The organism is Marinomonas epiphytica (assembly GCF_054780655.1).
Genome location: NZ_BAAGVX010000039.1, coordinates 172130 through 229800 on the forward strand (window position 1 = coordinate 172130; position 57671 = coordinate 229800).

Genomic DNA, 57671 nt, shown 5'->3' on the forward strand with positions numbered 1-57671 from the left:
GCCAATAAATGCGTGCTCCATTAAATCCGAGTGATGCGCCACAGGCCTATGGGAGGCCAAATACTCTTTACTGGCAAACAAGCCTAAGGTGTAATCGGTAAGCTTGCGTTGAATAATGTTATTCCCCTTTTGCGGCCCTATCGTGATACTTATATCCACTTCGCCACTGGTGATGTAGGTAACGCCTGCTAAAGAAATCAACTCGATATCGATATTTTTTCCTTTAATCCATACTGGCAACCTATCCGATAAGAAATAATTACTAAACCCTTCTGTCACGCCGATACGAATTTTTGAACGGATTTCCTTATCATTACGATAGATCTCAGAAGCAAGCTTCAATGTGCGCTCGCATTTTTCAGCGTATGGGAGTAGGTTGTCACCGGCTTTTGTTAAATGAAATCCCTTGCTGTTTTGCATAAAAAGCTTGGTACCAACGGCCATTTCTAACTGTTCAATTCGGTTAGCGATGGTGACATGAGTACAACCTAGCTTATTAGCTGCAGTTGAGAGCCTTTTATAACGCCAAAGCGCTAAAAAGAACTTTAAGTCATTCCAATTAATGGACAATAAATTCACGGGATCATTCATGTTAAAGCCTTGGTTAAGATGGATAGAAACTGTAATTTTTTTTGCATAAAAAACTAGAATGAACTTTTATTTAAAATCTCAAAATCCCTGAAAAATAGACCAAAACAGTGCACAACAACAATAAATGCACTGTTTTTGCACGACCGAGCATTTTTCACTGAAGCGTTAAGTTTTCAATTAAATCCTATAAAGCCCAACACTCTGTAAATTAATTTACAGCAACTGTAAATAAACTTCTATTGCTAATAGATCACAGCCAGCCTATTTTTTAATCATTACAACGAAAACGAACAGCCCCTAATCACTGATAAGAGAAGGTAAATGACGATGATCAAGAAATCACTACTCACTACATTGGCATTAGTTATGGGCACATCTGCCCTAGCTGCGGATTATAATTTTACTTTTGCCCATGTATTAATCAACGAAACACCAAATGGCCAAGCAGCATTGGCATTTGAAAAAGAAGTTGAAGAGAAGTCCAATGGTCGAATTGCAATCAATGTATTGCCTGCTGCTCAATTAGGTGGCGATGTGGAGATCATTGAGCAGCTGCAAATGAACATGGTGCAAATCGCCATTCCCCCAACTGCGACGCTTGGTAACTTTGAACCCCGTGTACAGATATTAGATCTACCATTTTTATTGCCTTCTAAAGAGCTCATGATGAAGGTACTAGATGGACCCGCAGGCAGAAAAATCTTAGACACCCTTGATAGCCACGATATGCATGCGGTGAATTTCTGGGGAGCAGGCTTCAGGCACATGACAAACAATGTTCGCCCAATTGAGAAGCCTGAAGATCTTAAAGGCATCAAAATGCGAACCATGCAATCACCGATTCTATTGAGCACCTACCGTAATTTTGATGCGAACCCAACGGCCATGGCTTATACCGAGGTATACAATGGCCTCCAACAGAACGTCATTGAAGGGCAAGAAAACCCAATTGCAAACATTACCAGCAAACGCTTTTACGAAGTTCAAAAATATATGACCCTTACTTCCAATGCGTATCATGGTTATGCTGCTATTGTGAACAAACAAGCGTGGAATGACCTACCTGAAGACCTACAATCAGTCATGACAGAAGCCTTCAATAACGCCCGCGACTTATCCCGAAAGCTTACGGATGAATTGGAAGCCTCTGCTTTAGAAAACATTCAAAAGCATACCCAAGTTACCCTCCTAAGCCCGGAGCAAATTCAAGCCTTTGTAGAAGCAAGCCAACCGGTGCACGAAGAGTTCAGAGAGACCATCACCTCTGACCTACTCGATTTAGTGTACCAAGAAATACAAGAGTAACCGTTATAGGGGTGCCTCTAAAAAGCATCCCTATTTCCTTGAAACTCTGCTTAGAAATAATGACCATGAGAGAGAATATGCTCCATAAAATTAACCAAAAACTAGATAAGGTCGAAGGCATACTCATCGCATGCATTCTGGCGCTTGCTTCTATCATGACCTTTGCTCAAGTCTTCTTTCGGTATGTATTAAACGACTCTATTTTTTGGGCTGAAGAAGCGATTTTATATTTAATCATTGCCATGAGTTTTCTCTCAACAAGCCTAGGTATACGTAAAGGCTCCCATATTACGGTCGATCTACTTAAATCTTGCTTACCTGAATCACTCAATAAGGTTTTCATCATTATTTCAGCCGGTATAGGAATACTCTTTGCGACCGCACTCTTATATTTTGGCGGCAATTTATTTTTTACCACCCTAGGTCGTGGCCAACTTTCTCCGACATTGAGAGTTCCCATTGCATTTATTTATGCTTTTATCCCACTCACCGCCATGCTGCAGATAATTCGTTATATCGACCTAATTTTCTCAAGCATTTGGTCTCGTCGATAACGCACTCACTATTCAGCAAAGGTAGATCACTATGACCACTTTACTACTGCCACTATTTTTAATTTTACTGCTGTTAGGGCTGCCAATTTACGGCTCATTAGCTCTATCCGTCATAGGAGCAATGGAAATCAGCGGTCACATGAACCCGACCATTGTTCCAATGCGTATGTTCTCTGGGATGAACAATTTTTCTTTAATGGCCATTCCATTTTTCATTTTAGCCGCAGAGCTAATGAGAGTTGGAGGGCTTTCCGCTCGTCTGATCAAACTAGCACAAGTCTTGATCGGCTGGGCACCAGGTGGCTTGGCCTCTGCAGCCGTTCTGTCTTGCTTATTCTTTGGTTCGATCTCTGGCTCCAGTCCTGCCACCGTGGTGGCAATTGGCAGTATCATGTTCCCAGCTTTGGTTGAAGCAGGCTACAGCAAACGTTTTGCCATAGGCCTACTTACAACCGCAGGTACACTAGGCCCAATTGTCCCTCCGAGTATTGCTTTGATCATATTCGGTTCAGTCACCGCCACCAGCGTTGGCCAGCTATTTGCCGCGGGCATTTTACCCGCCCTATTACTGGGTGGTTTCTTAATCCTATACTGCATGTTGTATTCCAAAAAGAAAGGCTACCCTAGTAGCGCTTTCCCTACATTGCAAGAAGCCATTAATGCATTTAAAGGCTCAGCTTGGGGGCTTGGACTCCCCGTCATATTACTAGGTGGCATCTATAGTGGTGTTTTTACGGCAACGGAATCCGCTGCGGTAGCATGTGCTTACGGCTTATTTGTTGGAATGGTGGTATACAAGCAAGTAACCCCTAAAGATCTCTGGGAAATTTTACAAACCACAGGATTAACCTCCGGGTCACTGTTGCTGATAACAGCAGGAGCGTCTGCTTTTTCTTGGTTGTTAACCATGACTGGCGCGCCCTCAGCACTTGCCAGTTCAGTTCTATCACTAAGCGACTCTGCTACGGCAATCACAGCCTTTCTAAATATCATTATGCTTATTGCAGGCTTCTTCTTAGACAGCGCTTCAGCCATTATTGTGCTCGCCCCATTATTGACTCCAATCGCCACTCAGGTAGGCATAGATCCTGTTCATTTCGGCATAATCAATCTGGTTAACTATTCAGTGGGAATGGTTACACCACCTGTAGGTTTAAATCTCTTTGTTGCCGTGGCCATTTCTAAAATGGGGCTATTTGAAATCTTTAAAGGCTGCTTACCCTTTGTGGGCATCATGCTAATTGGCCTGTTAATCATTACATACGTACCTTGGCTAAGTATGGCAATCCCAAGTTTACTGTTTTAACCCCTTATTAGATTTTAAAAGTAGGATAACAATGACAACTTCATCACCTTTAAAAGTAGCTATTATTGGGCTTGGCGCAATAGGACTAAAGGTCGCGGAAGCGATTGATAATCAAGAGGCAGGCAAGGTTACACTGGTCTCGTTGCTCTGCCGGAATAAGATTAAGTATCTCGATTTATTAAAAAACAAAGACACTGAATTTAAAGCTCTCATTACCGATGACATACAAACTCTACTGGCCGCACAACCGGATTTAGTAATTGAAGCCGCCGGCCAAGACAGCTTAGCCCAGTATGGAGAAACAATCCTAAGTGAAGGTATCTCCCTATTAGTTTCTAGTATAGGGCTCTTCACAGATGACAAAATATTCACCAAGCTAGTCCAATGCGCAGAACAGGCAGGTACAAAGATACTCTTATCATCTGGCGCTCTTCCAGCCATTGATTGGATGTCAGCAGCGGCTCTAAGCCACGTTGATGATGTTTCTATGACTCAAACCAAGCCTGTGGCGTCATGGCGCAACACTCCCGCTGAGCAATTCATTGACCTACAAGCCCTAACTGAGCCAACTTGCTTTTTCCAAGGCAACGCGAGAGAAGCGGCAAATTTGTTCCCAAAAAGTAGCAACATAAGCGCCATGCTCGCTTTAGCAACAATCGGCTTAGATTCCACGAAAGTAAGATTGGTTGCGGACCCTATTGAAGATAAAATGCACACTGACATATCATTTCAAGGTGAAGTTGGAATACTAAAAACACAATGGTATGGTGTGCCGTCTGAAACAACACCAAGCACAAGTGCTGATGTGCCCTTCGCTATTTTAAAAGCAGTACGTAATATGGCTTGCGCGATTCACTATGGGGCTTAATACTGGTATCTGGAGAGCCTAAACTCTCCAGATCGCTTTTTAAATCTCTTTTAAAGCATTAATTAATGCCAGCATCTCATCATCCGTCCCTATGGTAATGCGTAAATAATTACCGATTCTGGGCTTGTTTCCGAAGAAACGCACAAGAATACCTCTGGATTTAAGGCTTAAATATAAGTTTTCTGCGTCTTTTTCAGGGTGGGTGACAAACACAAAGTTGGTCGCAGAAGGAAGTACCTGAAAACCTAACTCTAGCAATTGCTGAGTGGCTTTTTCTCGAGTCGCTATGGTCTTTTTACATATCTCATTTAGATATTGAGTATCCTCTATAGCCGCGGTGGCACCGGCTAATGCAATACGGTCAATAGGGTAAGAGTTAAATGAGTTTTTAAGACGCTCAAGCCCTTCAATTAATTCTGGATGCCCAAGGGCATAACCCACTCGAATTCCCGCTAAAGCTCGAGATTTAGACAAAGTTTGTACGACTAATAAGTTGGCATATTGATTTACCAGCGCCACGGCGCTTTGTGCGCCAAAATCCACATAGGCTTCATCAACCAATACCACGACATCTGGGTTAGCCTTTAAGATAGATTCAATGCTCTCTAAGGATAACGCTTTACCCGTTGGCGCATTCGGATTGGTCACTACCACACCGCTCACAGACAAATCCTGATAGTCCGCGGGGTCAATATCGAAGCTCTCAGTCAACGGAATCAACATAGGTTTAATGCCATATAGACCAGCATATACTTTATAGAAACTATAGGTAATGTCGGCAAAGGCCAAGGGGTTTCCCCCTGTAAAATACCCCATAAAGGCTAGCGCGAGCACTTCGTCTGAGCCATTTCCAACGAACACTTGATTAGGTCCTAGCTGGAAATTTCTGGCAATTGCCGACTTTAACTCATTACAGTTTGGGTCTGGGTACAAACGTAGCTTTTCGCTAACCTGCTCCTCCATAGCCTGCAAAGCCAGTGGAGAAGGCGAGTAAGGGCTCTCATTTGTGTTGAGTTTTATATACTGTTTGTCTTGAGGTTGCTCACCAGGTACATAGGGGTCAAGTGAAGCAATTTTATCTGTCCAAAAACGGCTCATGGCAGCATCCTTAAAATGTTTAGTGCAAAAATAAAGCCTCATTAGAGGCCTTATTGAATACGTTATGTCCTTACCGGCCAGTTTAGTCCTGGGGCTTCATATGAGGGAAAAGTAACACATCACGGATAGACGGTGCATCTGTGAACAGCATGACTAATCGGTCAATACCAATCCCTTCTCCAGCGGTAGGTGGTAAGCCATACTCTAGTGCATTGATATAGTCTGCATCATAGTGCATCGCTTCATCATCACCCGCATCTTTTTCAGCCACTTGGCGCTTAAAACGTTCCGCTTGATCTTCTGGATCATTAAGCTCTGAGAAACCATTAGCAATTTCACGACCACCAACAAAAAACTCAAAACGATCCGTAATGAATTCATTATCATCATTACGTCGTGCCAAAGGCGATACTTCTGCTGGGTATTCCGTAATGAAGGTAGGCTGATCTAATTTATGCTCTGCTGTTTCTTCAAATATCTCAGTCCAAAGCTTACCCAATCCCCAGATTGGCTTAACATCTATCTTAAGTTTTTTAGCAACCTCAGTAGCTTTTTCAACCGTAGATAGATCTTCTTCCGTTAACTCTGGGTTGTAATGCAAAATCGACTCAAGCATGGTCATTCGGACAAATGGAGCACCAAAGTCATAATCAGAACCTTGATATGTCACTTTCGTGGTACCCAGTACTTTTTCTGCCACAGTACGCAACATGTCTTCCGTAAGGTCCATCAAGTCTTTGTAGTCCGCGTAGGCTTGGTAAAACTCGATCATGGTAAATTCTGGGTTATGCCGAGTAGACGTCCCTTCGTTTCTGAAATTACGGTTAATTTCAAAAACTCGTTCGAAACCACCGACTACTAAGCGCTTCAAATATAGCTCTGGAGCAATTCGCAAATACATGCTCATGTCCATGGCATTATGGTGGGTAATAAACGGGCGAGCCGAAGCGCCTCCTGGAATGGTCTGCAACATGGGAGTTTCAACTTCCATGAAACGACGGTCTTCTAAGAAGCGACGAATAGTCGAAATGATTTTTGAGCGTACCTGAAACGTATCACGGGACTCTTGGTTAACAATCAGGTCCACGTAACGTTGGCGGTAACGCATTTCCATATCCGCCAAACCATGATGTTTGTCTGGCAATGGTCGCAAGGATTTTGTCAGTAACTGGGCAGATTGCATGTCAATATACAAATCCCCTTTGCCTGACTTATGAACAGGACCTGATACACCAATAATATCCCCCAGATCCCAAGTTTTTTGCTCGGCTAGTAATTCAGCAGATAAAGCCTTACGGTTTACATAAGCTTGGATCTGCCCTGTCATATCTTGTAGCAACATAAAAGCACCACGATTACGGACAATACGTCCGGCAATACTGACTTTATGATCTTTTTCTTCTAACTCGGCTTTTTCAAATTCGCCAAACTCTTTCTGAAGATCGGCTGCGTAAGCGGTTGGACGAAAGTCATTAGGATACGCATTACCCTGCTCACGCAATGCAGCCAATTTACCGCGTCGCTCTGCGACCAAACGGTTGTCTTCTGACTGCAAATTAGAATCGGTGTTTTTTTCGTTAGCCATGATTTGCTATTTACTCTTTAAAATGGGTTTAGCCGTTTAAAGGCCTTGTTTTAAACTTGCGACAATAAATTGGTCTAGGTTGCCATCCAACACAGACCCTGTATTTGAGCTTTCAACCCCTGTACGTAAGTCCTTGATGCGCGATGCATCCAGTACATAAGAGCGAATTTGGCTCCCCCAACCTATATCAGACTTGCTATCTTCTACTGCTTGAGCAGCTTCAGTTCGCTTCAGCATTTCAAACTCATACAACTTGGCTCGTAACTGCTTCATTGCAAAGTCACGGTTAGCGTGCTGGGATCGTTGGTTCTGACACTGCACCACAATTCCGGTTGGTTCGTGAGTAATACGAACAGCTGAATCCGTTGTATTAACGTGCTGCCCACCCGCACCTGAGGAACGGTATGTATCAATACGCAAGTCTGCTGGGTTAATTTCTATTTCAACATTGTCGTCTATTTCCGGAGAAACAAACACCGAAGCAAAGGAGGTATGACGGCGATTACCCGAGTCGAATGGGGATTTGCGCACTAAGCGATGCACGCCTGTCTCAGTTCGTAACCAACCAAACGCATACTCCCCTTCAAAACGTACTGTCGCGGATTTTATGCCGGCAACGTCTCCTGCTGAGACTTCCATCAGCTCTACTTTGAAGCCTTTGTCTTCTCCCCAACGCAAATACATGCGAAGTAGCATATTAGCCCAATCTTGGGCTTCAGTTCCGCCAGAGCCTGATTGAATATCAAGGTAGGCGCTGTTTTCATCCATATCGTTAGAAAACATTCGACGAAACTCTAATTTAGCCAATTGCTCATCTAAATCAGCCAACTCTAACTGCACCGCCTCAACGGAGTCTTCGTCGTTTTCTTCAACCGCCATGTCTAGCAGCTCTTGTGCGTCTGTGAGACCATCGCTTAAATTGTCTAACGTTTGCACGACGGCTTCTAATGAAGAGCGCTCTTTACCGAGCTTTTGTGCGTAATCTGGATCGTTCCAGACATCTGGGTCCTCCAGTTCACGGTTAACTTCTTCTAAACGTTCGTTCTTGGCATCATAGTCAAAGATACCCCCTAAGGGTTAGGGCGCGTTCAGACAGATCTTTTATCTTAGAAAGTATTGGGTTGATTTCCATATTGGCGTCAATTTGTTATAAACAGTATGAATAAAGTTAATAGCGAATTGTAACGAATTTAGTCGCATCATAAAATGCTATTCGCCGCTCAATAATGGAAATAACGACCATTTTTTATGGCCTCACCGTTTTTTTGGAGTCAATATGGATAAGCCAACCGTTGCAGTCGATATACTGGGACAAAACTATAAAATTAACTGCCCCAAAGGGCATGAAGCCGAACTCAAAGAAGCGGCTGAATACCTAGACCATCAAATGCGCGAAATCAAGGCCAGCGGAAAGATTGTTGGCTTAGAGAAAATTGCTGTCATTGCTGCATTGAATATTACTCATGATATGCTTTCGGGCCGTAAATATGCGCAAAATAATGAGCAACAGCTGCGAGAGCTAACTTCACAGCTTGATGCTGCCCTTAGCCATCAAAGCAAAACAGGTTAAACTTTCTACAGAGTAGATTACTCACTGATCAAACTAGGGTTTCACAACAGACAAGAAAGCGAAAATTCTTCATATTAAGCAGTAAGCCCCCTTTCACCGAGTCGATTTTTCACTGGTCTTACTCTATAATTGCTTCTGTTTCCTGGGTTGATCGAGGCGGCTTAACGCCCTTGAGCCTATGAGTAATACCCCGGAGAGAGCCTGCTGGTTTGGTGTGCATGTCCGTGCGACGGAAAGCCTAAAGAGTCACAGTTCTTTCCACCTTGAACCACTGGGTTCAAGGCCAATAGTCGAAACGACAACCTGGGAAACCCTTTTTTATGCCTTCCATTGACGAACAACGAAAACAGCTACGCAGCCAACTCAGAAAAAAGCGCAATGCTCTGTCTATTCAGGAGCAAGAACATGCCTCTTTATCTTTGTTAAATCAATGGCCTACATTACTTAAAAAGCTCGATTTAAAACAACCGCAAAGCATCGCATTTTATTTAAGTAATGATGGTGAGATCTCCCCTCATCACCTCGTCCAATCTTGTTGGCACAATAAACAAACCACTTTTTTACCGATTCTAGATCAGCAAGCCCTACTTTTTGCCCATTACCACCAGACGAATGAATGGCAAATGAACCGCTTTGGGATCAAAGAGCCTTGTGGTTCATCCATCATAAAAGGACACGAATTAAACCTAGTCTTCCTCCCATTAGTTGGTTTCGATCAACAAGGGGAACGCTTGGGAATGGGAGGTGGCTTCTATGACCGTACATTCGCAAACAAGCCTAGCACTAAGCCCCCTTACTTAATTGGCCTAGCTCACGACTGCCAACAAGTTAAACACTTACCTACTCAGAGTTGGGATGTGCCACTGGATGCCATCATGACCCCCAGCGGCCTTATTTACCCTAACCAAGGTTAAAATGCTGAATCGTATCCTAATGAGAAATAAAAGCTTCTAGGGATACTGCTGCTTCCACCCTCATCAGACAAACTTTCTAACCCGTAGGCTAAATCCAAATTTAAACGCTGAAATAAGGTGGCCCCAGCGGTAACGTAGCTGAGTTTCTCACCTGCGGCATTTTTTCGGTACCCGAGTCTGACACCAGGTACGGCAATGTTATCGCTAAAGTATGATACAGAAAGGGTTTGCCACTGGTATTCATCCCCAATGGGGTCTGCAACGGCATTCACATCAAAAGAGGCTGCTAAGGAAATCTGACGATTTTTTGACGTCAGCGCACCTTCTAAGGTTAATTGACGCTCCATTGTATAACTATCAACCAAAGACAATTTGCTCGCATCAGAAAAAGTAACAGCAGCATTACAACGAGTTAGGGGCGACCCGGTTAAACCACCACAGTCACCTAAGGTTTCATAGTCAAACTCCGGTTCATTAATGTTAGCCAGTGTTGCACCAAGTTGATAATAATCAGATACCCACAATGCCCCTAAGTCTAAACCCAATCCTGTGCTACTTTTTTGGCTATTAAACAAATCATCTCCAAACGCACTGCCAGCATCGGAACTGTCATCTACCAGTACCGCAAGGTCACGACCTAGGGAGATTTCATGAAAATTAATTTTTCCTCCAAGCACCAACGCTCCCGACACGAAGCGCCCGAACACTTGCGAATAGCCCAAACCGACTCGAAAATCCGTAGCAGATTGGATGTACATGGACGTATCCGTATTCAATTTAAAGCTAGACCCAGACAAACTGTAGTTAATATCGTCTGCCAAGATACTGCCTTTGCCCACAAAAGACACACTACTGTCTAGCATAAAGGCACCACGATTTTGTGACTTATAAATAAGCGGCATAAAAGGCAGCTGCACAGAACCACTAAATTTAATATAGGCAGTATCGGCAATATCAGAAATGACTCCATTAGCTTTTGCTATGGCTGCTTCGGCTTCTGCAGTACTTGAGTAGCTTTCACTACTTAAGGTGTCTTCTAGCTCATCAACCTGATCTTCTAAATTACTAATACTGCCCATCTCGTAACCAAAACCAATTGGCCCTAAGTAGCCGTGTCGTAGGCTTTTTAAGGTGGTCATTAAATATGGTGCAGCTGGGTTAGCCAAAGAGGTTGATAAAGAACGCTTATTAGCCATAGTCCCTAATGTGTAAGACGTACCAACGGGTTGGTACACGGGTATTGCTGCCATTAGGTGAGCACTGGCGAAACTCACTATTAGCGCCAACAAACTTTTTTTCATAATGAGACCTTACAAACATAAAAAAACCGATAACACTTAAATGCTATCGGTTTTATCTGCACTTTCTTTACAAAAATTTAGAAAGCCGTGTTATAGCCTAAAGAAACAAAGGCACTACGTGGCACTTCGTCGCCATCGTCATCGGTTACAGTGTCCGTTGCCACGGCAACATCTAAGTTAAGGCGCTTAAGCAAGGTTAAACCAGCAGTTACATAGCTAAGCTCTGTTCCCGCCATGTTTTGACGCATACCCACACGCAAACCAGGTAGGAAGTGGCTGTCACCGTAATAAGACAAAGATGCGACCGCCCACTGGTATTCGTCACCCACGGCGTCTTCAACTTCATTAACGTCGTAAGACAGACCAAGCGTTAACTGCTTTTGAGGAGTGGAAATGGAAAAGTCTAATGTAGTTTGCATTTCCATGACATAGGTGTTTTTAGCCGTCAGTTTACCTGCTGAAATGAAGCTTGCCGCTGCATCACAACTGGTTTTTGCCGAACCGGTTTTAACACTACAATTAGTGCCCACAGCGTTATAGTCGAACTCGGGCTCGTTAATGTTGGCAATGGTAATACCCGCGTGGTAAATATCTGAGTACCAGATAGCGCCTAAATCAATACCGACACCCGTAGTGCTTTCTGCATCGTCACTGATGGTGTCAGAAAAAACGTCGCTGGCATCGTCGCTGTCATCACTTAGAACGGATAAAGCCTGCCCTAGTGAGATTTGGTGGAAGTTGGCTTTAATACCACCAATTAACATGCCGGCATCACTGTTTTCTGGCTCCCACATTTTCTGGCTATAACCAACACCAATATTTAAGTCGGTTGCAACGTTAGCGTACATAGAAGTATTGGAAGTCAGTTCTGGACTCGCACCCGAGGTATCTACAGTAACATCGCTGGCAAGAAGGCTTCCTCGACCTACAATCGACACGCTTGCATCCACTAAGAAGGCACCGCTCGACTCTGTTTTATATATGATTGGCATTAGGGGGATTTGAGTAGAGGCAGACACCTTCACATAAGCAGTGTCAGCAATGTTATTCAAAATACTATTAACCTCAGTAATAGCATTATTCGCCGCCCCAACTGTTGTATAAGTAGCATCAAGAATTGCTTCCGCACGATCAATCTGATCGTCTAAATCACTGATATCACCAAATTCTGCGCCTACTCCAATTGGGCCAATAATACCAAAACGAAAACTATCGTCGTCAGCATCATTCACCATTAAGAAAGGAGCCGCTGGGTTTGCAGCAGCCGTGTCTAAAGCACGAAGATTCATTGCTGACCCTAGCGTGAAACTTGAGCCTATCGGCTGGTTTACTGGCATAGCGGCCATCACAGCGCTACTAAGCAGAGAAGTTGAAGCAAGTAATATTTTTTTCATGATCGTATTCCTTTTGGATCTAAAAATTTCAAGTCGAGCTAAAACGAGTTACCATCAATTTATTGTAAGCCTTTTTTTTACACTTTCCATACACATTATGAAAAAAATTGACATCAATCATGTTGATATAACTATTAATAGCAAGATTAGCCTACTTTCATGACTTTTCATTTACAGTTGCTCAAAAAAACGCCGCTCTTGAGCCAAGAGCGGCGTTATTCATGTGCACATTTAATTTTGCTAAGTTAGTTGGTTAATAACGCGCGCAGTTTTTCTAAGTCTTCTGGAGTATCAACACCATGTGGAGGCATGGCTTCGGCTTTGGCGACTTGAACCTTAATACCCTGATGAAGAAACCTTAACTGTTCGAGTTTTTCCCACTTTTCTAAAGGAGACATGGGCAACTGAGCATATTTAGCTAACAAAGAAGCGCGGTAAACATACAAACCAATATGCCTTAAAGGGGCAAAGCCGGTTGATAACGCACTCTTATTCTCGTGCTCTGCAAACCCGTCTCTATCCCAAGGAATTGGTGCACGGCTAAAATACAAGGCACGATTATTCTGGTCACACACTAGCTTGACGACGTTCGGATTAAAGAAGTCCGCTTCATTATGAATCGGGCACGCCACGGTTGCCATCTCAGCTTGTTGATCTTTTTGCAAAGCAATGACCGCGGAATGAATAATAGCGACGGGTAGCAATGGTTCATCCCCCTGCACGTTGACGACAATCTCATCTCCCGACCAAGCCATTTTTTCTGCTACTTCTGCTAAACGCTCAGTGCCGTTTTCATGGTCATCACGAGTCATCACTACGGATGCTGAAAAGGCCTTAGCAGCTTTTTCAATCGTTGGGTGGTCCGTTGCGATAGTCACAGATTTCGCACCTGCTTTTATTGCCAATTCATAAACCCACTGCAATACAGGTTTACCCTGTAAATCCGCCATGAGCTTTTTAGGAAAACGCTGGGAGGCGTATCGAGCAGGGATCACAATATGAAATTCAGGCAGTTTAGAAGAAGGATTATTGTTCATCATTATTTTTCGAACTCGGGTTGTTGGGCAATGTCATACGCCGTTTCTAAGGTCATTCGTGATGCTAAAAGCAAATCTGCCACTTCGCGAGCAACACCTTGTCCAGCGCCTTTGGTTAACCTAACCTGACAGTGACGTTGCACCAACACATGGGCATCTTGCGGACACATAGCAATACCTACCTGAGGCATTACCTGCAAATCGATGACATCATCTCCGATATACACCGCTTGTTTTGCTGAAATATGCAGTGCTTCACAAATGGCAGCAAACGCTTCCGCTTTATTATGGCAACCTGGATAGAAGTGCTCGACTTTTAAATCAGCCATGCGCTGCCTAAGTGGCGCCGAATCTTTAGCGGTAATCACGGCCACCTGCACTCCCCATTTGGGTAGCAGCTTCATGGCAACCCCATCTTTCACATTGAAGCGTTTGATGGTTTCCCCTAAATCACCATACAGCAAACCGCCGTCGGTAAGCACACCATCTACATCAAACACCACCAGCTGGGCGCCTTGCAGGCTTTCCAAAAGCACTGTGTTATCTAGAATGGCGGGGTAATCCGCTAAAAATTCCGCATCCATAATTAAGCACTCGTATCCAGTTCAGCAAAGGTTTTAACCAATTCATCAAGCTCTTTCATTTGCTTTAAGAACGGCGCAAGTTTGCTCAATGGCAAGGCACATGGACCATCGCATTTGGCATTATTTGGGTCTGGGTGAGTTTCCAAGAATAAACTGGATAAACCTAGCGCCATTCCAGCGCGAGCCAACTCTGTTACTTGAGCGCGGCGGCCATCAGCCGAATCTGAACGGCCACCTGGGCGCTGTAGTGAGTGAGTAACATCAAACATTACTGGGTAGTGGAACTTTTTCATTTCTCCAAACCCCAACATGTCAACAACCAAATTGTTATAACCCATCATGGTGCCACGTTCACACAGCATAAGTTGGTTATTGCCCGCCTCTTCACATTTGATAAGGATGTGTTTCATTTCGTGAGGCGCTAGAAATTGCGCTTTTTTAATGTTGATGACCGCATCTGTCTTGGCCATGGCCGCGACCAAATCGGTTTGACGAGATAAAAAAGCAGGCAACTGGATGACATCCGCCACTTCCGCCACTGGCTCACATTGGAAGGTTTCATGTACATCGGTAATGACAGGCACGTTAAAAGTATCTTTGATTTCCTGCAGTATTTTTAACCCTTCTTCCATGCCTGGACCACGGAAAGAATTAATAGAAGAACGGTTCGCTTTATCAAAAGAACCTTTGAACACATAGGGAATGCCCAACTCTTGGGTGATTTTCACATGTTCTTCCGCCACCTGCATAGCAAGGTCACGGGATTCCAACACATTAACGCCACTAAATAATACAAAAGGTAAGTGGTTAGCCACTTGTATTGATTCGCCTATCTTAATAATTTTATTGCTTTGCTCTGACATTCTTTACTCCAATGTGGTTCGTTTTCACCATTTTTATTTAAACACTATGGTGTTTTAACGGTCGTAAATCTCAAGTATTCCTGTTAACTTTTGCTCGTCGTTGACAACCACTAACAGGGTAATTTTATCCTGTAGCATCTTTTCTTCTGCTTGAACTATCATTATGTTTTCATTGATAGTTTTAGGGTTTGGTGTCATCCAAGCAGAGATCGGCTGATGGATCATATTAGGCATCTCTTTCAACATGGCACGTCGTAAGTCTCCATCCGTAAAAATGCCTAATAAATTATCTTGCTGTTGTATTAGCACCACCCCCATGCGCCCTTTAGTCATCACCGAAATGGCTTCCCGTAATGGGGTCTCTGGAGTACAAATTGGGAGCTGATCTTTGTGCATTAAATCCTTAACCCGAGTTAACAATTTTCGTCCTAAGCTGCCACCAGGATGAAAACGCGCAAAATCTTGTGGTTGAAAATCTCTTACTTCCATTAGCGCGACAGCCAGTGCATCGCCTACTGCCGCTGTCATAGTGGTAGAGGTGGTGGGAGCTAGATTATTCGGGCAAGTTTCTCTGTCTACCGAAATATCCAATACGCAATCACAATGCTTAGCTAGTGTAGACGCCATATTCCCCACCAAAGCAATGCAGGGGTTCCCAAAGTTTTTCAAGGAGGGCAATAAACGCATTAGCTCTTCGGTTTCACCCGAGTAACTAATCAGAATCAGTGTGTCCTGGGGTTGGATCATACCTAGGTCACCATGAAACGCTTCCCCTGGATGAAGGAAAAAGCTCGGGGTGCCTGTTGAAGCTAGGGTCGCAGCGATTTTTTTACCAATGAGCCCAGACTTACCCATGCCACATACAATAGTACGACCTGTATTACTCAGTAGCATTTTTACCGCTTGAGCAAAGGAGTCGTTGATTCTGGTAGATAAATTAGCCAGTGCTTGCGCCTGAGTAGATAGGGTTCGCTGGGCACTTTTTATGAGTTGATCGGTTTGAATGTTAACAGATGATGGATTCATGAATCTCCCTGCGCACCTCTGTAAAATAAAATCATTATACAGAGGACGCAGCGAGTCGCCTAGAATAGGCGTAATAAATTAGCCTAAGCAGCTCAAGTAAGAGTCAGCTAAGCCATTTATAAATTGAATGTAAGCATATTTAGATACTTCTACCTGAGTACCAAGTGGGTCTAATTGCCCCCCTTTCACTTTTGTCCCATCTAATAACACATCGATAATAGCTGGGCTGAATTGAGGCTCACTAAATACACACTGAACCTGATGTTCCGTTATTTTTTCTCGTAATGCAGTGATAGTCTTTGCGCCAGGCTTACGCTCTGGGCTCACCGAAACCTCTCCTGCATTGTTTAAACCATAGTGTTTCTCAAAGTATTGATAAGCATTATGGAAAACAATATAAGGGACATCCTGCACTGAGCTGAATTTAGATTTTAGTGTTTTCTCTTGAGCTTCAAGCTGCAAACGGAACTCTGACAAATTCTGCTCGTAATAGTCACGATTTTCTTCGTCTAACTGAATCAGTTTTTCAGCTACCGCTTGAGCAAGTACTTGGGCGTTATGCGGCAATAACCAGACATGTGGATCTGTGCCAGTATGGTCGTGCCCTTCATGGCCATGGCCTGCGTGTGAATCGTGGTCATGCTCATCATGATCGTGGTCGTGCTCGTCATGATCGTGGTCGTGCTCGTCATGATCGTGGTCGTGCTCGTCATGATCGTGGTCGTGCTCGTCATGATCGTGGTCGTGCTCATCATGATCGTGGTCGTGCTCATCATGACCGTGGTCGTGCTCATCATGACCGTGGTCGTGCTCATCATGATTGTGGTCGTGTTCATCATGACCGTGGTCGTGCTCATCATGATCGTGATTATGCTCATCACCAAACTCACGTAAAACCACGTTATCTAGTGTCATCCACTCTATTGAGCTAGACATTTTATTGGCATTTAAAAGCGGTTTCTCTAGAAAGTTTTCAAGAGACTCCCCTACCCAAACCACACTGTCTGCAGAATGAATTTTTCTTAAATCAGAAGGACGCAAAGCAAAATCATGAGGTGAGGCTGTACTGGATACTATTTGCTCTATATTAGCCTTGTCTCCTGCAATAGCAGCGACCACCATAGAAACAGGTTTAATACTGGTTACAATTGTAGGTTTTGCTAACGCTAGTGGCGATAGCACACCCAATCCTAGAGAAACAACAAGCTTATTCATAATTTCCTCGTTACGCACAATAGATGTTATAACGTAACAATACAAGAATCAGACTAACTTCACAAGAGTGAAGGAGGCCTATTAGCCCACTAAACTAATGCTAAATCTTTAAGCAATACAGGTCGGACCAGTAACCCCGTTCTTTGCCCTACTGGTACATGAGCATTAGGAAAAATAAGCGCATCACCACTCTGCTCAATACAGTATTGACTAAGCGATGAGCTGGCCAAAAGATCCCCTTTATTAAAAGGAGTGAAGTTTTCTAGCTGATCAGAAACATGCAATTGATAATCTTCACTATCTTTAATTAATGCCTCTTTAACACGAAAAAGGCGTAATTTTTCTGGGTTAGCAGATGCGATTTCGCCCTTGGAAATAAAACTATGTAAACTCTCTTCAACAGCTGAAAATTTGCTTAAGTCATTTTCTCCAAACTTATACACCTTGCCCAATTCGACGGTGAAAGCATGGGCGTTGTGGTGAGCATGACTATAGTACGAAAAAGTAGTCGTTGCTTGATGAGACAAGAGGACGGCATCAATTTCACATGCAGCCAAAAAGCTTAGTTGTTCAACACTGTATTCCTTGCTCTCGACATAAGGGTAAACCACAAATTTTTCATGCTTTGAACCACGAATCGCGGTATGCAAATCATAATGAAAACGACGTCCAGCTTGCCCTTGATCAGCATTAAAGAATCGACTCACACTGTCTTCTAATAACGCCGCTCGATCAGCTTCAGGCCCCTCATAGTTTTGCCAGGCACCACTGAATAATCTGTTTAAATTAACATCACAAAAACGCTTTGCTATGAGTGCAGAAGCTGGGTTCCCAATTAATACAAGCAAACGAACCTTAAGAGGTACCTGCCCTTCCAAAATAGAAGAAAGCAGGCGATTAATGAGTTCAATTGGTCCAGTCTCGTTGCCATGTACTCCAACCGAAACGATTAAACTGATCTCACTTTTTTGGCTAGGCTCAAGGCGCATAATGCCAGTGTTTTCAACATATGCATGACCTGAGTCAAAAGCAAAATCGAAGGCATCTAGTTGCTCTGGATTAGCCAGAGTTAACGCCAAAAAGTCATTATTCGGAATCATAGTGGACTCTCTTATCATCAAGTTGCTCAAACTATATCAAACTCCCCGCCATAGGAGCGGTAAAAACACTCTATCTGCGGGTGATAAATGAAATAACTGGTCGCCTTTGCGATAGTCTTCATTTACATATATCTGCTTTTCTTTACAGCACTTTCTCGATATTCTTTTATTGCTTTTCATACATGGGGCACCCTGCGATGACAAAACCCAGCGAAGTGATCATTCTTGTGGATGAAAACAACCAGGTCATAGGCGACATTGAACGCCATAAAATGAACTTTGATCGTGACTTCCATCGTGTCACCTACATTTTGGTATTCAATAAAGACCGTGAGCTTCTCGTACAAAAACGGGCCCTCGATAAAGCCTTCTGTCCCGGTTTTTATGGCATCACAACGGGTGGCGTGGTTGACAAAGGTGAGAGCTATTTGATCGCTGCCCAGAGAGAATTAAAAGAGGAACTAGGGATTGTCGCCCCAATAGAGCCACAGGGAGTTTTTAAAACAGAAGGCAAAGGTTTCCGTATTTGGGGGAAAATCTTCACCTGCGAATATGATGAGGCTCAGCACGGCAGAATTGAAATAGAAGAAAGTGAATTATCTTCCATTCACCCTATGACCCAAGAGTACATTTTACAACATCAGACTGATTTTGATTTTACCCCTGATTCTTTGGACGCTTTAAAACATTATGTTTACAAACTTACTGAGCCGCGCTTTAGCGACCCTAACTAGCGTATTCGCTTTACTGACTTTCAGTAGCCTATCTCATGCTCAGGAGCGATGGGAGAATGAGGCTTATTTAGAAGAAAGCTTTGTAAAAATTGCCTTGCAAAGAGAATACAAAGAAACTCGTAATCCCAAATTAGTGCGTTGGAGCAAACCCATAAAACTTTTTTTTGAAAGTGACAGCGGTGATGCCAGCTTGCAAAAAGAATTACTCAGTGTACACGCTCAGCATTTATCATATATTACTGGTATTCCGATCGACTTCACCCATGTTGCTCGGGAAGCGAATATCTATGTGATATTTACCGACTATGAACATTTAGAAGATAAAGTCAGTCAATACATAGGCGATCCTGATAAAATTCGGACAGCCATTAATGAAGCCATATGTCTCGGTAACTTTCGTGTAAACCGTTTTTCCGAAATCGTGCGCGGCACTATTATTATTCCCGTGGACTATGCACGCGCTAAATCACGCTTTTTAGACTGCATTGTAGAAGAAATTACGCAATTATTGGGTTTGCCCAACGACTCAGATAGTGTCTTTCCCTCTATCTTTAATGATGTCAGCACAGATTCCTACCTCAGCCCTTTAGACTACTTATTACTAAAAGCCCTTTATTCTCCACACCTAAAACCTGGTATGACAGTACAACAAACCCAACAAGCTTTCCCTCAAGTACTCGCAGACCTACATGCTCAGCGCGAGATAGAAGAAGCGATACAACGGGTACAAGTCTATGGGCTTAAACGTTATCTAGGTGAATAACAAAAAGATCATGGATTAGCTAATCCATGAGCTTGATCCTTTTTTTACTCAATAAGTTAGGTAGAATAACGGGCATATTTTACGCCTACCGGAGACACTACATGTTCCCAGAGCTAAAGAACGACCGCTTTCTACGCGCTCTTCTTAAACAACCTGTCGACACAACCCCCGTTTGGATGATGCGCCAAGCAGGCCGCTATTTGCCTGAGTACAGAGCGAGCCGAGCGACAGCTGGTGATTTTCTAAGCCTTTGTAAAAATCAGGATTTTGCCTGTGAAGTTACATTACAACCTTTAGAACGTTATGATTTAGATGCGGCTATTTTGTTCTCTGACATCCTAACCATCCCAGATGCAATGGGGCTAGGCCTGTATTTTGAAACAGGTGAAGGCCCTAAGTTTAAGCATACAATACGTTCCAAAGCTGATGTTGACGCCCTTCAAGCTACCAGTGCAGATGATTTAGATTACGTGATGAAGGCTGTCACTACCATTCGCCATGGACTCAATGGGCGCGTCCCCCTTATCGGCTTTTCAGGCAGCCCTTGGACTCTGGCGACTTATATGGTTGAAGGCGGCTCAAGCAAAGACTTTCGTCATATTAAAGCAATGATGTACCAGACCCCTGAGGTGCTACATGCTTTATTAAACAAACTGGCACTATCGGTAATAGACTACCTCAACGGCCAGATCAAAGCTGGTGCTCAGGCAGTGCAAATTTTTGATACCTGGGGTGGAGTATTGAGCGGCCCCATGTATCAACAGTTCTCGCTTATGTACATGAAACAAATCATGGATGGCTTAATCAGAGAACACGAAGGGAGAAAGATCCCTGTAATTATGTTTACCAAAAATGGCGGTCAATGGCTTGAAAACATGGCCGCCACAGGACCAGATGCACTAGGTTTAGATTGGACGACAGACATAGCAGAAGCCCGCGCACGAGTGGGAGACAAAGTAGCTTTACAAGGCAACATTGACCCATGTGTATTGTATGCTAACCAACAGGTGATTGAGTCTGAAGTAGAAAAAGTTCTTGAAGGATTTGGCCATGGCACCGGCCATGTTTTCAACCTTGGCCATGGAATCCATCAATTTGTCGATCCCGAGCACCCCAAATATCTTATTGACGCAGTTCATAAATTAGGGGAAAAATACCATCAAGTACAATACGACGATTTAGACGCACTAAACAATTTAGAAAGCTAGCACCTTCTTAAACAGGGTGCTATGTTTGCTATAAGACTTTTAAAGGTATGGAGAATAATAAAATGAAATTGATTACGGCGATTGTTAAACCTTTTAAATTAGATGAAGTTCGTGAAGCACTATCTGAAATAGGAATCAACGGCATCACAGTAACCGAAGTAAAAGGTTTCGGCCGCCAAAGAGGCCACACTGAACTCTATCGTGGAGCAGAATACGTTGTCGATTTTTTACCCAAAGTAAAAATGGAACTAGCAGTCGATAACGACCAAGTAGAGCGCGCTATTGAGGCCATTCAACACAGTGCAAACACGGGTAAAATCGGTGATGGTAAGATCTTCGTGAGTGAATTAGAGCAGGTCATTCGAATTCGTACCGGTGAAACAGGTGCGGACGCACTATAAAATAGACATAAAAAAAGAGGGTTTTTTACCCTCTTTTTTTCTCTCTTTACCAACCAACTTATCCCTTATCAGACACCTTGATTGACAGAGTTCCTAAGTAGCGATTTTGCCTTAGCTCAATTTGGCGGAAAATAGCAATAATCACCATACTGATGATTAAATAAATCACCCCTGCTGCCAAAAAGATCTCCATGGGAGTATAAGTTCTCGCAATAATAGTACGAGCCATCCCAGTAAGATCTAAAATGGTAATCGTACTGGCAAGAGCACTTCCTTTCAGCATCAAGATGATCTCATTACCGTAAGCAGGCAACACAATCCCGAACGCTCTTGGCAAAAGAATACGACGATACATTTGCACTTTCGTCATGCCCACGACTTTACATGCTTCAACCTCACCTGGGGGAATCGCCTGAATGGCCCCGCGAAAAATTTCTGCCGTATAAGCAGAGGTATTTAGCGTGAAGGCAATAATCGCACACCAAAATGGTTCCCTTAATACAGGCCATAAAAAGCTTTCACGAATCACCTCAAACTGTGAAGCGCCGTAGTACACTAAGAAGATTTGCACTAAAAGAGGCGTACCACGGAAAAAGAAGATATAAGCAAATGGAATGGCTCTAACCCAGCCTTTTGGGGAAATCCTTGCAAGAGCAATAGGTAAAGCAAAAATCCCACCCAACACAATGGAAAGTATCACCAATTGCAAGCTCACCCAAACACCGCTTAGCAAACGAGGAAAATATTCAACAACAACTGAAAAATCCATTATTTACCCCTCACTAAACCGCGATTCGCACGCTTTTCTAGGTAAGTCACCAATAGCATCGACAAAATAGTCAACACTAGATACATACAAGCCGCTACTAAATAAAACAAAAAAGGCTCTTTAGTATTGCTTACCGCAATATTGGCCTTACGCATAATGTCATCTAGCCCAACCACAGACACTAATGCAGTATCCTTTAATAAAACAAGGAAGAGGTTACCTAGCCCAGGTAAGGCAATACGCCAAACTTGAGGCAGAATAATTCGCCTAAATTTATGTATTGAGCCCATACCTAAAACAGTCGCTGCTTCATGCTGACCTTTAGGAATGGACTGAAGTGCGCCACGAAAAACTTCGGTGGCATAGGCTCCAAAGGTTAAACCAAGTGCAGTTACACCTGCGGCAAAGGCACCCACCTCAATATACTCATCGTAGCCAAATAGGCTCGCTATTCCCATTAGTACGCTGGTTGCGCCAAAGTAAATAATAAGAACGGTCAGTAATTCAGGCACACCACGAATTACCGTGGTGTAAAAATTAGCGATAATTTGCAGCGCTCTAATTGAGGACAATTTAGCAGAAGCGCCAAGCAGTCCAAGTACTAGCCCCACAACAAGAGAAAACAGTGCCAATTCAACTGTGACGACCGCACCCGCCAACAATTGATCACCAAATCCATGAAGATCTATCATAATAATTATTACTCAGATTTGCTGATAAACGTTCTTATGGCGCAACGAGCTGCGCCATAAGACCTTAAAGACTCTCTTCTTAGTAGATAGAGAATGGGAAGTACTTAGCATTGATTTTTTGATAAGTGCCATCCGCTAAGATTTCAGCTAAGGCTTTGTTTATTTTTTCTTTTAGGTCTTTGTCGCTCTTACGAACTGCAATACCAATTTCATCCGTCTTCAAAAATGCATCACCCTTGAATTCAAATTTATCACCATCATCAGATGTTTTTAACCAGTTGTAAGTTGGCAGCTCATCAGAAAGTGCGATATCAAGACGACCAGCTACTAGATCTAAATAAACATTATCTTGCGTGTCATATAACTTAATGTCTGCAACATCAGCTAGGTTATCTTCAAGGTATTGGCTAGCAATAGTTGCACGTTGCGCACCGATTGCTTTTCCTTCTAGGTCAGATAAATCAAATTTATCGCCAACGCGCCCCATGAAACGCACACCACCTGAGTAGTATTTATCAGTAAAATCTACGACACGTAAACGCTCTTCAGTAATAGACATGGAAGCGATAATTGCATCAAATTTTTTGCGTTGTAGCGCTGGAATTAGACCATCCCAGTCTTGAGTATGAATTTCACAATCTGCTTCCATACGAGCACACAGTGCGCGAGCAATATCGACATCAAAGCCCTGTGGGTTACCAGATTTATCAATAAAGTTAAACGGCGCCCAAGCCCCCTCTGTCACAAAGCGCACTTTATCAGCAGCTTGAACCGACATTGATGATAACGCTGCCCCTAGTAGAAAAGCCGAACCTAAAGCTATTTTTTTCAATTTCATGGAAAGATTCCTTTTAATTATAGTTTCTATCTTTTTGTTTATCTGGCTATACAGTCAGATCACCACTTTATTGCTCAATTCTAAAACACACTAGACAAAAACGCTTTACAACGTTCTGACTCAGGTGTTTCAAAAACTTTTTCAGGTGTACCTTGTTCTTCAACAACACCTTGATGTAAGAATACGACCTCACTGGACACTTCGCGAGCAAAATTCATTTCGTGGGTCACAATCAGCATGGTGCGCCCTTCATCAGCAAGGTTGCGCATAACACCTAATACCTCACCCACCAACTCAGGATCAAGGGCTGAAGTCGGTTCATCAAACAAAATGACTTGCGGATCCATTGCTAGTGTACGGGCAATGGCAACTCGCTGTTGCTGACCGCCAGACAACTGATTTGGATACATATGCTTTTTGTCGGCAATCCCCACCTTATTTAACAAATACTCAGCATATTCAAGGACTTCTTGCTTAGGCCTTTTTAATACGTGAAGAGGCCCTTCCATAACATTCTGCAAAATGGTCATATGCGGCCATAAGTTAAACCCTTGGAATACAAAACCAATTTGTTGACGCATTTGCGTTAACTGCTTCATATTCCCCGCAACCAAGTCAGTATCACCTTTCACTAGACTCAGCTGTTCACCATTAAACAAAATATTACCTTGGGTAGGGTTCTCTAATAAGTTAATGCAACGTAGAAAAGTACTTTTTCCTGATCCACTTGAACCAAGAATAGAGATGACATCCCCATCGTAAGCTTTAAGTGAAATACCTTTGAGTACTTCTATATCGCCAAACGTTTTATGAATATCAATGAGCTCTAACGCTGGGGTTTTCGACATATTTCATACCTTCTTTTTATGATCTTATATGCACTTTCTTAGGTAACCCTAAGATACCATTAATTATATTATTTGCTTTTCGTAACTCTTTAGAAGATCCTAGAACCCATGACAGACAAAGCAATTTTTGCGCCATATTCTAGCAAAATAGAGTCACCGTTTCACCTACGCCATAACTGGCGCTTTTTCCTATCTGAGGGGCTAGCTACAGCATTATCCCCAGTAATATGTTTGCGCTCTTCCCTTGGCGTAATACCAAAAAAACCTTTGTAAGTTGTACTAAAATGAGGCGCTGAACCAAACCCACACTCCTCTCCCACTTCAGAAATAGACTTATCTGTTTGGGTAAGTAACTGTTTAGCATGCTGAAGACGCATTTCCAAATAATATCTTGAGGGTACTATACTTAAATTTTGTTTAAACAAACGTTCTAAATGGCGACGAGATACCCCTACATGGTAGGCTAAATCATCTGTAGAAAGGGGCTCTCTTATATTGGCTTCCATTAGTTGAACCGCTTCAATTAATTTGGGCTGCCCATTACCAATTCGAGTTTGCAAAGGAATTCGTTGAGGGTCTTCGTGAGTACGGATACGTTCGCACACAAATTGTTCTGATATAGTACTAGCCAACGACATGCCATGTTGCTTACCGATTAAAAACAACATCATATCCATAGCTGCAGTGCCACCGCTACAGGTATATCGATCCCTATCTACTTCAAATAAATGGTTAGAAACAATGGTCGCAGGAAACTCATCTCGTAAATGCGCCAAACTCCACCAATGAATGGTCGCTCTATAGCCATCTAATAAGCCAGATTTCGCCAACAGATGACTACCAGTGCAAATCCCCCCTAATGCAGTTCCTTTTTTCGCTTGATTTTTAAGCCAATTCTCTAAAGTTGGACTTTCGTTTTTTGTAACTGGAGATACACCACAAACAAATATGGCATCCAAATCACTGGGAATAGCACTCGTTAAATGATCGGCAACCGTATAAACACTGGTATTTGAGCGAATCTCTTTCGTTTCATGCCCTATTGTACAAAACTGATAAAGCTCTTTCCCTGCCACCCAATTGGCCATAAACAAAGTTTCAATAGCAGATGAGAATCCAAGCATAGAATAGTGAGGCAAGAGTAAAAAACCGTATTTTTGCGGTTTTTTACTCGCCTGCATGATTTCTCGTGATGCAAATTCACCCTTGTACAAATTATTATCCTGCGACATATGAGTAAAAAAGAAGTTTATTTCGTTTAAAATGGATAACAAAGGGTTTTATCGCTTCTTTCAAGACTTTTTTACGCCTACAACCCAAAAAATGGAAAGGGAGGTCGCAATTAGAAAAGTAACACCCTATCAAACAGGTGTTTTTTTCATAATAATCCATATTACGGTCCTGAAGTAAAACTTTATAAATACAACACTAACGACTAATTTTATTTTTTTGCACACCACTCATGAGGATGAGTTCACATGACGAATCATAAAAAAAGCGAACTAATCGAACGCATTGAAGTTGAGATTAATGATAACTTTAGTGCAACAGAGGCCAAAAACCTAATTCAATTAACTCACCTTTACTTCCAGGACTCACTAGCGGAAGACTTGGTTGATGAATCAATTGAAAACTTATATGGCACAATTATTTGCCTTTGGGACTTTTTACAACAGCGTCCTGACAACCAACCAAAGGTACGTGTATACAACCCTAACTTTGAAGAGCACAGCTGGCAATCCACTCACACGGTTATTGAAATTTTAGCCGAGGATATGCCTTTCCTTGTTTCTTCTTTCAACATGTCTCTAGTTCGTCTTGGGCACACCATTCATTTAACTGCGCACCCAGTCGTTTGCACTGAGCGAAGTAAAACTGGCGACCTTATTAAAATAGATTCAAACGCTGACAACCAAGAAGCCTTAATGCGCTTCGAAATTGACCACTTGTCAGACTTTTCACAAATGGAAGCCATTAAAGATGCTTTATTAGCCAGCCTAGAAGATGTCTCTAAAACCGTCTCAGATTGGCCCAGCATGAAAGACAAGCTCGATGGTATCATCAAAGAATCAGAGCAGCTTGCTCATTTAAAAGACAACAAAGAACACCAAGAAAATCTTGATTTTTTACGTTGGGTTGCTAACAACCACTTTACCTTTATTGGTTTTAGAGCCTATGACCTTGCTATTGAAGGTAAAGAAACGCACCTAAAATTAGTTGACGGTTCTGGCTTAGGAACGTTCAGAGACTTAAACGATAAGAAAGTGAAGCGCGACATTGTCCTACAGGACAAGTTGGCTGAGCTTGCTGTAGACAACAGCAACATTCTGATTTTAACTAAGTCTACCGCCATCTCGACGGTACATAGACCAGTACACTTAGATTACCTAGGCATTAAGCGTTTTGATAAGAAAGGAAAAGTCATTGGCGAATGGCGTTTCTTTGGCCTCTACTCTTCTGCAGCCTATGTTGCTCGCTTGCAAGATATCCCGCTATTGCGCACTAAGCTGAATCATATCATTGAAAAAGCCAATGTAGACCCAAACAGCCATAAGGGTAAAAACCTAAAGCATATTTTAAATAGCTACCCTCGTGATGAAATGCTGCAAGCCCCAGCGGAAGAGCTTTATCAAACAATAGAAAGCATTTTAGCGATACAAGAGCGTCGTCAACTTCGCGTTTTCTTGCGCAAAGACATTTACGGTCGTTTCTTAAATGCCCTGGTGTATGTACCAAGAGACCGTTACAACACTGAACTACGTATCAAGATGCAAAATATCTTGATGAAAGCGTGTAACGGCACCAGCTCAGAATTCAACGTGCAGTTTTCTCAATTAGTACTGGCTCGCGTTAACTTCACCATTCAGATCGCCGACCCAAAACAAAGTCCAACGATCGATGTAGAAGACATTCAACGCAATATGCAAGATGCAATGAGCTCTTGGGAAGACAAGCTTCACCTTGCCTTACAAACCAGCCATGGTGAAGAAGTCGGCAATGAGCTTTTCACTACTTATGCTCATTATCTACCAGCAGCCTACCGTGAAGACTTTTCGCCCAATACCGCAGTACTGGACATTGACCGCCTCAACCAGTTGGCTGGTGAAGGGGAAATTAGCACACATCTATACCGCCAAGTGGGTCAGAGCAAAAACAATTACTATTTTAAAATTTATGGTTCAGGCACCACACTTGTTCTTTCTGATGTATTACCTATTTTGGAATGCATGGGATTACGAGTACTGGAAGCCCGCCCTTATGAATTGGACCAAAACGGTGATGGCAAAGCAAACACCTGGGTAGTTGAATTTGCCATTGTGGTAGATGCTGACGTTAACTTAGAGAAATCTGCTCAACGTGAAGCTTTCCAAGACGCTTTCAACCAGGTATTCCGTCGCCGAGTTGAGAATGACCGCTTCAACGCACTTGTGTTAGACGCTTCCTTAACTTGGCGTCAAGTGACCATGCTACGTGCACTGACTAAGTACTTAATGCAATTACAAGTACCTTTCTCTGTGCAATACATGCAGCAAACCCTTGAAAAAAATGCAGGCATCACACGCTTGTTAGTGCAACTGTTTGAGCAGAAGTTTGACCCTAGCGACATTGCTAAACGTGATGAAAAAGTGCTGAAGATTGTTGATAAGATCACTTTAGAGCTAGACCAGGTCGCTAACTTAGACGAAGACAGAATTCTTAAGCACTACTTGTCTGTAATTGAAGCCATGCTGCGTACCAACTTCTATCAACACGATGAAAACGGCCTTGTGAAAGATTACGTTTCTTTCAAGCTGGATCCATCACAAATTCCGGCTGTGCCATTACCACGTCCGAAATTTGAGATCTTCGTTTACGCCCCTTGGGTAGAAGGCGTGCATATGCGTGGCGGCAAAGTAGCTCGTGGTGGCTTACGCTGGTCTGACCGCATGGAAGATTTCCGTACTGAGGTGTTAGGCCTAGTCAAAGCTCAAATGGTAAAAAATGCCGTTATTGTACCAGCTGGTGCAAAAGGCGGCTTCGTTGCCAAACAGTTGAAGAAAAATGCTTCCCGTGAAGAAGTTCAAGCGGAAGTGGTTCATTGTTACACCACCTTCATCAGTGGTTTGCTGGATATTACAGACAACCTAGTTCAAAACGAACTTGTACCGCCTATGTCTGTGCAGCGCTATGACGAAGACGACCCATACTTGGTGGTTGCAGCCGACAAAGGTACTGCAACCTTCTCTGACCTCGCCAACAGTATTTCTGAGAAATACGGTTTCTGGTTAGGTGACGCTTTTGCCTCAGGTGGCTCAAATGGTTACGACCATAAGAAAATGGGCATTACTGCTCGTGGTGCTTGGGAATCTGTTAAGCGTCAGTTTAAAGAGATTGGCGTAGATTGTCAGAATACGGATTTCACGGCCGTTGGTGTCGGCGATATGGCTGGGGATGTATTTGGTAACGGCATGCTACTGTCCAAGCATATTCGCTTAGTGGCGGCATTTAACCATATGCATATTTTCATTGACCCAACGCCGGATTCAGCCACTTCTTTTGAAGAGCGCCAAAGAATGTTCAACTTACCGCGTTCCTCTTGGGAAGACTACAATAAAGAACTGATTTCCAAAGGTGGTGGCATCTTTAGCCGCGCCGCGAAGTCTATTCCTATTAATGCCGATATTCGCAAAGCTCTTGGCATTGAAGGCAATGTTAAGTCCATGGCACCCAATGATCTATTAAATGCCATTCTTAAAGCCCCAGTAGATCTACTGTGGAATGGTGGTATTGGTACCTATGTTAAAGCGGAGAGCGAATCTCATGCAGATGTAGGCGACAACGCGAACAATGCGATTCGTGTAAACGGTAAAGAACTACGCTGTAAAATTGTAGGTGAAGGTGGCAACCTTGGCTTAACTCAAAACGGTCGTATTGAATTTGCTCAAAATGGTGGACTCATTAGTACAGATGCCATTGACAACTCGGCTGGGGTTGACAGTTCTGACCATGAGGTAAATATCAAGATCCTACTTAACCGTGTGGTTGAGAACGGTGATATGACAGAAAAGCAGCGTAACAAGCTGTTAGCGGAAATGACCGATGAGGTTGCAGAACTGGTATTGCGTCATAACCGTGGCCAGAGCCATGTATTGTCTCTTGCCAATGCCCGTGCTGCGGATCGCCTGGCAGACCACTGGCGCCTCATCTTATCCTTGGTACGCGAAGGCCGTCTGAACCGTGAAATCGAGTTCTTGCCAAGTGACGCGCAGATTAAAAAGCGTTTGAACAAAGGTCTAGGATTAACACGCCCAGAAATCTCGGTACTCTTGGCTTACTCTAAAATCAAGCTTTCTGAGCAGTTAGTGGAAGATGGCATTGGTGAAGATGAAGATTTACTGACTCAAATCCATCAGTACTTCCCATCGCAATTGAGCAAGCAATTTGGCGACCAAATGGCGTCTCATGCACTGTCTCAAGAAATCATTGCAGGCCATGTAACAAACAATCTTGGCAATCGCATGGGGCCAACCTTTAGCACTTACATGCAAGAAGAAACCAGCGCGTCGGCCTTAAACCTAGTTCGAGCTTACATGGCGGCGGAAGACATTTTTGGTATTCCTGCTTTGTGGGATGCGATTAACGACCTGGACTTCAAAGTACCTAACAGTGAGCTAAATGCGCTACTGATTCGCATTCAAGTCTTGGTAGAAAAAGCCACTCTATGGCTGCTTCGCAATACCCGAGAAAGCTTGTCTATTCAGAAACTGAAAGATACTTATAAGCCAGGTGTGGAAATTATCCGTGCCAATATGCAAGCCATTCTGACTGAGCCTAGCCAGCAGCATTTGGCTGAAATCAGCGAAAATCTAATTGCAAAAGGCATCCCAGAAGAGGTGGCACAACGTCTATCGGCATTAGACTACTTATTCTATGGACTAGACATCATCCGAGTGGCTAGCAACACCGAAAAAGAAGTACTCGATGTGGCGCAAACTTACTTTGCTCTGGAAATGGATCTCGAGTTGCATTGGTTACGCCACAGTGTGAATGAGCTTACTGCTGATGATATGTGGCAACGCCGCGCTAAAGCAGGTTTAGGTGACGAGGTGGATAATAGTTTGCGTACCCTTACTCAAGAGGTCATTCAAGCTAACACAGAAATTTCAGACCTAGAACAAAGACTCACTCAATGGCGCGAGCTAAACAGTGATAACATTAAGCATTATCGAGCTACATTCACTGAGATCAAAGCTGGCAACGAGCTAACTTTGGCAATGGTTACAGTAGCCATTCGTGAGCTTAGAAATCTAATATAAACTACAGGGTGGTCGTTATCCGGCCACCCACTTTTTAAGAGGTATTTGAAAGTGACACTAGAAGTAACAAGAGCAACCTTTGATGAAGTAATGGTTCCAAACTACGCCCCTTCCGCAATTATTCCTGTGCGCGGTGAAGGCTCACACGTATGGGACAAAGAAGGTAAACAATACATTGACTTTGCTGGTGGTATCGCCGTTACCGCTCTAGGCCACTCTCACCCAAAATTAGTTGAAGTAATGCGTGAGCAAGCGGGTCAGCTTTGGCACCTTGCTAACGTAATGACCAATGAACCTGCGTTACGTTTGGCGAAAAAACTAACGGACAAAACCTTTGCTGATCGTGTCTTTTTCGCCAACAGTGGCGGTGAAGCCAACGAAGCGGCATTCAAACTTGTGCGTCGTTACGCTTACGACCATTTTGGTCCAGAGAAGCATGAGATCATTGCTTTCAACAAGTCATTCCACGGTCGTACTTTATTTACCGTTTCCGTTGGTGGTCAGGCTAAATACAAAGAAGGCTTTGAGCCTACGCCTGGTGGCATCAACCACTGTGACTACAACGACATTGAGCAATTGAAAGCCATCATCAGTGATAAAACCTGTGCGGTTGTTATGGAACCCATTCAAGGGGAAGGCGGTATTATCCCTGCTGATGTGGAATTCGCTAAACAAGTTCGCGAACTATGTGACCAGCATAACGCCCTATTGGTATTTGATGAGGTTCAGTCTGGTGTGGGCCGTACTGGTACTTTGTACGCCTATGAGCAACTTGGTGTAACCCCGGATGTTCTTACCACAGCTAAAGCGCTGGGTAATGGATTTCCGGTGGGCGCAATGCTAGCAACGGAAAAAGCCGCTAAAAGTTTAGCTTTTGGTACTCATGGTAGTACCTACGGCGGTAACCCAATGGCTTGTGCCATTGCTGAAGCTGTCATTGATATTGTGGATACCCCTGAGGTACTTAGTGGCATTCAAGCTCGTCACGAGCAATTTGTAGCGGGTCTAAAAGCCATTAATGAAAAATACCATATTTTTAAAGACATTCGTGGTATGGGCCTTTTAATTGGTGGCGAAGTCGTGGAGCAATTTGCAGGTAATGCAAGTGCTTTCATGCGAGCAGCAGCAGAAGAAGGTTTGTTCTTATTAGTTGCTGGCCCTAATGTGGTTCGCCTTGCACCGTCATTGATTATTCCTGAGGCGGATATTCAAGAGGGTCTTGCACGCTTTGAACGCGCCGTTGCAAAAGTGGTCGCGCAAGCATAATGAGCTAACGTAAACAGGGGGCGTTGACCCTCTGTTTATCTCTTTTAACTTTTTATCTCTTTTAACTATATCTCACCTATATTCCCTGCCCTATGGCATTTTTTTACTGATTTCTTAAAGTTAACTCAATTGTTCTTACTGCGTGAGTGGTTTAAGCTTAGATAAGAGTCGTTTTTCTCGATGAGGTCGATGGCTATTTACCCTACCCACAGCAAGAGAAGTAAATTGTGTTTCAATCTTTCTTTCCTAACCCAAGGTTATTTTTTATAAGCTTTGCCCTATGGGCACTCATTTGTGTTATTGGCTGGTACACCGAAATTCAAGACCTTGGCGACCTTTTAAGCCTAGGCTTTGTGTTTGGCATCGACTTTCCGCAAGCTCTTCCTGAAGGCGCAGAACAGGCAGCTCAAGCCGCCTATCAAGCAGCCCAAAACTCAGCCCTGAACGCTTGGCTGTATCAATACATGGCTGTTTGTTACGCTCTTTTCATCGGAACCTGGGTGTTAATCGGTGGACAAAAATGGGCGAAATGGTCTGTTATTGGTTCTGGTTTGATCGTTTTTATCACCTGGTTTCAAGTACAAGTCAGCGTCATGCTAAACGAATGGTATGGTAGCTTTTACGACCTTATCCAAAATGCACTTAGCAACCCTCAAAGCATTACCCTCAACGACTTTTACAGCCAACTTTCCACTGTGGCCATTATTATTATGGTAGCGGTTACCGTATCTGTGTTTAATAACTTTTTCGTTAGCCATTACGTGTTCAGATGGCGAACCTCCATGACCGAGTTTTATACCTCGAAATGGCAACAAGTGCGTCAAATTGAAGGGGCTTCACAGCGTATTCAAGAAGACACCATGCGTTTTGCCGGTATTATGGAAAGCTTGGGAGTGCGTTTTTTAGATTCTATTATGACTCTGATTGCCTTCTTACCTATTCTATGGGCTCTTTCCGACCACGTAAAAGTCCTACCAATTATAGGCGAAGTACCCCAAGCTCTCGTTTTCGTTGCCATCTTATGGTCTATTTTTGGTACCTTATTATTAGCGGTTGCCGGCATTAAACTCCCAGGATTAGAGTTTAAGAATCAAAGAGTTGAGGCTGCTTATCGTAAGGAGCTGGTTTATGGAGAGGATTTTGAAGACCGCGCTGAACCGGCAAAACTGTCAGAGCTTTTTTATAACGTCCGCCAGAACTACTTCCGACTCTATGCAAATTACCTCTATTTTAATGTTGTGCGTTATAGCTACTTAAATGTCGGTCAGTTTGTCCCTCTTATTGCTTTAGCGCCTTCGATTGTAGCTGGGGCCTTTACCCTAGGTATAATGCAAAGAATACTAAATGCCTTTAACCAAGTAGAAGGCTCTTTCCAGTTTCTAATAAACTCTTGGACCACCATTGTCGAGCTTATGTCGATTTATAAACGTTTAAAGGCTTTTGAAGCGGCCATTAACGACCAACCTTTGCCTGAGTTGGATCAAGACTTCATAGCTGAGCAAGAATAAGCAAAAAAAAACCAGTTTGCATGGCAAACTGGGTTTAGTTTCTTAACGATCTTTTACACACGAATATTAATATTCTGGCCCAGTACATCCGTTGTCGTGTGTGATCCACTGACTGCGGCAGGAGTGGATACAGGGCTTTGCGCGGCACTTTCAAGTAACGCTAATGCTTGCTGCGCTTGTTGCTCTTGAGCACTTTTTGCCAAGCTTGCGCTATAAACTTCATTGGCGTAAGCCATGGCATCATTACCAACACCGTTAATTGCCATAAACTCCTCCTTACGTCCTAATGCTTTAATTAAACGAATTATAGCACTGGACTGTTCAAAATACGATCAACCAAGTTAATCATCTACAAAATCTTGCCAAAGTTTACTCACAAGCTGTTGGGCCGCAGCCAAGTCTTCTGCCTGAGTCACCCTTCCTTGCTGTTGCAATGTTAGCCTATGAATACGCGATCGATAAAAAGTGTAGGTGTCTATTAACTGAGCCACTATTTCAGGTTTCACTATGTCCTGTTTTGCGGCCGCCTCCAGTTGCCTAACATTATCTGAGTAGGTCATTAATTCAGGGCATTTACCCGACCAAGCCAGCACTAAAAATTGCACCATGAACTCAATATCAATAATGCCACCAGCTCCCTGCTTTAAATCAAAACCTTTGTCTTTGCCGCCTGTGTCTAAATGCTTACGCATTTTTTCACGCATCTTAATCACTTCTTCTTTTAAGTCTTTTACATCTCTAGGCTGAGAAATAATATCTTTTCGGCACGCTTCAAACTTCTTCAGCAAGCTAGAATTACCAGCTAAACCTCGAGCGCGAGTTAACGCCTGATGCTCCCATACCCATGCCTCTTTTAGCTGATACTCTTTAAAAGAATCAAAACTTGTTACTAATAGGCCAGAATTACCTGACGGTCTTAACCTCATATCGACTTCATACAAGCGACCAGCACCGGTAAAGCTAGTTAACATGTGAATCAGTCGCTGACCCAGCCGAGTATAGAAAGTTTGATTATCAATGCTGCGTTCGCCATTAGTATAACCTGTGGCTTGAGCCTCATATAAAAAGACAAGGTCAAGGTCAGAATCATAACCTAACTCCCAACCACCGGATTTACCATAACCAACCACGCTAAGTTGTGCTGTTAGGTGCGCCTCCTCTTGATCAACAGGGAAGCCATGTTTCTGTGTGAGATAGAACCACGATTGTTGCAACACTTTTTCTAACAAAACTTCTGCAAGCCATGTTAAGTGATCACTCACTTTCATTACAGGTAATACACCCGTTATATCACAGGCAGCAATACGTAAAGTTATTGAACGTTTGAAGCGACGCATTGCATCCATCTGAGCTTCTTCATCGTCCTGCGGTAGGCGCATTAACCACTGCTCTAACTCATCTGCCAGCATTGCTTTATCAGGTGGTGAAAACAGAGAATGTGCATCTAGCAATTCATCCAGCAAAGCAGGTGTTGTCGAGATGGCTTGGGAAAACCACACGCTTTCACGACATAGAGTTACAAGATGTGTGATCGCTGTCGGGTTCTCACATAAGAGCACTAAATAAGCCGTACGGCGAAGTACTGCTTCTAAAATAGGCAACACTCGCTCAAATATGACGTCTGGCTGCTCTTCACCTTCTAACTTAGAAATCAACATGGCAAGGAAAATCGCTAACCTCTCCTGACCTACAGCTTGCATAAATGCGACGGTTTTAGAACTCAATAAGCCTTGTATTTGCTGAGCAATATTATCAGGCGAAATCCAATCTACCCTTTCGATTGCTTCGAGAATACTGCTAATATCTTCTGGCTTTTTAAGCAAAATGCGCCAAGTCTCTGCATCGTATTCCGTATCAACCTCTTCACCATCGTCAATTAATTCAATAAAGTGCTGATGTACTTGCTTTCTAACCCTCCAAAGCGCCTCATCCAATTCCTGCCAGGAGTTAAACCCCACAATGGCTGCTAATCTTGCTCGCTCAATAGAGTCCTCAGGAAGAAGCTGTGTTTGCTCGTCTTTAATAGACTGTAAGGCATGTTCCGTTCGACGTAGTAGTAAGTAAGCCTGATTAAGCTCTGCGACTTGCTGAGAAGACAAATACTCTTGTTGGGCAAGATAAGGCAACAAACCAAGTAAAGAAGCATTTTGTAAGCCCTTGTCTCTTCCTCCATGCAGTATTTGCAATGCCTGTACGATAAACTCTACTTCACGAATACCACCTTCACCCAACTTAATATTGTGCTCAATTCCCTTACGGCGAACTTCTTTCGCGATCATTTTCTTTAAGTCACGTAAGGCACCAATAGCACCAAAGTCTAAATAACGGCGATACACAAATGGCCTTCTTAGGCCTTCAAACTCTTGATGATCCAGTTCACTGCCTAACATCACTCTAGCTTTGATCATGGCATAGCGTTCCCAGTCTCTGCCCTGATCTTGATAGTAGTTTTCTAATGAATCTAAACTCAGCACTAATGCACCAGACTGGCCAAACGGACGAAGCCTCATATCAACACGGAATACGAAACCGTCTGCGGTTATTTGATCTAGATGCTGAATGAGCTTTTGACCGATTTTAGTGAAGTACTCTTGATGACTAATGGATTTTTTACCGCCTTGAGTGTCTCCATGCTGCCGAAAAGCAAAAATGAGGTCGATATCGGAGGATAAGTTCAACTCGAAGCCACCCAGTTTGCCCATGCCTATAACAATCAGAGACAAGGGCTCGCCCCCCTCGTCAAAAGCTTGTCCATATAAAGCGAGGTACTTAGCTTCACTCCAACGTACGCTGGCTTCAACACACACATCGGCAAGCTTACTCAGATAACAAGTAAACTGACTTAAGGTAATAGTTTGCTGATAATCCAGAATAATTAAACGCGTCATCCACCACTGGCGATAACTGCGCAAACGCTTCATGAGCTCAACTTCATCGATGGTGAAATCTATGTTTTGAGTAAGCTCACTATGTTCTTTTGCAAAGAATGCTTCGCCAGCCATTAATGCGGCAACACTGGGTTCTTGCGGAAGGTCTTTAAGCACCTCCAACTCTTCTAACCAGTGAGGATTCTTAACAATTTGGCTATGTAAGTAATCACTTAATAGCCAAAAAGGCTCACTATTGGTGACCTGAGTGCCAGTGAGCCTATCTAGCTGTTTTCTATCTCTCGCATCTTGAATATGCTCTAACAATAACTCTACAGAGTGGGCATTACGAAAAGTGGCGTAGGCAGAAGTATTGATAAACTCAGTCACAAACATTCCTTTTATTATTTAATTTACGAACTACCGCATTAACTGCTGATTCAACCAAAGCCCTACTTTCAGCATCACCTGTCCTGTGAGCGGGATATTTTGCAATTCACTAAAGAAAGCCTGTTTGCCAAAATCGAAGTGGGTAATGTCATGCTTAACACTGTGTTCTTGGTATACTTTACCCAGTTTTTCAAGGTCTGCCTGGAACATCTCGGGCAAACAGCGCTTTAATTGAGCTAAGGCATCTTTTAATGGGTGTGTTAACACTGGGTCTTGAGTAAAAAATATGGCTTCCCAATATACCAACCAAACCTCATACCAGTATGCCGCAAGAGTTTTTATATCGGAATGGCTAGGCACTTTTTCGGGGAATTCAATGCGCCCATGCTCTAAACGTGCCCCTTTCTGGGCTTTTGAGACCAAGCCGACTTGTACTGGAATTCGCTCAGCAATATTTAGTGCCAACTCGTACAAAGCCTGCTCGCTTCCTTCTTTTAACTCCAACTCTAATTCGCATATTTCATCAAGCCCGTGGCTAGACACTACCTCCCCTTGATCCATCACAACTTCAATTTTGCTTTTATCATTAGAGACTTGCCAGATGCGGCGAGAAAAATCTGTGCGAAATACTTCTTGCAGCTCTTCTCTCCAACCAGCCTGAGATAACGCCTGAGGTAAAGGTATGCTATTCAACAAAGACAAATCCAAGCTATCCTGCTCAATGTCCCATTCCCATTCCCCTCGAGCATGCATACCTATACGGCTACTACCTCGGGTTTTAACGGTTTGGATATAACGCTGGTCAATGGCACGAATACGTAGTGCAATCCCTGTTTCACGTAACACCCCTTGCGGTGTATCAAAGTACGCATTCATTAATTGAAACTGTTTCCCGGCTTCCTCGCCCCCAGTTTGAACTAGCGACGTTAAGTAATTACTCACTAAGGGTAGGTGTTGGGGTTGAATCATCAATTTAAGCTCTAACTCAATTGACATAGTTTTCTTTCTCCAGGGGCTAAAACTGCTCGCCAGTTAAACTTCTTAAATAAATTAGCGTTAAGTCTACCAGATCCGCTAAATAGAGTAGTAACATAAGTCATTAACCTTTGGTTCGAGGAACAAATAATGGCCCGCTTACCCTCTTTACTGGACATGATGACCCAGCTGATTTCCACGCCGTCTATCAGTTGTAGTCAAGCTCACTGGGATCAGTCAAATAAAAAGGTCATTGAATTACTAGAAAGCTGGTTAAGCAACTTAGGTTTTCAGTGCGAAATCATGCCCCTACCTGATGATCCTGAAAAATGTAACTTGATCGCCACCTTCGGCCAAGGCGAGGGTGGTTTAGTGCTTTCTGGGCACACAGACACAGTACCCTATGACCAAGGGCGTTGGCAGTCAGACCCATTCAAACTCACTGAAAGAGATAATAAGCTTTTTGGCTTAGGCAGTTGCGATATGAAAGGTTTTTTTGCCATCGTGCTCGATACGATTCAGCAAATGTCCTTGCAGAACATTCAGCAACCTTTAATTATTTTAGCGACTGCCGATGAAGAAAGCTCCATGGCTGGAGCCCGAGCACTGGCAGAACAGGGCAAAATTAAAGGCCGCTATGCCTTGATCGGTGAACCCACTTCTTTGACGCCAATTCATGCTCATAAGGGCATCATGATGGAGCGAATTAAAGTTACAGGCCAAGCTGGACACTCTTCCAACCCGAACTTAGGTAATAATGCTTTAGATGCCATGCACAAGGTTATGTCCGAATTAATGGCTTTTCGCCAAGAACTTAAAGGAACCTATCGTGATGCCAATTTTGTTATCGATTACCCTACCCTCAATTTAGGTTGTATTCATGGGGGAGACAACCCGAACCGAATCTGCGGCAGTTGCGAGATAGATTTTGACTTACGTGCCCTACCGGGTATGAGCAATCAATCTTTGATGAGTGAAATTGCCAACCGTCTACCAGGAATTGAAGAAAAAACCGGTACTAAAATTGAATTAAATAGCTTATTTCCGGATGTTCCTTCTTTTTATACACCCAGTGAATCCGCTATTATTAAAGCTTGCGAGTCATTAACAAAGCAAGACGCCACCACTGTAGCCTTTGCTACAGAAGGCCCATTTTTAAATCAAATGGGATTAGAAACCTTAGTGTTAGGGCCAGGCTCCATTGATCAAGCCCACCAGCCAAATGAGTTTCTTGCCCTTGACCAAATTCAGCCCATGCAGCACATCCTTAAGGGCTTAATAGAACGCTTTTGTTTGACCAAAGAAGACCCATAAAACGAGGATAAACGTGTCTGACGAACTCAATTATGTAGACTGGTTCCGCCACTCTTCTCCCTATATTAATGCCCATAGGGGAAAAACCTTTGTTATTTTGATACCTGGTGAAGCTTCAGAGAGTGAGTATTTTTCTAGCCTTATTCACGACCTAGCATTATTAGACTCCCTAGGTATTCGACTCGTTTTAGTGCAAGGGGCTAGGCCACAAATAGACAGGGTATTATTTAACCAAAGTGTCCCTACTCATTTGGGGGCTCATTATCGCGTCACCCCTCAAGATCAGCTTGCAGATGTAATTAAAGCTTCCTCGGCAGTACGAGTACAGCTTGAAGCACAATTGTCCATGGGGCTCGCCAACACGCCAATGGACGGTGCTCGCCTAAAAGTATGCAGCGGTAACTTCGTCATGGGGAGACCTCTTGGTGTGGTAGACGGTGTAGATTATGGACATACTGGTGAAGTACGACGTATTGATACTGAGGCCATCTTCAGATTATTAGAGCATGATCATATGGTCATACTTCCGCATTTAGGCTTTTCTCCGACCGGTGAAATTTTCAACCTAAAAGGAGAAGATGTCGCCCTGCAAGCAGCCACCCAGCTGAACGCTGACAAACTTGTTATTTTTTCAGAAGAAGAAGGAATTTTAACCGAAGATGGCCACATATATTCTGAGCTAGTCACTCAAGAAGCAGAGCGGCTTCTTGCGAAAAACGACATGCCAGCCATGTTAGCTGCCTCATTAACGACCTGTGTAAAAGCCGTTCGCCAACGGGTGCCAAGAGCCCATTTAATTTCCTACAAAATTAATGGTGGACTCATTCGCGAACTGTTTACTAGGGAAGGTTCTGGCACCATGATAGATGAAGACAGCTATGAGCAATTAAGGTCTGCTAACATCGACGATGTAGGTGGCATGATGGCCCTGCTGGCCCCTTTGGAAGAAAAAGGCGTTTTGGTGCGGCGCTCCCGCGACTTACTCGAAAATGAAATAAACAGGTTCATTGTTATTGAACGTGATGGCGCTATTGTAGCCTGTGCCGCCTTATACCCGTTCGAACACGATAATATGGGGGAGTTAGCCTGCCTAGCGGTTTCACCTAACTATCAGGGTGAAAATCGCGGTGAACGCTTATTAAAAGGCATTGAACAATCCGCCAAACAACAGGGGATGCAGAGCATCTTTTTACTCACGACTCGAACAGCCCACTGGTTTATTGAGCGTGGTTTTAGAGAAACATCACTAGATGCCTTACCCAGCCAGAAAAAAGAGCTATATAACTACCAGCGTAACTCTAAGATTTTCTCAAAATCCATTTAAAACGCAAAAAAAAACGCCTCACGTGAGGCGTTTTCTCATTTTCATATGGTTATTCCATGATTTTGAACGGGATAAACATTGGATAGCCATCCCTAATAACACGCATAGGCACAGATCGATTATTTGGAACGTCCTGAATAATACTTCTAAATTCAGCCACGCTCTCAATGCGCTTACCATTTAGCATGGTAATGACATCCCCTTGTTGCAGCCCGTTTCGTGACGCTGTGCCACCAATGACTTGCTCGACCACCACACCATTTTGGATATCGTAGCGTTTAGCTAACTCATCACTTAGCTCACCAACCGTCATGCCTAGTCGATTTAACTCTTGTTGTGAGTTCCCAGCCAAACTATCATCCGCGCCACGCGCTTCTAATGTAATACGCAATTCTTGCTCTTTACCGTCACGGTAAATAACCGTTTTAACCTTATCGCCAGCTTTCATTTGGCCAACCACATACGGCAACTCCCCAGAGTGCTCAATGCTTTCACCATTGAACGACATAATAATGTCACCCGACTGCAGGCCAGACTTTTGAGCAGGTGAATCCGCCAAAACACGGCTAACTAAAGCACCATGTGGTCGATCTAAACCAAAGGACTCGGCTAACTCATTATTTACATCTTGAATCAGCACCCCCAACCAAGCGCGAGAAACTTTTCCCTCGGCTTTCAATTGCTCAACAACCGACATAGCGACTTTGGATGGAATAGCAAACGATACGCCCATAAAACCACCTGAGCGAGTGTAAATCTGCGAATTTATTCCGACCACTTCCCCATCTAGATTAAACAGCGGGCCGCCTGAATTACCAGGATTAATGGCAACGTCTGTTTGGATAAAGGGGACGTAGCTGTCGGACGGTAAGTTACGCCCAGTTGCACTGACAATCCCTGCGGTTACCGTATAATCAAAACCAAATGGAGACCCAATCGCCAACACCCATTGGCCCGGTTTTAAATCATCCGACTGGCCCATGGTAACCGTTGGTAGATTCTCGGCATCTATTTTCAACAAGGCTAAATCCGTTCTGGGGTCTGTCCCCACCAATTCTGCCGTGTACTCACGTCGATCACTTAAACGAACATGAATAATATCAGCACCGTCTATGACGTGATTATTGGTTAAGACATAGCCATCATCAGAAATAATAAAGCCCGAGCCAAGAGAGCTACGCTGTCTTTCCTGCGGAGCAGGCTGACCAAAAGGCTGCTGGCCAAAGAAATGGCGGAAAAATTCGTTCAATTCCTCACTATTCGGAGGAAGCTGGCGACCATCACCACGTTGCGCCGCTTGTTTCACGGTTTGCTCTGTGCTGATGTTCACGACAGCAGGGGACGCCTCTTCCACCAACTCGGTAAAGTCGGGTAGCTGCGCCGCTTGCGCCAACATAGAAAATGACAAGCTGATGCTTACCAATACTATGCTCATGTGTTTAAGCAATCTGTTCATTTATTGGTCTCCTTTTCGTACCAAATTCATTACAGTGCCAGGTGAAGTCTGGTATTTTGTTCAGGGCGAAAATACGTGAGGTATTTGCTGTTCCTGAGCCGTTTCAATTCTTAATACTTTCGGGTAGAAGTCTGGATTATTACGCTCTTTTTCTGATTTTCTCTTGGCCAGCCATATCCCCGCCACAAAGCCAACAATGGACAGCATGACAGCACTCAATGTTGAGCCCTGCCATAACGCAGGAAATACAGCACCCAAAATCAGGCCTAGCAAGGGAACGAGATACATCCATATGGATGCTTGTAACAAGGTGTCCTCAGGAACACCTATCACCACCTTTTGACCTACTTGAACATTTAACGGATCAATGGCGGTCATTAGCATACGATTAGAAGAGGAAACCTGAGCAATTGCATGGTGTCCACAGGCATGACGAGCTCGGCAAGCGTTACAACTACTTGTGCGAATGGTTTCAACTTGTGCAAAGCCCCGCTCTGTCGCGAGCACTTTTCCACTCTCTTCTATCATGATTTTACTCTTGGCATTAATACTGACATCAATCTTGTGATTGTTGCCTGAGGGACTTCGCCCACCATGGTTAACAAATAACGCTGACCATTTACCATGATGGTTTTTTCTCCGGCTCGGGTCGCTCCCATATTCATAAACTGCAAAGGTTTACTTTGAGAAACCGGCTCGATAAAAATCGATAAACTCACCATGCCGTCAGAGATCAGCATCATGTTTGCACCTTGTTCCATCACTCGCACATCAGGCCAAACCAGATCAAAGCCCGGTGGCATCCAATCAAATTTCCAATTGTTGGCCGCAAACTGGAGTTGCGCTTCCTCAAGGTGCTCAAAATATGCTTCTTTTTTGGGGACAAAATCATTTGGTTTCAAGTCAGGAGAAAAATTTACCGAAGTAAATTGCATTTGCTCAAGAATACTCCCATCCAAGCCCAATGTGACGTGCTTTAATAAAAAGTTGTTGGTCGCATCTAGCCAAAATTCATGAGAGTAGCGATATTCATCTCTAGGCTGTAAACGAATTACGACCGCATTTCGACCCGCAATGCGTTGCTCCTGCTCTCCCAAAATAGCATGGTAGCCTTTTGTAAGTTGACTCTTCAATAACCCCTGAAAACGAGTCAGTGTGGGTAAATTCGGGACAGTAGTAGAAGCACTTTGCTTGTCTGGGTACACACAGATAACGCTGTCACCAACTCGAAGCACTTCAATTCTATTTCCATCCAAGTCAATTAAGCTCTCATAGCCTGTGCCATTTAAGTATTGATGACGCACACGAATGCTGTTCATATGCTTAGAACTGCTGTGAACAAACACGCCTTCATAGTCTAATTGGGCAAAAGCATGGGTCATCGCATCAAGCCGGTCCATCGCAGAATTAGCAAGACTTGCTTGGGCAAAACCTGATGCCAGAAAGCTTAAGATTAAGCAGCAAACTGAAAAAGCAGCCTTCATATTGTTACTCGCCTTCACTGTCTTTTTTGAGCGTAAAATTAACAACCCTTGCCATGGGTATCATTCCTTGCCCCACCGTTTGAGTCGCCTCTTCTGTATGGGCTCGCAAGTAGCTTTGTAAACGCGCAGAATTAATAGACAGATCATCAGCTTGGCTCTGTGCGACAAGCTCTTGTGTTACATTTTCATCACTCTTGAAAGTTTCCGCCAACGTGGGAGACTGATCGCTAGGAGCTAACAATACATTGCCCGTTAGAACGACAACAAAGGCCACACTGGCCGCCACAGCAAAACCCGAAGCAACTGCCCATTTTGTCGACACACTTTGTTTCTCACTAGACTCTGCAACTTGTTGTAGTGAAACCACTTTAGCAGAGCGTTCCAAAGTTTCCTCTTCTATAATTGCTTGACGTACATTAGCAATAAGGCTGCTGGTTTCGATTAGACCTCTATCAGATCTAAATCCCTGCTGCTGAGCAGAATAATGCGCTAGCTGTTCTGTAAAAGCTTCCTGTTGGGCCTCGTTTTCTGACATAACAGCCAAAAGAGCATCGATATCTTGCTCCGATGCTTCGTTATCCATCAAAGCAGACAGTCTGGCAGAGTGTTCCTGTGATATCAGCTTAGATGTTTTCATGTATCTTCTCCTTTATCCAAATAAGGATAAATATATTTTTCAACGGCTTCACGAGCACGAAAGATTCGAGACCTCACCGTCCCTACTGGGCACTCCATAATATGGGCAATTTCTTCATAACTTAGACCGTCAAACTCTCGCAGCGTTAAAGCACTACGTAAGTCTTCTGGCAACATACTGATGGCCTTATGTATCGCTTTTTCTAACCGATCACGGTTTAACGACGCGTCAGGAGTAGCCACATCCATAAGTGCCTCGTCGTGGCTGTAACCGTCATCATCGTCCAGCGCCACATCTCGAGAAGGGGGACGGCGCGACTGACTCACTAAGTGATTTTTCGCTGTATTGACTGCAATCCGGTACAGCCAGGTATAAAAAGCACTCTCCCCTCTAAAATTCCCAATGGCTTTATAAGCTTTTATAAAACTCTCTTGGGCAACATCGAGAGCCTCGTGTCGGTCCTGAACATAACGTCCAATAATACTGATCACTTTATATTGATATTTAGCAACGAGAAGGTCATAAGCATGCTTATTACCTTGCTGTACTTTTTCTACTAATATCTGATCAGAAGACGTCTCATGGGGCATAGACACCTCTTACCAAAAATTTCATCCTATGTGTCCTTGCTCTTATAACATTGACAACTTACTGTTCAACAAGTTCACTCTACTTTTATATTAAAATAACAAACTTAGTGATGGCGCATGACATTCCGAGCAAAGCATATTTTAAGTCACTCCTGAATGCAGTATTCTTAGTTAAAGGGACGACATAACAACGACTACCTAAAAGCATTTCGTCCTTTAAAACCATTACAACAATACTAACACTATTTCACTTATTACTAGACAGAAACAATGAGCCAACACTTTCAGCACGATATTGTCATCATAGGGGCAGGCGCGGCAGGACTCACCCTTGCTCTAGAGCTTGCCAATCATAAAAAGGTTGCTATCCTCACTAAATCAGACATTCGTGAAGGCTCCACTCTGTATGCCCAAGGGGGCGTCGCGGCAGTACTTTCCGAAAAAGATACGATTGACTCACACATTCAAGACACGATAAATGCAGGTGCTGAGCTGGGTAATCCAGAGGCGATTCGTTTCACTATTGAGCATTCAAAAGCGAGCATTGACTGGTTAATTGAGCAAGGTGTGCCCTTTACCCGCAATGAAGAAAATGACAACTACCATTTGACTAAAGAAGGTGGTCACAGTCATAGACGTATAATTCACAGTGCTGACGCAACGGGTAAAGCAATTTCAACCACCTTAATTAAAAACGCCCTCAATCACCCTAATATTGAGTTTTTCCCAGATCGAGTTGCGATTGATGTCATTACCACCCACAAATTAGGGAATACAGTAGAGCCAAATAAAGCAATTGGGTTATATGCTTTTAACATAGCCACAGATTCGGTTGATGTTTTTCATGGTCAGCACATCACACTAGCTTGCGGTGGCAGTAGCAAGGTATACCTTTATACTAGCAACCCTGACACGGCGTCGGGGGATGGCATTGCAATGGCTTGGCGCGCGGGTTGTCGAGTCGCCAATATGGAATTCAATCAGTTCCATCCAACTTGCCTATACGATGCCAAAGCCAAAACCTTTTTGATTTCAGAAGCCGTTCGGGGTGAAGGTGGCAAGTTACGCCTTCCTGATGGAACACGCTTCATGCCTAATTTTGATGCTAGAGCTGAGCTGGCTCCAAGAGACATTGTTGCCAGAGCGATAGACCATGAAATGAAACGCCTAGGCATTAACCATGTTCTGCTAGATATTTCCCATAAGGATGAACATTTTATAAAAGAGCATTTTCCAACCATTTATAAACGTTGCTTGGAATATGGTTACGACATGACTAAACAGGCGATCCCTGTCGTACCTGCCGCCCACTACACTTGCGGTGGTGTGATGGTCGACAATAACGGTGCGACAGACATTCAAAACTTATATGCCGTTGGAGAAACAGCCTACACTGGCTTGCATGGCGCAAACCGATTGGCCAGCAATTCTTTATTAGAATGTATCGTCTACGCTCGATCGGCGGCCACTCACATTTTAGCCAACCAGCAAGCAACGAATACAGTCACTATTCCAGACTGGGATGAGACTCAAGTTACAGACTCTGATGAAGATGTAGTGATCGCTCACAACTGGCAAGAACTAAGGCGTTTTATGTGGGATTATGTGGGTATTGTTCGCACCGACAAACGTTTACTAAGGGCAAAACATCGGGTTGATTTATTGCATTCTGAGATTCACGAGTTTTATACAAACTACAAGATCTCAAACGACTTACTAGAACTGCGCAATCTGGTGACCGTAGCTTACCTCATCATTAAGTCAGCAATGGATAGAAAAGAAAGCCGTGGATTACACTACACGTTAGACTATCCTGAACGCCAAGACAGCTCTACCCCCACTGTTTTGACGCCTAAATCCTGATAAAAGAGTTATTTTTCCTTATTCTGTTGGCGCATCAGTATTTGCTGAGCGCCAAATGACCTTAAAATTTGGTAACTAACTCTGTCTAAACCATCCCTATAAATAGCAATATATGGATTCCATAACCTCACTGAGTCATTTTTATCATAAACCCTTGCGATGAGCTGGAAGCCATTCACACGCACAAATTCAAGCCTGTTGCGTTGTCCTTTATACAGTAAATACGCACCACTTTCATCTATCCCCACTCTGTAGCGCGCACGCAGCGAAATCAGTAGATAAACCAGCACAAGTCCTGCGCATCCTATTAAAAGGGACACCCTTAACTGAGGTGAAAAACGATAAATGTTCAAAGACAAGATGCAGCACACTAAAAGCATGAGCCACAAACAGGCACTTAACAAAGACCACTTAAGCTTGGTAGTTTTCAGGTTGCACACGGGTCAAAATAATATTAACAATGCGAGCTAGGTCAGGATCCTCAGGCACCTCTCTCTGCATAAACCAAGGGAAAATTTCTTGATCTTCACACAATACTAACTTGTTGAACCTTTTCTTATCGTCCTCCTCCAGTGTTTCAAACACATCTTCTAGAAAAGGCTCTAACAAGACATCTAACTCCAACATGCCACGTCGGCAATGCCACTTTAAACGTTGAAATGTCATTGAGATATCGGAATTACTCATTCATTACTCCAAGAGATAACAGCTTCTAAAAGAGATTATACCTCCTTAAACTGACTTTAGCGCACAATTGAACCACAAGTTTTACAATACTTTTTTGCAGTTACATTAGCAAAAAATCAATTACATAGAGCAAAAAAAGTTTACAGAGATATTTTTTTTCTCATATAACCCCATAAAACAAACAGACAAAACAAAAAAGTATCAATATCAAATTTTTATGTATTAGCTGTTCATTTAATGAGTCATTTATATTTACCTAACGCTTGATATAAACAATTAAGTGTTAGGTAAAACATAAAAACAACTACACCCTTGAAGGGAGAAACCTATGAAAAGCCTTACTAAGAATGCCGTAACTCTAGCGGTATCTTTATCTACAGCAATGACTGCAGCCAGTGCTTTCGCACAAACTGAAATCACAATTGCCACTGTAAACAATGGCCATATGATTGAAATGCAGAAATTGACGCCAGTTTTTGAAAAAGCCAATCCAGATATTAAAGTTAAATGGGTAACTCTTGAAGAGGGTGTTCTACGTCAGAACGTCACCCAAGATATCGCCAACAAAAGTGGCTTGTACGATGTCATGACTATCGGTATGTACGAAGCTCCTATTTGGGGTGAACGTGGATGGTTACGCCCAGTGGATACAAGCGGCGCATACGACAAAGAAGACATTCTACCTTCAATCCGTGACGGCCTTTCTTACAATGGAACCATGTTCGCTTCCCCATTCTACGGTGAAAGCTCAATGGTTATGTACCGCAAAGACCTTGTAAAAAACGCTGGCATGGAGATTAACGACCGTGATTCTTGGGAACACATTCGTGATGTTGCCGCAGCGGTAAACAACCCAGAAGAAGGTATTTACGGTATCTGTCTTCGTGGTAAAGCTGGCTGGGGTGACAACATGGCGTTCATGACGACCATGGCTAACTCTTTCGGTGCTCGCTGGTTTGATGAGAACTGGAAACCACAATTAGAATCTTCTGAGTGGAAATCTGCCGTTAACTTCTACGTTGACCTACTAAACGAGTACGGTCCTCCAGGTTCAAGCAGCAACAGCTTTAACGAAAGCTTAGCTCTATTCAATGCTGGTAAGTGTGGTATGTGGATTGATGCGACTATCGCCGCGTCTTTTGTAACTGACCCATCACAAAGTAAAGTTGCTGATCAAGTAGGCTTCGCGCAGTCTCCTATTTCTGTAACAGAAAAAGGGGCTAACTGGTTATGGTCTTGGGCTCTAGGCATTCCTGCCGCTACGAAAAATGCTGATGCAGCACAAAAATTCGTACGCTGGGCAACGTCTAAAGAGTACATCGACCTAGTGGGTGAGACTAATGGTTGGGCAGCAGTGCCAACAGGTACTCGCGCAAGTACTTACGCGAACCCTAAATTCCAAGAAGCAGCGGTGTTTGCAGAAGCTGAACTAAAAGCAATTAACTCTGCTAACCCTTCGGATAGCACCTTGAAACCGTCTCCTTATGTAGGTGTACAGTTTGCTGCCATTCCTGAGTTCCAAGCAATTGGTACTACGGCTGGACAAATGATCTCTGGCGCCCTTGCTGGCAGCACCTCAGTAGATCAAGCCCTAAAATCAGCGAATATTTCAGCTGATCGTCAAATGCGTCAAGCTGGTTACTACTAGCCAACGCTAAATAGGAAGTAGGGCTCCCCTACTTCCTATATTTACTGCCCGCCTAGTACTAAGGCCTATATCCTCGCTTATCATAAGGGAACACACTATGAAGCGCTCAATTACTCGCTTATTGATGGCGCCATCCGTCATACTATTATTGGTCTGGATGATAGTTCCACTATCAATGACCATTTATTTTTCAACTATTCGCTACAACTTATTGTACCCAGGCAACAATAACTTCGTCGGCTGGATGAACTTTGAGTTCTTCATTACGGACCCTGGATTTGTGGCGGCGGTTGCCAACACACTAATTTTATTACTATCAGTGCTGATCATCACTGTGGTTTTAGGGGTGGCATTATCAGCACTTATCGACAAACCATTTTTTGGCCAAAACATCGTTCGAGTGTTATTAATTTCTCCTTTCTTCATCATGCCAACGGTTAACGCCCTAATCTGGAAGAACATGATGATGAATCCGGTATACGGTATTTTTGCCTGGATATCACAGAGCCTCGGCCTAGAACCCATAGATTGGCTTTCTGACTTCCCTCTTGCCTCCATCATTATTATGGTCAGTTGGCAGTGGCTACCATTTGCAATCTTGGTTTTTGTGACAGCCCTTCAATCCCAGGACACTGAACAAAAAGAAGCCGCGCAAATGGACGGTGCAACAGGTTGGCATATTTTCCGTTACCTTACTATTCCACACTTGGCTCGCCCAATTGCGGTTGTGATCATGATCGAAACGATTTTCTTACTGGCCGTGTTTGCTGAAATCTTTGTATCCACTGGCGGTGGTCCAGGTTACGACAGTACTAACCTTGCATACTTAATTTATAACCAAGCACTACTTCAATACGATGTAGGTGTGGCATCTGCAGGTGGTTTATTCGCAGTGTTGCTGGCCAATATCGTTGCCTTTTTCTTAATTCGTGCCGTCGGCAAAAATTTAACGGTGTGAGGTAAATAAGATGACTCTTAATCAACAACGCAAACTCAAAACTCTTATCACAGGTACCTGCTCATGGCTTATCGCCTTGGTGCTTTTCTTTCCGATTTTTTGGATGTTTATCACGTCTTTTAAAACGGAGTTACAGGCGATCTCTATTCCACCCGCTCTGTTCTTTGAACCGACCTTGGAAAACTTCTCTGTGGTACAGGAGCGTAGTAACTACCTTCACCACGCTATGAACTCGGTAATTACGTCATTCGGCTCAACCTTGATTGCCTTGATTATTGCGGTACCAGCCGCCTACTCTATGGCTTTCTTTCCCGGTAAGAAGACGAAGGACATCTTGTTATGGATGCTCTCTACGAAAATGCTACCTGCTGTAGGGGTACTCGTACCTATTTACATCCTTAGCCGTGACTTTGGCCTATTGGATTCACGCTTAGGCTTGATCATTATCTTTACCTTGATGAATCTGCCTATCATTATTTGGATGTTGTTCTCATATTTCAAAGACTTACCAAAAGAAATACTAGAGGCTGCCCGCATGGACGGTGCAACACCTTGGGATGAAATAGCAAAAGTAGTATTGCCGTTATCTGTAGGTGGTATTGCCTCAACTGGACTTCTATCCATTGTTCTATGTTGGAATGAAGCCTTCTGGTCTCTTAACTTAACAGCATCTGAAGCGGCCCCACTAACAGCCATGATTGCTTCTTACTCAAGCCCTGAAGGCTTGTTCTGGGCCAAACTATCAGCAGCTTCGACACTGGCTTGTGCCCCTATCGTTATCTTTGGCTGGTTCTGCCAAAAACAACTTGTCCAAGGCCTCACCTTCGGTGCCGTAAAATAATTATTAGGAAGAAAGATTATGAGTTACTTAGCGATTACAGAATTACAGAAACACTACGACAGCTACCACGCTCTACGCGGTATCAATTTATCCATTACAGAAGGTGAGTTCGTTGTTTTCGTAGGGCCATCAGGCTGTGGTAAATCTACTCTACTGAGAACCATTGCCGGATTAGAAAGCTCTACAGGCGGAACAATTGAGCTCGATGGACGTGACATCACTGAACTAGCGTCTTCGAAACGAGACCTAGCCATGGTATTCCAATCTTACGCCTTGTATCCGCACATGACGGTGGCCGATAACCTATCTTTTGCACTTCGTCTGGCTAAAGTGCCTGACGAAGAAATTCAAGAAAAAGTTCGTTCGGTGTCAGCTTCATTACAGTTGGACGCATTGCTAGAGCGTAAACCTAAAGAGCTGTCTGGCGGACAACGTCAGCGTGTTGCCATTGGTCGTGCCATTGTTCGCCAGCCTAAAGTCTTTCTTTTCGATGAACCTTTATCGAACCTAGATGCTGCTTTACGTGTTCAAATGCGCTTAGAACTGGCTCGCCTGCACAAGAAATTAGGTACAACCATGATCTATGTAACACACGATCAGGTTGAAGCGATGACACTGGCTGACCGAGTTGTTATTTTGAATGCTGGCCAAATAGAGCAAGTAGGAACCCCTCTTGAACTATATCGTCAACCCAACAGCCGCTTTGTTGCAGAGTTCATTGGCACACCAAAAATGAACTTGATGCCAGTTGACCAGATCGTTCGTGAAGGTGATCAATTACAACTGAAACTATTAGGCAGTCAGGTGAGCTTCCCTGAACAACGTCTACCCGGCCAAATCCCAAGCTCTGTTGTCTTAGGTATTCGTCCAGAACATATGACTCTGGTTGAAAGTGGTGGGCAGATATCAGGCATTGTTGAGCTTATTGAACACCTTGGTTCTGAAGCTTACGCTCACATTCAACTCAATAGCGGTCAAACGATCATTGTAAAAGCCTCTGCGCGCAGTGAATTGAAAGACGGTCAGGCGGTCAACATACAAATAGATGAGTCAGAAGTGATCTTATTTAATGAAAACGACCGAGTTGTTTCTGTGATTCCTGAGGAAGCATAAAATGGCAAATTTTCTTCAAGCGAACATTAATTCTGAGCAGCTCTCTGCTCAGAATTACAATAAAGAAGACATTACGTCAGGGGTTATTCACCTAGGTGTTGGAGCCTTTCATCGCGCTCATCAAGCAGTCTATTTTGATCGCCTGTTATCGCACCCAGAGCAAAAAAACTGGGGAATTACTGGGGTTAATATTCGTCCACAAGATAGCGATGCTTTTGCGAAATTCATAGCCCAAGATGGAGAGTATATCTTAAAGACAATGTCCCCTAATGGTGACTCTGTTTACGAACATATTCGCTCCTTAATAGAGCAAATTGATGGTGCTAAAGAGCCTGAAAAAGTTGATCAGGCTATGGCCAATAAGACAACTCAGCTAGTGACCTCCACTGTTACTGAAGGTGGCTATTACCTAGACGAGAACCGCCATCTAATGCTGGATCACCCGGCGATTGCAGAGGACATTGAAGGTGCGCGTAATACCTTATATGCCTTTTTATACGCAGGATTAAAGCTTAGAAGCTCAACTTGTGGTGCTAAAATCACCCTGCTTTGTTGTGACAACCTGCGCCACAATGGGCACTTACTTAAAGCAGGACTGATGCAGTTTATTGAAGCTAAGAAAGATCAACAACTTGCCTCTTGGGTAAGTGAGAATGTTTCTTTCCCTTGCTCCATGGTGGACCGCATAACACCGAAACCCAACCAAATTCACAATGATGACGTTAGCCAACGTTTTGGTATGACGGATGACATGACCGTCATGGGAGAAGATTTCATCCAATGGGTTGTAGAAGACAACTTTGCAGGAGAAAAACCCGCCCTTGGTCAGGTCGGAGTCCAACTGGTTGCTGAAGTCGACCCTTTTGAAGAAGCTAAAATTCGTATTCTGAACGCTGGTCATACTTGTGTTACTTACCAGGCCGCCCTAAAAGGGCTTACCTACTTTGATGAAGCAATGCGAGACCAGGAGCTTAAAAGCTACTTCGAAGGCTTTGTTGCAGAAGACGCCATTCCAGCCTTAGGCGAATCTATTGTTGACTTACCGACCTATGCCAACATCATTGGTCAGAGATTTAGCAACGCCAACATTGGTGACACAGTGGAAAGAATATGTGGTGACGGCTACGCTAAATTTCCGATTTTTGTCAGGCCGACACTAGAAGGTATATATAAACTCGGTAAGAAGCCGACTAAGACACTCCAAGGCATCGCTAGCTGGTTTACTTTCATTCACTTGTTTAACCAAGGCAAAACACATATTGGCTACCATGAGCCGAATATGGCCAGTGTTGAAGCCTTCTTAGACAGTGAAAAAGGGCTTGATAACTTTATATCGGACACTTTCTTGTGGGGAGACTTAAGCGCAAACCACCCTGAATTTAGTCACGACCTAAAAAGTGCCATTGAATCCAGCTTAGCAACGTTCAGTCGCTAACAATGCTATGGTAAAATAAGCAGTGATGGGGGCTCTCATCACTGCTTATCAACCATGTATTGTTGATAATAATATAAGCAATGGAAGGTTATTCTGACATTGTAAAACCAGGCGATTAATACTATGACTCAAATTATCAAACAATCCGCTCCCGAATACGAAATTGCTGAAGGTCATGTTGAGACCATCCGCTATCAAGAGCACGGCTTCCCAAGTGACTTGATTCGTTGGCATGCCCATGATGATTATGAGCTACATTTTATTGTTGCCACCAGTGGTAAAGTTTTCGTAGGAGACTACATTGGAAACTATTCCCCTGGCCAACTTATTTTAACTGGGCCACGACTTCCCCATAACTGGATCTGCCAGAATGACCAAGGTGCTGTACAACTTAGAGACATGATCATCCGCTTTGATCATGAGTCTTTTTCGGATGGAATGAAAATCATCCCAGAACTTGCCGAAGTACTGCCTATGCTTAATCGTGCTAAGTCTGGCATAGAGTTTATGAATATCGACCCTGAAGAAATCAGGGAGCTATTCAGAGAGGTTAAGCACACCAAAGGCTTACAACGCTTAATTGTGGCTTTGCCTTTCTTGCAAAAACTGTCAAAGAGCCCTGACTATCGACTACTGTCGACAGTACAGATTGACTTAAAATCTAATGAAGCACTGCAAAGCAAAATCAATACCGTAGTAGACTACGTTTCCCAAAACTACAGCCAAGACATCAGCTTGTCGAGCGCTGCCAGCCTAGTAAATATGTCTGACAGCCACTTTTCCCGCTTTTTCAAAAAAGCCACTGGAAACCGCTTTATTGAATTTGTGAATCGCGTACGCGTTAGCCGAGCATGCAGCTTATTAACAGAAACAGATCAACAGATTGCTTCAATTTGCTTTCAAGTCGGCTTTAACAATGTGGCAAACTTTAATCGACGCTTCCATGAGCTTAAAGGTGTAACCCCTAGAGATTTTCGCGTTCAAAGCAATGTAAGGCTAGAGCGAGCAATCACTCACTAGTTAGGTCAAGAGTTAGCGCTAAACGGCTATATAAGGTTACCCCAAGCAAGCATGTCTTAATGCCTAACCAGTAAATGGCTCTTATAAGCTTTTTAATACGCTAGCTTGCAAGTAGCTAAGTGAATTACTTGACTTTAAGGTCAATGTAACTTTAAGTAAGTGTAAAAATCATACATAATTGTTTTTTATACTACGCTACTAGAGACGGTGATCTTATATTATGAATTGGTTACAAAGCTACTTTGTGTTTGACACAAGTGATCAACACGTCATGCTAGGTACTTACGACACCATTTTAGTATGCGTTTCCATCTTTCTAGCGATTACCGCTTCTTTCTTCGCATTGCGTTTTGCAAGCGTTGCTAAACACATTGTTTTGCGAAGTCACAAAAACATTGCACTCATCAGTGGCGCTTGTGTCATGGCAGGCGGCATCTGGAGCATGCACTTTGTCGGCATGCTTGCCTACGATATGGGGCATGCAGTAGTCTACGATCCATTCTTAACGCTAGTTTCAATTGCGCCATGTATTCTAGCGGCTTACATTGCGTTGAGAATCCTTATTCTCCCTAAAGTTACTCCTCTATTAATTATTCTCGGCGGTACATCCGTTGGCGCTGGTATTGGTAGTATGCACTATATAGGAATGGCTGCCATGGAGATGGGCGTCATTCTAAGATATGACCCGTTATGGTTTGGTTTTTCTATTGTCATTGCAGTGGTGCTAGCGATTCTTGCCTTGTCTGTTCGCCATTATATTCTTGAGAAACACCCTGATCTTAATATTAATATTACCAATACAATTAGCGCCCTAATCATGGGTACAGCCATTTCTGCGATGCATTATGCTGGCATGACAGGTGCTCGATTCATAATGGATATGTCTCACCAAATGGCTGAAGTAGAACAAGGTGTCGATACGAAATTTCTCTCGCTCGCCGTTTCTATTATTACTTTATTAGTGTCCATTCTCGCTACAAACATCACCTCTCAGCTTCGTTATCGTCAGTTATTAATAGAGAAAACATCGGATGAATTAAGATTAAAAACAACGTTAGATACAGCAATTGATGGCATTATCACCATTGACCACACTGGCTGCATCCGAGCTTTTAACAAAGCTGCCGAGACAATTTTTGGCTGGCAGGAGGCGGAGGTTATGGGTAAAAATGTGTCTATGCTGATGCCACAACCCTATCAAAAAGAACACGACAGTTACCTTAGCAACTTTCATAGAACAGGCAATAAGAAAATCATAGGTTCTGATCAAGAAGTAACGGCGATAGACAAAAAAGGCAAAGTATTCCCAATTCGCTTAGGTGTCGGGCATGTTGAACTAGAAGGTATGAAACCACTTTTTGTCGGCTTTGTGACAGACATTACAGCCCGCAAGGAAATGGAAAGAAAAATAAGGGAAAGCGAAGAACAATATAGTTCCCTGATTAAGAATATTCCTGGCGCTTCTTTTCGTTGCCAAGCAAGCGAAAAATGGAAAGTTATTTTTATCAGCGAGGCCGTCGAAGAGCTATCTGGCTGGAAGGTGCAAGACTTCTATCAAGGTACCATTACTCCCAATCAACTTATCCACCTCGAAGATCAAGAGCGTACCCAGAACACGATCCAACAAGCAATAGAAAATAAGAGTGTTTATACGGTAGAGTACCGTTTAAAACACAAGCATGGGCACTATATTTGGGTGTTAGAAAACGGTTCGCTCGTCAAAGATGACGACGGAGAGAGTTGGGTTGACGGTGTCATCCTTGATATTTCTTCAAGAGTGGAAATGGAAGAAGATTTACGAAAGGCAAAAGTCAAAGCTGAGGCCTCTGCAGAAAGTAAATCAGCCTTTTTGGCCAACATGAGCCACGAGATTCGCACCCCTATGAATGCGATTATAGGCTTCTCTGACATCTTGCTAGAATCTAACTTAACTGATGATAACAAGCGCCATATCAGTACCATCAGTAAATCTGCACGCTCTTTACTGCATTTATTAAATGACATTTTAGATAGCGCTAAACTGGACAAGAATAAGCTTGAATTAGATGAACATGTATTTAGTATTCACGACACCGTCGACAGTGCAATATCTACACTTTGGCTGCAAGCTAAAAGTAAGAACCTGGACCTTTCTTTCAACATAGCAAACGACATTGCTAAAGCCTACTACGGGGCTGGTGACCGTATCCGTCAGGTTTTGATGAACCTGCTTGGCAATGCCATCAAGTTTACAGAGCAAGGTAAGGTTACTCTCGACATTACAAGAACTCACGACCAACTTATTCAGTTTACTGTGCAAGATACAGGCATAGGTATTGAACAAGAGCGTCTCGATAGCATTTTTGACCCCTTTACCCAAGCCGACGCATCTATGAGCCGTCGCTTTGGTGGAACAGGACTTGGAACCACTATTTCTAAACAGTTAGTAGACCTGATGGGGGGAACTATTAGCGCTCACAGCACGATCGGAAAAGGCAGCACATTTAGTTTTTCTATACCGCTTGAGGAAAGTCAATTACCAAGTAAAAAAGCGACTAAAACGATTGCTAAGCTATCACCAAAAACCGTGCTTGTTGCAGATGATGTAGAACAAAACATTACTCTTTTGGAAATCATTCTGAAACGCCACAACCATACTGTATTTAAGGCTAGCAATGGGTTAGAGGCAATTGAAACCTTCCTTTCGGTTAAGCCAGATATCATTTTAATGGATATTCAAATGCCTAAAATGGACGGTTTATCTGCGAGCAGAGAAATTCGTAAAATTGAAGAGCAGCAAAAACTAAAACCGACACCTATTATTGCCTTAACCGCCAACGTGCTTCTAGAAGACAAACTCGAAGCTCAGGATGCAGGCATGGATGGTTTTGCTAACAAGCCAATCGATGTTTCTGCCCTTACGGAAGAAATGGCAAGAGTTTTAAATACAGAGCTTATTCTGGAAGAGCTGTCCATAGACTCGACAGAAACAGTCGAGAAGAGCAGAAAGCAAATCCACCTAAATAAAGCTCTTACATTATGGGGAGAGTTACCTATATATCTCACTGAGCTCAATCGTTTTTACGAACTGAACCATCAGTTTTCTGCTAAGTTACAAGCTGGAATTGATAATCAAGCATTTGATGAAGTAAGGCAAGCTGCTCATGCCGTGAAAGGCTCATCGAGTAATCTTGCTCTTTTAGAAGTGAGTCAAAGGGCCTTAGAAATAGAAGAGTCAGCCAAAGCCCTAGATGGAATAGCTTGTATCAATGCACTTCAACTCTTTACCCAAGAATTTAATGATTTTAGTGAAGAGCTAGCAGAGCTTAAAAAAACCCACCCGATGGCTACTGAGGATGATTCCGGCACTTTGATCAGCACAATGTCTGAACAAGATGTGCTCAATCTAGTGCAAGATATTATCCGCTTAACTCATTCAGGCGAAATTGACGACAA

Annotated in this window: 50 protein-coding genes and 1 other RNA gene (2 of these 51 running past the window's edge); 24 read left to right on the forward strand and 27 right to left on the reverse strand. The window is 43.3% G+C overall.

Going from position 1 to position 57671, the window contains the following annotated elements; genetic code table 11:
- Window positions 1–591, reverse strand: the 5' portion of a protein-coding gene (locus tag ACYVGZ_RS15310; protein WP_460757525.1) for a LysR family transcriptional regulator. 315 nt of this gene lie to the left of the window's left edge; only the first 591 of its 906 coding nucleotides appear in the window; it begins with the start codon at window positions 589–591; the stop codon falls past the left edge of the window.
- 321 nt (window positions 592–912) lie between these two features.
- Here ACYVGZ_RS15310 and ACYVGZ_RS15315 point away from each other — a divergent pair, with 321 nt between their 5' ends.
- The 4 genes from ACYVGZ_RS15315 to ACYVGZ_RS15330 all read left to right on the forward strand — a co-directional run bounded on the left by ACYVGZ_RS15315 (window position 913) and on the right by ACYVGZ_RS15330 (window position 4624).
- On the forward strand, window positions 913–1896 hold the full coding sequence (locus tag ACYVGZ_RS15315) for a TRAP transporter substrate-binding protein (protein WP_460757529.1): 984 nt from the start codon (window positions 913–915) through the stop codon (window positions 1894–1896).
- 77 nt (window positions 1897–1973) lie between these two features.
- Window positions 1974–2450 (forward strand): TRAP transporter small permease, encoded by a 477-nt coding sequence (locus ACYVGZ_RS15320; RefSeq protein ID WP_460757532.1) that lies wholly within the window; start codon window positions 1974–1976, stop codon window positions 2448–2450.
- Window positions 2451–2481: 31 nt separating this feature from the next.
- On the forward strand, window positions 2482–3756 hold the full coding sequence (locus ACYVGZ_RS15325; RefSeq protein ID WP_460757535.1) for a TRAP transporter large permease: 1275 nt from the start codon (window positions 2482–2484) through the stop codon (window positions 3754–3756).
- Window positions 3757–3787: 31 nt separating this feature from the next.
- Window positions 3788–4624: an aspartate dehydrogenase gene (locus tag ACYVGZ_RS15330; protein ID WP_460757538.1), complete on the forward strand. Its 837-nt coding sequence runs from the start codon at window positions 3788–3790 to the stop codon at window positions 4622–4624.
- A 39-nt stretch (window positions 4625–4663) separates the two neighbouring features.
- Here ACYVGZ_RS15330 and hisC read toward each other — a convergent pair whose 3' ends face one another.
- From hisC to prfB, 3 genes are all read right to left on the reverse strand, one after another.
- On the reverse strand, window positions 4664–5722 hold the full coding sequence (gene hisC / locus ACYVGZ_RS15335; protein ID WP_460757540.1) for a histidinol-phosphate transaminase: 1059 nt from the start codon (window positions 5720–5722) through the stop codon (window positions 4664–4666).
- An 82-nt stretch (window positions 5723–5804) separates the two neighbouring features.
- On the reverse strand, window positions 5805–7307 hold the full coding sequence (lysS, locus tag ACYVGZ_RS15340) for a lysine--tRNA ligase (RefSeq protein WP_460757543.1): 1503 nt from the start codon (window positions 7305–7307) through the stop codon (window positions 5805–5807).
- A gap of 36 nt (window positions 7308–7343) precedes the next feature.
- Window positions 7344–8439 (reverse strand): peptide chain release factor 2 gene (prfB, locus tag ACYVGZ_RS15345; protein WP_460757546.1). Its coding sequence is split into 2 segments (ribosomal slippage): window positions 7344–8366 and window positions 8368–8439, totalling 1095 coding nucleotides; the frame shifts between segments, so codons are not numbered across the junction.
- 144 nt (window positions 8440–8583) lie between these two features.
- Between prfB and ACYVGZ_RS15350 the strand changes: the two genes are divergently transcribed.
- The 3 genes from ACYVGZ_RS15350 to ACYVGZ_RS15360 all read left to right on the forward strand — a co-directional run bounded on the left by ACYVGZ_RS15350 (window position 8584) and on the right by ACYVGZ_RS15360 (window position 9791).
- Window positions 8584–8877, forward strand: coding sequence for a cell division protein ZapA (locus ACYVGZ_RS15350; protein WP_460757549.1), 294 nt, complete (start codon window positions 8584–8586; stop codon window positions 8875–8877).
- Between the two features lie 136 nt (window positions 8878–9013).
- Window positions 9014–9191: non-coding RNA, 6S RNA (gene ssrS, locus ACYVGZ_RS15355), on the forward strand.
- Between the two features lie 6 nt (window positions 9192–9197).
- Window positions 9198–9791, forward strand: coding sequence for a 5-formyltetrahydrofolate cyclo-ligase (locus ACYVGZ_RS15360; protein ID WP_460757552.1), 594 nt, complete (start codon window positions 9198–9200; stop codon window positions 9789–9791).
- On the opposite strand, the gene traF (ACYVGZ_RS15365) is transcribed toward ACYVGZ_RS15360, so the two are convergent.
- The 8 genes from traF (ACYVGZ_RS15365) to astE all read right to left on the reverse strand — a co-directional run bounded on the left by traF (ACYVGZ_RS15365) (window position 9788) and on the right by astE (window position 18311).
- On the reverse strand, window positions 9788–11092 hold the full coding sequence (gene traF, locus ACYVGZ_RS15365; RefSeq protein WP_460757555.1) for a conjugal transfer protein TraF: 1305 nt from the start codon (window positions 11090–11092) through the stop codon (window positions 9788–9790). The two genes, ACYVGZ_RS15360 and traF (ACYVGZ_RS15365), sit on opposite strands and share 4 nt — an antisense overlap.
- A gap of 77 nt (window positions 11093–11169) precedes the next feature.
- Window positions 11170–12486 carry a conjugal transfer protein TraF gene (gene traF / locus ACYVGZ_RS15370; protein ID WP_460757557.1) on the reverse strand — a complete coding sequence of 439 codons (1317 nt, stop codon included), beginning with the start codon at window positions 12484–12486 and terminating at the stop codon, window positions 11170–11172.
- Window positions 12487–12731: 245 nt separating this feature from the next.
- Complete coding sequence (kdsB, locus tag ACYVGZ_RS15375; protein ID WP_460757560.1) at window positions 12732–13526, reverse strand: 3-deoxy-manno-octulosonate cytidylyltransferase; 795 nt, start codon at window positions 13524–13526, stop codon at window positions 12732–12734.
- Window positions 13526–14107, reverse strand: coding sequence for a KdsC family phosphatase (locus ACYVGZ_RS15380; RefSeq protein ID WP_460757562.1), 582 nt, complete (start codon window positions 14105–14107; stop codon window positions 13526–13528). The genes kdsB and ACYVGZ_RS15380 overlap by 1 nt, the downstream gene beginning before the upstream one ends.
- A gap of 2 nt (window positions 14108–14109) precedes the next feature.
- Complete coding sequence (gene kdsA, locus ACYVGZ_RS15385) at window positions 14110–14970, reverse strand: 3-deoxy-8-phosphooctulonate synthase (RefSeq protein ID WP_460757565.1); 861 nt, start codon at window positions 14968–14970, stop codon at window positions 14110–14112.
- A 54-nt stretch (window positions 14971–15024) separates the two neighbouring features.
- A complete protein-coding gene (locus tag ACYVGZ_RS15390) occupies window positions 15025–15996 on the reverse strand; it encodes a KpsF/GutQ family sugar-phosphate isomerase (protein ID WP_460757567.1) in 972 nt (323 codons plus the stop codon).
- A gap of 78 nt (window positions 15997–16074) precedes the next feature.
- A complete protein-coding gene (locus ACYVGZ_RS15395; protein ID WP_460757570.1) occupies window positions 16075–17211 on the reverse strand; it encodes a zinc ABC transporter substrate-binding protein in 1137 nt (378 codons plus the stop codon).
- A gap of 89 nt (window positions 17212–17300) precedes the next feature.
- Window positions 17301–18311, reverse strand: coding sequence for a succinylglutamate desuccinylase (gene astE, locus ACYVGZ_RS15400; protein ID WP_460757572.1), 1011 nt, complete (start codon window positions 18309–18311; stop codon window positions 17301–17303).
- A gap of 197 nt (window positions 18312–18508) precedes the next feature.
- Here astE and ACYVGZ_RS15405 point away from each other — a divergent pair, with 197 nt between their 5' ends.
- The 4 genes from ACYVGZ_RS15405 (at window position 18509) to glnK (ending at window position 21417) form a co-directional block, all read left to right on the forward strand.
- Window positions 18509–19045 (forward strand): NUDIX hydrolase, encoded by a 537-nt coding sequence (locus ACYVGZ_RS15405; RefSeq protein ID WP_460757573.1) that lies wholly within the window; start codon window positions 18509–18511, stop codon window positions 19043–19045.
- Complete coding sequence (locus ACYVGZ_RS15410; RefSeq protein ID WP_460757576.1) at window positions 19002–19808, forward strand: DUF2927 domain-containing protein; 807 nt, start codon at window positions 19002–19004, stop codon at window positions 19806–19808. The genes ACYVGZ_RS15405 and ACYVGZ_RS15410 overlap by 44 nt, the downstream gene beginning before the upstream one ends.
- 101 nt (window positions 19809–19909) lie before the next feature.
- The gene (gene hemE, locus ACYVGZ_RS15415) at window positions 19910–21016 is read left to right on the forward strand and encodes a uroporphyrinogen decarboxylase (protein WP_460757578.1); all 1107 of its coding nucleotides are present in this window, start codon (window positions 19910–19912) and stop codon (window positions 21014–21016) included.
- A 62-nt stretch (window positions 21017–21078) separates the two neighbouring features.
- Window positions 21079–21417, forward strand: a complete 339-nt coding sequence (gene glnK, locus ACYVGZ_RS15420; RefSeq protein ID WP_460757581.1) for a P-II family nitrogen regulator — start codon at window positions 21079–21081, stop codon at window positions 21415–21417.
- Window positions 21418–21475: 58 nt separating this feature from the next.
- On the opposite strand, the gene ACYVGZ_RS15425 is transcribed toward glnK, so the two are convergent.
- From ACYVGZ_RS15425 to ACYVGZ_RS15445, 5 genes are all read right to left on the reverse strand, one after another.
- Window positions 21476–22186: an ABC transporter permease gene (locus ACYVGZ_RS15425; protein WP_460757583.1), complete on the reverse strand. Its 711-nt coding sequence runs from the start codon at window positions 22184–22186 to the stop codon at window positions 21476–21478.
- On the reverse strand, window positions 22186–22878 hold the full coding sequence (locus tag ACYVGZ_RS15430) for an ABC transporter permease (RefSeq protein ID WP_460757585.1): 693 nt from the start codon (window positions 22876–22878) through the stop codon (window positions 22186–22188). The genes ACYVGZ_RS15425 and ACYVGZ_RS15430 overlap by 1 nt, the downstream gene beginning before the upstream one ends.
- Before the next feature lie 79 nt (window positions 22879–22957).
- A complete protein-coding gene (locus tag ACYVGZ_RS15435) occupies window positions 22958–23716 on the reverse strand; it encodes a transporter substrate-binding domain-containing protein (RefSeq protein ID WP_460757588.1) in 759 nt (252 codons plus the stop codon).
- Between the two features lie 80 nt (window positions 23717–23796).
- A complete protein-coding gene (locus ACYVGZ_RS15440) occupies window positions 23797–24564 on the reverse strand; it encodes an ABC transporter ATP-binding protein (protein ID WP_460757591.1) in 768 nt (255 codons plus the stop codon).
- A gap of 161 nt (window positions 24565–24725) precedes the next feature.
- Complete coding sequence (locus tag ACYVGZ_RS15445) at window positions 24726–25745, reverse strand: GlxA family transcriptional regulator (RefSeq protein ID WP_460757594.1); 1020 nt, start codon at window positions 25743–25745, stop codon at window positions 24726–24728.
- 297 nt (window positions 25746–26042) lie between these two features.
- Here ACYVGZ_RS15445 and ACYVGZ_RS15450 point away from each other — a divergent pair, with 297 nt between their 5' ends.
- The 3 genes from ACYVGZ_RS15450 to sbmA all read left to right on the forward strand — a co-directional run bounded on the left by ACYVGZ_RS15450 (window position 26043) and on the right by sbmA (window position 33634).
- Window positions 26043–30860, forward strand: a complete 4818-nt coding sequence (locus ACYVGZ_RS15450; RefSeq protein WP_460757596.1) for an NAD-glutamate dehydrogenase — start codon at window positions 26043–26045, stop codon at window positions 30858–30860.
- A gap of 51 nt (window positions 30861–30911) precedes the next feature.
- Window positions 30912–32126, forward strand: a complete 1215-nt coding sequence (locus ACYVGZ_RS15455; RefSeq protein WP_460757599.1) for an aspartate aminotransferase family protein — start codon at window positions 30912–30914, stop codon at window positions 32124–32126.
- Window positions 32127–32353: 227 nt separating this feature from the next.
- The gene (gene sbmA / locus ACYVGZ_RS15460; protein WP_460757601.1) at window positions 32354–33634 is read left to right on the forward strand and encodes a peptide antibiotic transporter SbmA; all 1281 of its coding nucleotides are present in this window, start codon (window positions 32354–32356) and stop codon (window positions 33632–33634) included.
- Window positions 33635–33687: 53 nt separating this feature from the next.
- Here sbmA and ACYVGZ_RS15465 read toward each other — a convergent pair whose 3' ends face one another.
- The 3 genes from ACYVGZ_RS15465 to ACYVGZ_RS15475 all read right to left on the reverse strand — a co-directional run bounded on the left by ACYVGZ_RS15465 (window position 33688) and on the right by ACYVGZ_RS15475 (window position 37887).
- A complete protein-coding gene (locus ACYVGZ_RS15465) occupies window positions 33688–33900 on the reverse strand; it encodes a hypothetical protein (protein ID WP_460757604.1) in 213 nt (70 codons plus the stop codon).
- A gap of 75 nt (window positions 33901–33975) precedes the next feature.
- Complete coding sequence (glnE, locus tag ACYVGZ_RS15470) at window positions 33976–36891, reverse strand: bifunctional [glutamate--ammonia ligase]-adenylyl-L-tyrosine phosphorylase/[glutamate--ammonia-ligase] adenylyltransferase (RefSeq protein WP_460757606.1); 2916 nt, start codon at window positions 36889–36891, stop codon at window positions 33976–33978.
- Between the two features lie 30 nt (window positions 36892–36921).
- Window positions 36922–37887 (reverse strand): CYTH domain-containing protein, encoded by a 966-nt coding sequence (locus tag ACYVGZ_RS15475; RefSeq protein ID WP_460757609.1) that lies wholly within the window; start codon window positions 37885–37887, stop codon window positions 36922–36924.
- Between the two features lie 129 nt (window positions 37888–38016).
- Between ACYVGZ_RS15475 and argE the strand changes: the two genes are divergently transcribed.
- Both argE and argA read left to right on the forward strand, forming a co-directional pair.
- On the forward strand, window positions 38017–39180 hold the full coding sequence (gene argE / locus ACYVGZ_RS15480; protein WP_460757611.1) for an acetylornithine deacetylase: 1164 nt from the start codon (window positions 38017–38019) through the stop codon (window positions 39178–39180).
- Window positions 39181–39193: 13 nt separating this feature from the next.
- Window positions 39194–40504, forward strand: coding sequence for an amino-acid N-acetyltransferase (gene argA, locus ACYVGZ_RS15485; RefSeq protein WP_460757614.1), 1311 nt, complete (start codon window positions 39194–39196; stop codon window positions 40502–40504).
- A gap of 49 nt (window positions 40505–40553) precedes the next feature.
- On the opposite strand, the gene ACYVGZ_RS15490 is transcribed toward argA, so the two are convergent.
- Genes ACYVGZ_RS15490 through rpoE form a run of 5 tightly spaced genes read right to left on the reverse strand, consistent with a single transcriptional unit; the run spans window position 40554 to window position 44671 of the window.
- Window positions 40554–41960 carry a DegQ family serine endoprotease gene (locus tag ACYVGZ_RS15490; protein WP_460757616.1) on the reverse strand — a complete coding sequence of 469 codons (1407 nt, stop codon included), beginning with the start codon at window positions 41958–41960 and terminating at the stop codon, window positions 40554–40556.
- A 60-nt stretch (window positions 41961–42020) separates the two neighbouring features.
- Complete coding sequence (locus ACYVGZ_RS15495) at window positions 42021–42488, reverse strand: SoxR reducing system RseC family protein (protein WP_460757619.1); 468 nt, start codon at window positions 42486–42488, stop codon at window positions 42021–42023.
- On the reverse strand, window positions 42485–43444 hold the full coding sequence (locus tag ACYVGZ_RS15500) for a MucB/RseB C-terminal domain-containing protein (RefSeq protein WP_460757621.1): 960 nt from the start codon (window positions 43442–43444) through the stop codon (window positions 42485–42487). The genes ACYVGZ_RS15495 and ACYVGZ_RS15500 overlap by 4 nt, the downstream gene beginning before the upstream one ends.
- Window positions 43445–43448: 4 nt before the next feature.
- On the reverse strand, window positions 43449–44081 hold the full coding sequence (locus tag ACYVGZ_RS15505) for a sigma-E factor negative regulatory protein (RefSeq protein WP_460757623.1): 633 nt from the start codon (window positions 44079–44081) through the stop codon (window positions 43449–43451).
- Window positions 44078–44671 (reverse strand): RNA polymerase sigma factor RpoE, encoded by a 594-nt coding sequence (rpoE, locus tag ACYVGZ_RS15510; RefSeq protein ID WP_460757625.1) that lies wholly within the window; start codon window positions 44669–44671, stop codon window positions 44078–44080. The genes ACYVGZ_RS15505 and rpoE overlap by 4 nt, the downstream gene beginning before the upstream one ends.
- A gap of 270 nt (window positions 44672–44941) precedes the next feature.
- Here rpoE and nadB point away from each other — a divergent pair, with 270 nt between their 5' ends.
- Entirely contained in the window at window positions 44942–46534 is a 1593-nt protein-coding gene (gene nadB / locus ACYVGZ_RS15515) for an L-aspartate oxidase (RefSeq protein ID WP_460757628.1), read from the forward strand.
- Window positions 46535–46542: 8 nt separating this feature from the next.
- Here the strand turns inward: nadB and ACYVGZ_RS15520 are convergent, their stop codons facing one another.
- Window positions 46543–46824 carry a hypothetical protein gene (locus ACYVGZ_RS15520; protein ID WP_460757631.1) on the reverse strand — a complete coding sequence of 94 codons (282 nt, stop codon included), beginning with the start codon at window positions 46822–46824 and terminating at the stop codon, window positions 46543–46545.
- 121 nt (window positions 46825–46945) lie between these two features.
- Entirely contained in the window at window positions 46946–47221 is a 276-nt protein-coding gene (locus tag ACYVGZ_RS15525) for an FAD assembly factor SdhE (RefSeq protein WP_460757633.1), read from the reverse strand.
- A gap of 328 nt (window positions 47222–47549) precedes the next feature.
- Here ACYVGZ_RS15525 and ACYVGZ_RS15530 point away from each other — a divergent pair, with 328 nt between their 5' ends.
- The 7 genes from ACYVGZ_RS15530 to ACYVGZ_RS15560 all read left to right on the forward strand — a co-directional run.
- Window positions 47550–48869 carry an ABC transporter substrate-binding protein gene (locus ACYVGZ_RS15530; protein WP_460757636.1) on the forward strand — a complete coding sequence of 440 codons (1320 nt, stop codon included), beginning with the start codon at window positions 47550–47552 and terminating at the stop codon, window positions 48867–48869.
- 97 nt (window positions 48870–48966) lie between these two features.
- Window positions 48967–49827 (forward strand): carbohydrate ABC transporter permease, encoded by an 861-nt coding sequence (locus ACYVGZ_RS15535; protein WP_460757639.1) that lies wholly within the window; start codon window positions 48967–48969, stop codon window positions 49825–49827.
- 10 nt (window positions 49828–49837) lie between these two features.
- Entirely contained in the window at window positions 49838–50668 is an 831-nt protein-coding gene (locus tag ACYVGZ_RS15540) for a carbohydrate ABC transporter permease (protein ID WP_460757642.1), read from the forward strand.
- Between the two features lie 18 nt (window positions 50669–50686).
- The gene (locus ACYVGZ_RS15545) at window positions 50687–51781 is read left to right on the forward strand and encodes an ABC transporter ATP-binding protein (RefSeq protein ID WP_460757644.1); all 1095 of its coding nucleotides are present in this window, start codon (window positions 50687–50689) and stop codon (window positions 51779–51781) included.
- A 1-nt stretch (window position 51782) separates the two neighbouring features.
- A complete protein-coding gene (locus ACYVGZ_RS15550) occupies window positions 51783–53216 on the forward strand; it encodes a mannitol dehydrogenase family protein (protein ID WP_460757647.1) in 1434 nt (477 codons plus the stop codon).
- A gap of 123 nt (window positions 53217–53339) precedes the next feature.
- Complete coding sequence (locus ACYVGZ_RS15555) at window positions 53340–54236, forward strand: helix-turn-helix domain-containing protein (protein WP_460757649.1); 897 nt, start codon at window positions 53340–53342, stop codon at window positions 54234–54236.
- Window positions 54237–54456: 220 nt separating this feature from the next.
- Window positions 54457–57671, forward strand: the 5' portion of a protein-coding gene (locus tag ACYVGZ_RS15560; RefSeq protein ID WP_460757652.1) for a PAS domain S-box protein. Its footprint extends 142 nt past the window's final position; the window shows 3215 of its 3357 coding nt (coding positions 1–3215); its start codon is at window positions 54457–54459; its stop codon lies beyond the right edge, outside the window.

What these genes read in the sequence shown, in the direction of transcription:
- lysS (WP_460757543.1), bottom strand. Translation starts at nt 7,307, where the DNA reads ATGGCTAACGAAAAAAACACCGATTCTAATTTGCAGTCAGAAGACAAC.
- ACYVGZ_RS15430 (WP_460757585.1), bottom strand. Translation starts at nt 22,878, where the DNA reads ATGATAGATCTTCATGGATTTGGTGATCAATTGTTGGCGGGTGCGGTC.
- ACYVGZ_RS15495 (WP_460757619.1), bottom strand. Translation starts at nt 42,488, where the DNA reads ATGATAGAAGAGAGTGGAAAAGTGCTCGCGACAGAGCGGGGCTTTGCA.
- ACYVGZ_RS15475 (WP_460757609.1), bottom strand. Translation starts at nt 37,887, where the DNA reads ATGTCAATTGAGTTAGAGCTTAAATTGATGATTCAACCCCAACACCTA.
- ACYVGZ_RS15390 (WP_460757567.1), bottom strand. Translation starts at nt 15,996, where the DNA reads ATGAATCCATCATCTGTTAACATTCAAACCGATCAACTCATAAAAAGT.
- hemE (WP_460757578.1), top strand. Translation starts at nt 19,910, where the DNA reads ATGTTCCCAGAGCTAAAGAACGACCGCTTTCTACGCGCTCTTCTTAAA.
- ACYVGZ_RS15525 (WP_460757633.1), bottom strand. Translation starts at nt 47,221, where the DNA reads ATGAGTAATTCCGATATCTCAATGACATTTCAACGTTTAAAGTGGCAT.
- kdsB (WP_460757560.1), bottom strand. Translation starts at nt 13,526, where the DNA reads ATGATGAACAATAATCCTTCTTCTAAACTGCCTGAATTTCATATTGTG.
- ACYVGZ_RS15490 (WP_460757616.1), bottom strand. Translation starts at nt 41,960, where the DNA reads ATGAACAGATTGCTTAAACACATGAGCATAGTATTGGTAAGCATCAGC.
- ACYVGZ_RS15555 (WP_460757649.1), top strand. Translation starts at nt 53,340, where the DNA reads ATGACTCAAATTATCAAACAATCCGCTCCCGAATACGAAATTGCTGAA.
- ACYVGZ_RS15450 (WP_460757596.1), top strand. Translation starts at nt 26,043, where the DNA reads ATGACGAATCATAAAAAAAGCGAACTAATCGAACGCATTGAAGTTGAG.
- ACYVGZ_RS15500 (WP_460757621.1), bottom strand. Translation starts at nt 43,444, where the DNA reads ATGAAGGCTGCTTTTTCAGTTTGCTGCTTAATCTTAAGCTTTCTGGCA.
- ACYVGZ_RS15315 (WP_460757529.1), top strand. Translation starts at nt 913, where the DNA reads ATGACGATGATCAAGAAATCACTACTCACTACATTGGCATTAGTTATG.
- ACYVGZ_RS15545 (WP_460757644.1), top strand. Translation starts at nt 50,687, where the DNA reads ATGAGTTACTTAGCGATTACAGAATTACAGAAACACTACGACAGCTAC.
- rpoE (WP_460757625.1), bottom strand. Translation starts at nt 44,671, where the DNA reads ATGCCCCATGAGACGTCTTCTGATCAGATATTAGTAGAAAAAGTACAG.
- ACYVGZ_RS15410 (WP_460757576.1), top strand. Translation starts at nt 19,002, where the DNA reads ATGTTTACAAACTTACTGAGCCGCGCTTTAGCGACCCTAACTAGCGTA.
- ACYVGZ_RS15465 (WP_460757604.1), bottom strand. Translation starts at nt 33,900, where the DNA reads ATGGCAATTAACGGTGTTGGTAATGATGCCATGGCTTACGCCAATGAA.
- ACYVGZ_RS15360 (WP_460757552.1), top strand. Translation starts at nt 9,198, where the DNA reads ATGCCTTCCATTGACGAACAACGAAAACAGCTACGCAGCCAACTCAGA.
- kdsA (WP_460757565.1), bottom strand. Translation starts at nt 14,970, where the DNA reads ATGTCAGAGCAAAGCAATAAAATTATTAAGATAGGCGAATCAATACAA.
- argE (WP_460757611.1), top strand. Translation starts at nt 38,017, where the DNA reads ATGGCCCGCTTACCCTCTTTACTGGACATGATGACCCAGCTGATTTCC.
- nadB (WP_460757628.1), top strand. Translation starts at nt 44,942, where the DNA reads ATGAGCCAACACTTTCAGCACGATATTGTCATCATAGGGGCAGGCGCG.
- hisC (WP_460757540.1), bottom strand. Translation starts at nt 5,722, where the DNA reads ATGAGCCGTTTTTGGACAGATAAAATTGCTTCACTTGACCCCTATGTA.
- ACYVGZ_RS15405 (WP_460757573.1), top strand. Translation starts at nt 18,509, where the DNA reads ATGACAAAACCCAGCGAAGTGATCATTCTTGTGGATGAAAACAACCAG.
- ACYVGZ_RS15550 (WP_460757647.1), top strand. Translation starts at nt 51,783, where the DNA reads ATGGCAAATTTTCTTCAAGCGAACATTAATTCTGAGCAGCTCTCTGCT.
- traF (WP_460757557.1), bottom strand. Translation starts at nt 12,486, where the DNA reads ATGAAAAAAATATTACTTGCTTCAACTTCTCTGCTTAGTAGCGCTGTG.
- astE (WP_460757572.1), bottom strand. Translation starts at nt 18,311, where the DNA reads ATGATTCCGAATAATGACTTTTTGGCGTTAACTCTGGCTAATCCAGAG.
- ACYVGZ_RS15445 (WP_460757594.1), bottom strand. Translation starts at nt 25,745, where the DNA reads ATGCAGGCGAGTAAAAAACCGCAAAAATACGGTTTTTTACTCTTGCCT.
- ACYVGZ_RS15325 (WP_460757535.1), top strand. Translation starts at nt 2,482, where the DNA reads ATGACCACTTTACTACTGCCACTATTTTTAATTTTACTGCTGTTAGGG.
- ACYVGZ_RS15440 (WP_460757591.1), bottom strand. Translation starts at nt 24,564, where the DNA reads ATGTCGAAAACCCCAGCGTTAGAGCTCATTGATATTCATAAAACGTTT.
- ACYVGZ_RS15530 (WP_460757636.1), top strand. Translation starts at nt 47,550, where the DNA reads ATGAAAAGCCTTACTAAGAATGCCGTAACTCTAGCGGTATCTTTATCT.
- ACYVGZ_RS15395 (WP_460757570.1), bottom strand. Translation starts at nt 17,211, where the DNA reads ATGAATAAGCTTGTTGTTTCTCTAGGATTGGGTGTGCTATCGCCACTA.
- traF (WP_460757555.1), bottom strand. Translation starts at nt 11,092, where the DNA reads ATGAAAAAAAGTTTGTTGGCGCTAATAGTGAGTTTCGCCAGTGCTCAC.
- ACYVGZ_RS15380 (WP_460757562.1), bottom strand. Translation starts at nt 14,107, where the DNA reads ATGGATGCGGAATTTTTAGCGGATTACCCCGCCATTCTAGATAACACA.
- glnK (WP_460757581.1), top strand. Translation starts at nt 21,079, where the DNA reads ATGAAATTGATTACGGCGATTGTTAAACCTTTTAAATTAGATGAAGTT.
- ACYVGZ_RS15505 (WP_460757623.1), bottom strand. Translation starts at nt 44,081, where the DNA reads ATGAAAACATCTAAGCTGATATCACAGGAACACTCTGCCAGACTGTCT.
- ACYVGZ_RS15320 (WP_460757532.1), top strand. Translation starts at nt 1,974, where the DNA reads ATGCTCCATAAAATTAACCAAAAACTAGATAAGGTCGAAGGCATACTC.
- ACYVGZ_RS15425 (WP_460757583.1), bottom strand. Translation starts at nt 22,186, where the DNA reads ATGGATTTTTCAGTTGTTGTTGAATATTTTCCTCGTTTGCTAAGCGGT.
- ACYVGZ_RS15435 (WP_460757588.1), bottom strand. Translation starts at nt 23,716, where the DNA reads ATGAAATTGAAAAAAATAGCTTTAGGTTCGGCTTTTCTACTAGGGGCA.
- ACYVGZ_RS15540 (WP_460757642.1), top strand. Translation starts at nt 49,838, where the DNA reads ATGACTCTTAATCAACAACGCAAACTCAAAACTCTTATCACAGGTACC.
- ACYVGZ_RS15535 (WP_460757639.1), top strand. Translation starts at nt 48,967, where the DNA reads ATGAAGCGCTCAATTACTCGCTTATTGATGGCGCCATCCGTCATACTA.
- ACYVGZ_RS15350 (WP_460757549.1), top strand. Translation starts at nt 8,584, where the DNA reads ATGGATAAGCCAACCGTTGCAGTCGATATACTGGGACAAAACTATAAA.
- ACYVGZ_RS15330 (WP_460757538.1), top strand. Translation starts at nt 3,788, where the DNA reads ATGACAACTTCATCACCTTTAAAAGTAGCTATTATTGGGCTTGGCGCA.